The sequence below is a fragment of the Streptomyces adustus genome (assembly GCF_009377175.1).
In the GTDB taxonomy this organism is placed as follows: domain Bacteria; phylum Actinomycetota; class Actinomycetes; order Streptomycetales; family Streptomycetaceae; genus Streptomyces; species Streptomyces adustus.
Genome location: NZ_VJZD01000027.1, coordinates 1 through 56461, shown reverse-complemented (window position 1 = coordinate 56461; position 56461 = coordinate 1). Strand labels below are relative to the sequence as shown.

Sequence of the window (56461 nt, the reverse complement as noted above, 5' to 3'; positions counted from 1 at the left end):
CCCCGCTGGAGATCTGGGACTGCAACGGGCACAACTGGCAGAAGTGGGACTTCCGGTCCGACGGAACCGCCCGCTCCATGGGCCTGTGCATGGACATCGCATGGGCCTCGACCGAAAACGGGGCCGTGATCCAGCTCGCCAAGTGCAACGGGGGCTGGGCCCAGAAGTTCAAGGTCAACTCGTCGCACGACCTGGTCAACACGGCGATCGGCAAGTGCGTCGACGTCAAGGACACCGGGACCGCCAACGGCACACGGCTGCAGCTGTGGACCTGCAACGGCCAGGACAACCAGAAGTGGAGCAAGCGCTGACAGCACGGTGAAGATCACGCGGGGCGACCGCCCAGTCGCCGCCGTCCCGCCGGACCCCCGTGGCCCTCACCGGGCCCCGAAACGATCGAAAGGGCCTGCCGATTCGGCGCCTCGGTGCGCTCGCGTGTCGCCGCGATGGCCCGGGAAGATCCTGAGTACCGTCGCTTTGGTGCCTCGCACCACCGTTACCGGCTCCAGCCGCCCCTGTCGGAGGCGGCGATCCGCTCCTTCGAGTAACTGCACGACGTCAGCCTTCCCCCGTCCTACCGGGACTTCCTGAGCGCGGTCGCCGGCGGCAGGGCAGGTCCGGACTACGGACTGCTGGGGCCGGCGGAGGAAGTGGACGATGAAGAGGCCCTGCACGACCGCCGGGTCGAGTGCTTGCGAGTCGGCTTCCTGGCCACCCCGTTCCCGCACACCACGGAATGACCAGGACCGGGCCGGGGAGGCGACTCCGACTACTCGGTCGCGGGGACGCTGGTCCTAGGCGAGATCGGCTGCGGCACGTTCGCCCGCCTCGTCATCGCAGGGGGCAAGGCGGGACAGGTGTGGCTCGACGACCGGTCCCGGGGCGGCCTGACCTCAGGACAGGACTTCCGCGACTGGTACACCGCATGGCTGGGATCCCAGTAGATCTCAGACGCGGTCTCTGATTCCGGTGGTCGGCCGGAGCCCGGCAGGGCAGGGGGCGCGGGGTGGACGCCCGCAGGCGCCGGGCTTGCCCGGTCGGCAGATGGGCATACCTCCTCCGAACGAGGCGAAAGCGAGGGGGCTCGTTGCCGGGGAACACGATTGATGATCTGCTCTCAGCCACACTGCAACGCGTCGTCGCCTTTTTCGAGGACGGCAACACGCAAGTCCTGTTCACCTCTGATGTTCTTGAACTCGTCGAGCGCCTGCTGCGAGCGGAGCGTCGTTCGGACGGCGAGCGACAGCTCGAGGTCGCCGTGGCGGTGGGATCTCTGCGCTTGGCCCGGTACCTGGCGCGACAGGACGGCGCAGGATATGAGGACATCGCTGCTGCGGCAGAACAGTTCGCCGTGGTGGCACGGTACGACCCCTCCAGGGTTCCTGACGAGTTGCCGTACATGTACGCCATGGAGCTTCTGCGTCACAGCGAGGCGGTCGGTGACGGGCGAAGGCGCGATCAAGCGATCGACATGCTCCGGCAGTTCCGCGGACAGCCGTCCGACCGGAACCTCTTGCTGGAAGCGGAATACAACCTGGGAGTGGCTCTTTGGCGGCGCTTCACGGCCGATCTGGACCCTGAGGACCTCGATGAGTCGATCACCGTACTGTGGCGCGCTGTCGCGCTGACCGAGGCCGGCACCTCGCAGCGTCCGATGTGCCTGTCGAGCCTGTCCGTGGCCTTGCGCACCCGGTTCGACCACGCTCGCGATGAAGAGGACCTGAGAAGAGCTGTCGCCTGCAGTCGCGATGCCGTCGCCGTTCACGTACCGGGTCACCCCTATACGCCGTTGCTGATGTCGAATCACGGGCTGGTCCTCCAGGCCCTCTACGACCGCACAGCCGTCCCGGACGACCTGGCCGAGGCCGAAGGCGCCTCGCGCCGGGCGATCGCGGCGACCCCGCCAGGTCATCCGGAGATGCCGGAGATGCTCAGGATTCTCAGCATGATTCTGGGCCGTCGGTACGACCGGGGCCGTGATCGGGAGGTCTTGGACGAGGCGGTCTCCCGGGCGGCCGAGGCAGAGCGCTCGACCAGAGGGCTTGCTCCTGGGGCGCGCGTCGGCATCCTGGTCGAGCTCGCCGCGGAGCTGCGTCGCCGGTTCACCCTGGCACGGGTACCGGCAGACCTGGACCGGGCCATCGACTCGGAGCGTGAAGCCGCGCGGGCTCGCAAGCCGGGCCACCCCGAGCGGCCCGGAATTCTGTGCCGTCTGTCCACAAGCCTCCAGACCCGGTTCAGTCATCTGCAGTGCGCCGAGGATCTCGACGAAGCCGTCGAGACGGGGCGGGAGGCCGTCGCCGCTCTCCCGCAGCTCCAGGAGGACCGGGCGGCGATCATGCACAGTTTGGCGTGCGCCCTCATAACCCGGTACTGGGAGTCCGGGCGGATCGCGGATCTCGACGAGGCCGTCTCGGTCGGCACCGAAGCGGTGCGAGCCGAGACGGCGAGCGACACGGCTCGGGCGAGCCTTCGATTCCGCCTGGGCGTCATGTTGATGAGCCGCTTCGAACGGCTCGGGGACCGAGCCGACCTCGAAGGCGCCCTCGTCGCCGGCCGCGCCGCACTGGAGGGTGCAGGAGTCGACTCACCGGATGCTCCTCTGCGCAGGCGGTTCGTCCTGTCGGCACTGCGGGTTCGAGCCCAGCACGCGGATGACGCCCAAAATCTGGATGAAGCCATCGCGTTGGGACATGCCGCCGTCGATGCCCCTTCGACGGACCGGGGCGGTCACGCGCGGGCATCGGCAGATCTCGTCCTGGCCTTGATCCAGCGCTTCGACAGGCAGGGCGACGAACGCGATGTCTACCGGGCGGTCGAGATCGGTGAGCGGGCTCTGGCCCTGACGCCTGGCGGAGACCCGATATGGGTTGAGCTGAAGAACGTCCTCGGCATATCGATGATGACCAAGTTCCGCCACAGCGGCGACGTCCGTGATCTCAATTCCGCCGTCGAGCAACTCCGTGGCGCGATCGACGGCTGTCAGCCAGACTGGCGAGAGCGTGCCTCCGCCCTGGGGAATCTCGGTGTCGCCCTGACCGCCCGCTTCACCCACACCGGCAATGAACCTGATCTTGTCGAGTCGATCAGGCTGGGTGAACAGGCCGAGGCCGAGAGCTTGCCCGGAGAATGGGGGCTCACTGCCACTTGGTCCGAACTCGCTCGGTCCTGGCTCACGTTGTTCGAACGGACGCGGAGGCCCGGCGACCTGGACCGTGCCCTGCGGTGGGCGGTTCGGGCCGCGGACCACACTCGCGACGACCACTTCCAGTGGGCGAACCGACAGTTCAGGGTCCTCTCGGTGCTACAGGACTGGATCCACGTACGCAACGACCCTAGGGCGCTTGAGGAGGCCATCGACCGGGCCAGGGCGGTCAAGGCGAACCTGGGGCGGAAACATCACAGCCGGGGGGCGGTTGTCGGCAGTCTCGGGGGCCTGCTCCTCCTGCGGTACGAGTGGCGAGGGGACCCTGATGATGTGAAGGAGGCACTGGATCTCTTCGCGGAAGCGGTCCGAGGAGAATCCGAATGGTCCGCGGACCGGGCCCGGTTCCAGGTCAATGTCGGCATCGCTCTTCGGCGCCGCTTCATGGCGCAGAAGGATTCCGACGACCTGGTGGCGGCGCTCGCCGTCTGGCGGGAAGCCGCGCAATCGTCGGCGGCGACACCCCTGACACGCATCCAGGCCGCAGATCGCCTCGGTGACTTCGCCTCGGCCCACGACCGATGGGACGACGCGCTGTGGGGCTTTGACGCAGCGGTACGCCTGCTGCCCCTGCTCGCCTGGAGAGGCACGAGCCGTTCCACTCAGGAGAACTCGGTCGCCGAGTACCTGGGACTTGCGACCAAGGCGGCATCCTGTGCCATGACCACCGGACGAGTCGACCGCGCAGTTGAACTGCTCGAACACGGACGAGGTGTCATGTGGTCCCAATACCTCGAAACGCACACGGACTTGGACGAACTTTCCCGCGTCTCTCCCATGCTGGCCGCGGAACTGAATCGCGTCCGCGCCGGCCTGGCCGCCACTGGCGAGTCTGCCGCATCACGGTCGGAATTCCGTGAGGCCAACCGTCCGCCACAGGAATGGACGCAGACCTGATTGCCGAGCGGTCACCAAGTCATGGCCCGCCGACGACCAGCTCCGGGGCGCATGCCGCGGTGCCTGGAGTGCACGGGCCGGGTCCGTTGCACTTGGACATCAAAACGTCACCCGTACAGCACACAGTGTGACAAGATTTCTTCTGCCGAGTCGTCCCGAGGGCCGTCGGTCGTGGCATGGAGGCCGTGTGAGTTCGGAGCATGAGGGTACGGTCGTCGACCGTCGGATGGCACTGGCCCGCGAGTGGGACGAGCTGGTCGAGCAGGTCCGTGGTTTGACCGGCTTCGAGGATTTCCTTCGCCCGCCGAATCTGGAGTCGTTGCTGCCGGCAGCCGAGAAGGGGCCGGTAGTGATCGTCAACGTCAGCCGGTGGCGCTGCGATGCCCTTGTCGTACGACGGGAGGGCGTCACGTCCATCCCGTTGGAACAGCTCACGCTCGACGAGGCCACCGATCGTGCGAATCGGTACCTCACTCTCCTACAGCAGCAAGAGGCCGCCGACATCGCATACGTCGACGCCTCGGCGACCCTCGCTCGCGAGCCCGGCCGTGCCTCGACGCGCGATCAGTTTCGCGCCGCCGAGGCGGTATACACCGCGCAGGACAACGTCGACGCGATGTTGTCCGAGCTACAGGAATGGCTCTGGGACGTGGTGGCGGACCCGGTGCTGACCGCCCTTCGCCTGACGGCGACCCCAGCTGGGCCGACCTCGACGTGGCCACGGATCTGGTGGTGCCCGACCGGGCCGCTGACCCTGCTCCCACTGCACACCGCCGGCTACCACACCGAGCCGGCAACCCGACCCCGGCGCACTGTGCTGGACCGGGTGGTGTCGTCCTACACCCCGACACTGCGCGCTCTGCTTCAGGCGCGGATGTCCGACCCGGCGGGCGACGACCAGGCAGCGCCGGCTGAAGGGGCGGATCGGTTCTTGCTGGTGGAGGTCGACGCTCCGGGGCAAGTCCCCTTGCAGCGCACCGCTGAACACGCTGTCCTCGCCGAGAAGGTGCCCGCGACCCGGATGACCGCTCTCGCGGGCGACCAGGCCACCGTCGCCGCAATCAGGAGCGGCCTGCCGGCACATCGCTGGGTGCACTTCAGCTGCCACGGTGACCAGAACCTGGCCGACCCGTCCCAGGGCGGGCTGCTGTTGCACGACGCGACCCTGACGATCTCGGACGTCTCGACGGAGCGCTTCCACGGCGACTTCGTGGGTCTTTCCGCGTGCAAGACCGCGGTTGGGGGCGTCGAACTTCTGGATGAGGCGATCACGCTCGCCGCGGCACTCCACTACACCGGATACCGGCACGTCGTCGCCGCCTTGTGGTCGGTCCAGGACGCGGCGTCCGCCGAGGTCTTCGCGGACCTCTACCGAGAGATCATCACGGATGGTGCCGTCGTTCCGGACCTTGCGCCGACGGCTCTGCACGACGCGGTTCGTCGACTTCGCGACCGCCACCCCAACTGGCCGCATGTCTGGACTCCGTTCACGCACACCGGTCCCTGACCTTCCCGGACTTTCATCTGAGCGTCACAGCAAGGAGCAGCGATGACCACGTCCACCGGGCACCAGGGCGTGCCGTACGAAGAGATCACCGAGGACGCCTACAGCGACGCCTTCGCGCACGGCGCCCGGGCCATCCCGACCCGGCGAGGTGTGCTGCTCGATGGTGGCTGCCCTCGGTGCGCGGGACAGATGAGCTACCCGCTGGTCGACAAGGTGTTCCGGTCGCCGTTGCCGCCGGGCGCGCAGGTCCCGGCCACGAACTCCAAAGTGGTGGCAATCCTCTGCACGTGCCCGGAGGATCATCCGGCCCGGCCGGACGGGGAGCGGGGCTGCGGGGCTTACTGGAACATCACCCTGAGCGCGACGACGTGACGCAGTACCAGATCACGCGAGCGCCGCAGGCCGCCACTGCGGTCGATCGACGCGCGGCTCGGGCTCAGATCCGCATCCAGGACGGCGAGTTGAACCGGGTTCGGGCCGCGGCGATCAGTTGGCGCAACGGGCTTGGTGCCCTGCTCGCCGGTCTGATCGGTTTCGGGTTGATCAAAGGTCGAACCGATGTCGGCCAGCTCGCGAGCCCGTACGACGCGATCGTCGGCGGGACGCTGGCAGCGGCACTGGTCGCAGGCGGCTTCTCGGCTTGGCTGCTGATGCGGGCGGCTCACGGCCGGCCGGCCGCAGTGTCGACGGCGGAGCTGGTTGACCGGTCGACCAACGACCCCGAGACACGGGCGCTTCAGGACGAGACCCTGGACTCGTGGCTCGCACTGCGCCGAGGGGTGCTCCTGGCGTTCGGCTGTGGGTTCCTGCTGTGTTCGGCCGTGGCCACCACCTGGTACGGACCGCCGAAGGACGGCCCACAGGTCGAGGCGCGCTGGCGCAACGGCGCGGTGCTGTGCGGGACGGTCGAATCGGACGCGTCCGGGGCCCTCATGTTCCGGACGCCGGCCGGGACGGTGCCGCTGGACCTGACGGGGATCGTCACGCTGCGTGCGGTGGACACCTGCCCGACCGGCGCATCCTGAACGGAGGACCTCATGACGGGACGACAGATGGGGGACAGGGCATATCCGGCCGGTCGCGCCGACCTGCTCGCCCGGATCGAGGACCGGGTGGAGCGGTACGCGCAGACCCGTGACCGAGACGCGGTCGACGGCGATGACGCTGTCCGGGACGCCGAAGAACTGCTGGCGGCCGTGGGGTGGAGCTGGGTGACCGCTGGGGCCGGGACCCCGCTCGACTCCGAGGCCGTGCTGGCCGTCGCGTGGTTCTACTGGTATCGCGCAGACATCCCAGACACACCAGACATCTCAGAAATCTCGGATGTCGCGCACGCCACCCTGGAACGCAGCATCACCTTGTTCACCCCCTTGTACGAGATCGACCCGGACCTCCTCCCGCCGATGCTGCGCGACGCCCTCGCCGACGAGGCGGCGCCGGTGTCCGCGTCCCAGTACTACCAGGAGTACCTGGAGACAGGGGATCCGGCTGCTCTCGACCGAGCGGTGGACCAATTGCGTTCGGTCATCCAGGAGGAGCAGGACGAGCAGGACGGCAGCGAAGTCCTGGGGCGGGCGCTGACGAACCTTGCCGCGGTCCTGCGTGAGCGGTTCCTGTTCTCCGGCGACCCCGAGGACCTGGCTGACGCCGTTGAGGCCGGTCGGGGCGCAGTGTGCGGCTGCCGAGCGGACGATCCCGAACTGCCCGCACGGTGGTCCAATCTCGGCGCTGTCCTTCTGGCACGGTTCGATACGCAGGGGCGCTCCGAGGACCTCGACGAGGCCGTCGTCGCGCAGCAGAAGGCGGTGCGATTGGCGGCGGATGACGACGACGGACACCCGGTCTATCTGGCGAACCTGGCTGCTGTTCTCCTGACCAGGCTCGAGCAGAACGGTCTCGTCGGTGACGGTGACGCCGCGATCACGGCGGCGAGGGAGGCTGTGCAGGCGCTGCCGACCGGCGCCGAGCGAGCCGCGGCGCTGTCGACCCTTGGGCGCGCCCTCGCCCTGCGGTCCGGACGAACCGGTGAGACAGGCGATCTCGACGAGGCGATCGATGTGGGGCGGACCGCGGTAGCCGAGGCAGGGACAGGCACGGGTGCGGCGTCCGCCGCCACCAACCTGGCGTCCAGCCTGTCGGCACGTTGGGATCAGCGGGGCAACCCGCAGGACCTGCGCGAGGCGGGGACAGCGGGAGGTGCGGCACTCAAGGCCGCACCCTCCGGCGGTACCGAGGCCGCGATGTGCTCAGCCAACTTGGCGACGATCCACTGGCACATCTTCGAGGGCACCAGCGACGAGCCGCTGCTGGACAGCGCCGTGAATCTGGCCCGGGCCGCGACCGACAGCGCGGGCACCGGAAGCCCATATCGGGCCGGGTACCTCGCGACGCTTGCCGCAGTGCTGCACAGCCGGTTCGAACGGATCGGTCGCCAGGACGATCTCACCGACGCGTTGACAGCTGCTCGTGAGGCCGTCGAAACGCTGTCGCCCGGGCATCCGGACCACCCGCGCACGGTCTCGATCCTCGCGTTGGCGCTCCAGGCCCGGGCCGCCCGAAGCGGGGACGTCAAAGACCTGGACGACGCCGTCGCTCTCAGCCGCGCCGCCCTCGCCGTCACCGACCCCCAGAACACGTTCGCGCCCTCTCTGCAGATCAACCTGGCGACAGTACTCCGTGACAGATTCGTCCGGCGCGGGGATCTGGACGACCTCGACCAAGCCGTCGAATACCTCCGGGGCACGGCCGAGGGCGCGCCATCCGTACAGGACCGGACCATCGCGACCTCCAACCTCTGTGCCGTCCTCGGCACGCGGTTCGAGATGACCGGGCAGCCAGAGGACTTGGTCTCAGCTGTCGCCGCAGGTCGGGACGCCCTTGCCGCGGGCGGTCACCAGCACGCGGCCGGCTCGATGCGGTTGGGCAATCTCAGCGCCGCATTGCGAGCGCGGTACGAGGCGTTGGGCGAGGCGACGGACCTCGAGGAGGCAGTTGCGCTGGCCCGCCTCGCCGTTGCCCGAAGCGGCGAGGGAAGTCCGAGCCACGGCGGCGTTCTGTCCGTGCTCGGCGCGGCGCTGCAGAGCCGGGCGCTGCACGCCGCGAACCCGGCGGACCTGGACGCGGACCTGGACGACGCGGTGGCCGCGGCCCGGGCGGCGGTCGCGTGTACACCCGACGGCGACCCCGCCCTGCCGGGTCGGCTGTCGAACCTCGGCGGGGCCCTCCAGGCGCGGGCTGCGTCGGCGGTCCATCGGACACCCGGAGGGGCGGCGGCCGTGACGGCCGACCTCGAGGAGGCGGTCGAGGCATCCCGCCGGGCGTCTCGGGCGGCTCGGGTCGTGCCATCCGAGGTTGCCTCCATGGCGTCCAACCTGTGCTTTGCGCTGCACATGCGCTTCCTCGCCGTAGGCCGCGCCGACGGGCTCGACGAGGCGGTCGCAGCCGGCGAACTCGCCGTCGGGCGCACGCGGAGGGACGCGCCGGACCGGACGACGTACCTGACGAACCTTGCCCTGGCCCTGGGAGATCGGTTCAACACGAGCCGACACGGCGGGGATCTGGAGCGAGCGCTGGACTCCTACCGGGAGGCGGCCGCGGTCAACACCGCGTCTCCCCTGCAGAGACTGGCCGCGGCCAGGTGGGGCGGCCGGCTCGCGGCGTCGGCAGGCCGTTCCACGGCCGCGGCGGAAGCACTCGCCCAGGCCGTACGGTTGCTACCCCGCGCAGCCTGGCAGGGCCTGCAACGCGCCTCTCGAGAGGATCGGACCGCGAGGGCCGCAGGGCTTGCAGGAGAGGCGGCCGCGTGCTGCCTCACAGTGGGCGACGCGCAGGAGGCGGTAAAGCTACTGGAGTCCGGGCGGTCTGTGCTGTGGTCGCAGTCCCTCGACGTCCGCACTGACCTGTCCCGGCTGCATCGCATCTCACCGGCTCTGGCAGGACGCCTGACCGAGGTTGCCAGAGCCCTGAACGTTCGGCCGGAGCCGATGATGTCGGCAGACGCGCCTCATCTGCACTCGGACGACCGTCCCTGGGGCGTGCCGGACTTCCTCGATTGATGTCCGGCTTTCAGGCGCGGCTGCCGGCCTGGAGGCAGGGGGTCCGGTCGGCACCGGTTCAGGTGTACCACCAAGATGCCCACTGAAGTTGAACTCGTGGTGTCGTTGCCGGCTCCACCCGAGCCCGCACAGCCACTAAAGGCGAGAGGATGGGGAACGACGCCGTCGGCAAGGGTGCGGGCTGCGCCGGCTGCGAGCCCGCGCCGGACAGCTGGCGGTCAACTGACCTGGATCAACACAGGTTCTGACAGCTTGTTACATGTCTGTCGGCACTGCCTGGCCTGAGCCGTTCCGGCCCCGACCTCGGCTCCGGGGCCCCGCGTCCTGCCCGGAAGCCCCTCCCCCGTCGAGTCACGTCGCCGGGGCATCCGTTCCCCGGGGTCGGCCTCTGTCCTCCACACTCACCCCGTGATGGACGCCCGGAAGTGGTAGCGGTCGCCACGGTACGCGGCTGCGGTGAGTTCGAGGGGCTGTCCGTTCTGGTTGAAGGCGAGCTGGGTGGCGACGAGCACAGGAGTCGCGTCCGTGATTTCCAGCAGTCGCCGCTCCTCCGCCGTCGGGTGGCGGGCTTCCACGGAGTAGTCGGCGACCTTCGGCAGTTGTGGCGGGTCGGCGCGGCGGAGTGTGGCGAAGAGCGTGTCCTTGGTGAAGTCCGTCTCCGCCAGCTTCGGGCACAGGGCGAGAGGCAGCCGATTGTGCTCCAGCACCACGACGATGTCGTCCAGGTAGCGCAGCCGGCGCATTTCGAAGAGCGCGGCTCCCGGGCCGACCCTCAGCTGCTCGGACTCCTGAACCGTGGCAGGCCGGACCCTGGCCTCCAGGACCGAGTCGCGCAGCCGTAGTCCCTGCTGCTCGGCGTAGTCGGCGAAGCCCTGCACCGACTGGGCCGCCGCCCGACCGGGTGCCGACGGAGGCGCTGTGGGGGCGACTCGTGCGTAGCCCTCGGCGAGGAACCATCCGCGGGCCGGCGCGGACTCGATGACCTCGCGCTCCGCGAGTTCGTTCAGGGCGGAGCGAAGGGTGACGCGCGAGACGCCGTACCGGGTGGCCAGTGCCCGCTCCGACGGCAGTCGGTCTCCCGGCCGGGCACCCTTCTCGGCGATGTCGTCCAGGAGGCGTCCGGCGACCTGGGTGTACAGCGGCAGAGCGTCTCCGCTCAGCAGCCCTTGAGGGAGACCACGATCCGTAGAAGACATACCAGATGTATACCAGTTTCAAGCAGACCAGTTCAATACCATAACCAGACCATTGACGACCATTCACGAGACCAGTACCGTTCCAGTCACGTTTCCGAAGGCGCGCCGACAGATGCGGCTGAGGCCTTCGGAGAACCCTGGAGCGATCATGTGGAACCCCTTGGACGAAGTGGTCCGCCGCCAGAAGGCAGGCGAACCGCACGGCATCACCTCCGTCTGCTCGGCCCATCCGCTGGTCATCGAGGCAGCGGTTCGCCAGGCCCTCGCCTCGGGAGGCACCGTCCTCGCCGAGGCGACCTCCAACCAGGTGGACCAGTACGGCGGCTACACCGGCATGCGGCCCGAGGACTTCCGGGAACTCGTGCACGGCATCGCCGTCGAGCACGGGCTGCCGCTGGACCGGGTCGTTCTGGGCGGAGACCACCTGGGACCCAACCGGTGGCGGTCACTGCCCGCGGAGTCGGCGATGGCCGAAGCGGACGAGCTCGTCGCGGCCTACGTCCGGGCGGGCTTCACGAAGATCCACCTGGACTGCAGCTTCGTCTGCGCCGACGACGCAGCTCCGCTGACCGACAGCCTGGTCGCCGAGCGCACCGCACGCCTGGTGCGCGTGGCCGAGACCACCGCGGGTGACTCCGCCGACGCCCTTCGCTATGTCATCGGAACCGAGGTGCCGGTGCCGGGAGGGGCGCACGAGACGCTGGACGGCATGGCCGCCACCAGCCCGCAGGCGGCTCGCGTGACGCTGGAGCACAACCGGCGCGCGTTCGAGGAACACGGTGTGGCCGGGGTCTGGCCTCGTGTCATGGCCCTGGTCGTACAGCCCGGCGTGGAGTTCGACCACCTCCAGGTGTTCGACTACCGGCGGGAGCGGACGGCCGAGCTGCGCACGGTCCTCGCCGACGAAGCCGGCATGGTCTTCGAAGCCCACTCGACCGACTACCAGACGGTGGACGCACTGGCCGGCCTGGTGGAGGACCACTGGGCGGTGCTCAAGGTCGGCCCCGGCCTGACGTTCGCGGTGCGCGAGGCCCTGTTCGCGCTGGCCGACATCGAGGACGAACTCGTACCGGCCGAATCCCGGTCCCGGCTGAGCGAGGTGGTCGACCGGCGGATGCGCAACGAGCCCTCCGGATGGGAGGGGTACTACGGGGGCGACGCCGACGATCAGCGGCTGGCCAGGCGCTACAGCTACAGCGACCGCATGCGTTACTACTGGCCCGACCCCGAGATCGCCGCGGCGCAGGACCGGCTGTTCACCAACCTCTCGGGCCTCGACATCCCGCTCCCTCTGCTGAGCGCCCACCTGCCCAACCAGTACCAGCGCGTCCGGACCGGGGCCCTGGCCGCGACGCCGCGGGACCTCGTGGTCGATCACATCCGTGACGTCCTGCGCGACTACGACCGTGCATGTCGAACCCATGACAAGGAGTACGCGTGAAGACCACCACCCAGGACCTGGTGCCTCAGGACTGCGGGGCCGACCACACCACCGCCGAGATCGTCCAGCAGCCCGACGTGTGGCGTGAGGTCGGGGCGATCATCGCCGGTGGACGCGCGTCCCTGGACGCCTTCCTCGCCCCCCTGCTCGCCGACGAGGACCTGCGGATCGTCCTCACGGGAGCCGGTACCTCGGCCTTCGCCGGAGAAGTCGTCCGGGCCGCGGTCGCGCGCGCGACCGGCCGACGCACCGATGCCGTTTCGACCACCGACATCGTCGCCGACCCCCACGCGTCCTTCCCCGACGACGTCCCCACCCTGCTCGTCTCGTTCGCCCGGTCCGGGGACAGCCCCGAGAGTGTGGCGGCGACCCGGCTGGCGGACCAGGTCCTGGCACATGTGCACCACCTCGTCATCACCTGCAACAGCGCCGGGCAGCTGGCGCGCCTCCACGGCGGGAGCGCCTCCTCCCACGTCCTGCTGATGCCCGCCGCGTCGAACGACCAGGGCTTCGCCATGACGTCGAGCTTCACCGGCATGCTCCTGGCGTCCCTGCTCGCCCTGGGCGCGCTCACTACCGACGCCGTCGAGGCCCCCGCCGCCGCGGCCGAGCACATCACCGCGGGCGGACTCTCCGCGCAGATCGAGGAGTTGCTGGCCCGCGCACCCGAACGGCTGGTGTACCTCGGCAGCAGCAGCGCGCTCAAGGGGCTGGCCCAGGAGTCCGCCCTGAAGCTGCTGGAGCTGACCGGAGGCGCGCTCGTGGCGTCCTCGGAGTCCTCACTCGGCTTCCGCCACGGCCCCAAGTCGGTCCTGAACGACCGTACGGCCGTCGTCGTCTACGTGTCGAACGACCCCTACACGCGCCGCTACGACCTCGACATCCTCGCCGAACTGCGCGCGGGGCTGCCGCAGGGCAGCGTCGTCGCCGTCTCCGCGTCACGGGACGGACTGCCCGACGACGGCACCTGGCTGCTTCCCGGGCTCGCGGATGTCGACGACACCGTCCTCGCCCTTCCCGCGGTGCTGTGTGCGCAGTTGGTCGCGCTGCGCGCGTCCCTGCACCAGGGCATCCGGCCCGACAACCCGTTCCCCTCCGGAGAGGTGAACCGCGTGGTGCAGGGCGTGACCGTGCATCCGCTCCCCCGGCGACGCGACGACGTCGCCTGACAGCGTTCAGACAGAGCCGAGCGGAGGAACAACGATGTTTCTGGGTGTGGACGGCGGAGGCACCAAGACGGCCTTCTGCCTCATCGACGGTGCGGGCGCCATCAGGGCCCGGGCGGTCGCGGAGGGAGCCTACTACTTCGCGGACAACGCCACCGGGGGTGTCGAGCACGTCGCGCAGGTCCTGCGCGAGGGAGTCCGGGCCGTGACGGAGGACGCGGGCATCACGCCCGCGGACATCGCCTACGCGTTCCTGGGCCTGCCCGGGTACGGGGAGGTGCCCGGCGACGTCGCCGCGCTGGACGCCGTCCCCGGCGAGGTGCTGGGCCACCGGCGCTACGCGTGCGACAACGACATGATCTGCGGCTGGGCCGGATCGCTCGGCGCGGTGGACGGCATCAACGTGATCAGCGGCACCGGATCGATGACCTACGGCGAGCGCAACGGCCGCGGTGTGCGCACCGGAGGCTGGAGCGAACTGTTCAGCGACGAGGGGTCGGCGTACTGGATCGCCGCCCGCGCGCTGAACGTGTTCTCCCGGATGAGCGACGGCCGGCTGCCCGAGGGTCCGCTCGCGGAACTCCTGCGCCGCCATCTCGATCTGACCACGGACCTCGAAGTGATCGACGTCGTACTCAACCGGTGGCAGGGGCACCGCAGCGAGATCGCCTCGCTGAGTCCCCTCGTGGTGGAGGCGGCCGGGCTGGGCGACACGCAGGCCGCCGCCGTCCTCACCCAGGCCGGACAGGAATTGGCCCTGCTGGTGGACAGTGCGCGCCGTCGGCTGGGGTTCGCCGCGACCGAACCCGTCCCGGTGTCCTACTCGGGCGGAGTCTTCGGCTCGGCCGCCGTACTCGACGCGTTCACCACCGAACTCCGCGGCGGCGCGGCCCGCTACGAACTGCGCCACCCCCTGTTCGAACCGATGGTCGGCGCGGCCATCTACGCGGCGAAACTCGCCGGAACCCCACTCGACGACGCAGCGCTCGCCGCCCTGCGCTCCACCTCGGAGATCACCACCGCGGAGAACCGCCATGCGTGACCAACGAAACTGGATCCTGTACGCGGGTCTGCTCGTCCTGTTCTGGGGCGTCTGGGGAGCGTTCTCGAGCCAGCCCACCGAACGGTACGGCTACCCGAACGAGATGATCTACGTCATCTGGGCCTTCACCATGCTGCTGCCGGCGGCCGTCGCGCTGCGCCGGGAGCGGTTCGACCGCAGGCCGATCGCCGCGGTCTACGGGCTCGCGGCGGGACTCACCGGGGCGGGCGGTCAACTCCTGCTGTTCCAGGCGCTGTCCAACGGCCCCGCCTACCTGATCTTCCCAGTGGTCTCGCTCTCCCCCGTGATCACCGTGCTGATGGCCGTGGCTCTGCTCAGGGAACGGATCGGAAAGCTCGCCGTCACCGGGGTGGTCGCCGCGCTGATAGCCATCGTGCTCATCAGCATCCCCGCAGGCGACCACGGCTCGGCCGACACCGGGTCCTGGCTGCTGCTGTCCATCCTCATCTGCGTGGCCTGGGGCGCGCAGGCGTTCTTCATGCGCAAGGCCGCCCTCGCCAGCGTCAACGACGCCACCACGTTCGGGTGGATGACCATCAGCGGTCTGCTGCTCGTCCCCGTGGCCGTCCTCATGATGGGCGGGCTGCCCGACGCCCCGTGGCAGGCTCCGGCACTCACCGCCGGCACCCAGGTCCTCAACGCCGTGGGCGCGTTGTTCCTCGTCATGGCCCTCAGCCGCGGCAAGGCCAGCGTCGTCGCACCGATCACCAACGCCCTGGCACCCGTCCTCACCATCGTGCTGTCGCTGGTCATCTACCAGACGCTGCCCACGATATGGGGGACGATCGGCATCGTCCTCGCCCTCGGCGGATCCACTCTGATGGTGTACGCCGACGAGAAGCGCGAAGAGACCCCCCAGCCCCGCCTTCCGTCGGCGCCGCTGGCAGGCCCGTAGACACCCCGCCCTCCGGTCCTTCGGATCACGCCAGACCCGCGCAGGTCGGCCTGATCCGAACCACCGCACACGGACATCCCAGGTTCAGACAGCCCCCGCGCGAGGAGCACACACATGCCTCTGGCCCCCACCGGCGAGCTGGTCGCCCACGCCGCGACCGAACGCCACAGCGTCACCGCCTTCAACGTCATCACCCTGGAGCATGCCGAGGGCATCATCACCGGCGCCGAGGCCGCCGAACGGCCGGTGATCCTGCAGATCAGCGAGAACGCCGTGCGGTATCACAAGGGCCAGCTCCGTCCGCTCGCTCTCGCGGCGGCCTCGATGGCCCGGTCCAGCACGGTCGAGATCGCACTCCACCTCGACCACGTGACCGACGTGGAGCTGCTGCACCAGGCGGCCGACTGCGGTTTCTCCTCCGTGATGTTCGACGCCGGGGCCCTGCCCTACGCCGAGAACGTCTCCGCCACCGCTTCGGCGGCGCGCTGGGCTCACGACGCGGGGCTCTGGCTGGAAGCCGAACTGGGCTATGTGGGAGGAAAGCCGGACGCCCCCACGAGCGCGCATACCGCGGGTGTGCGCACCGACCCGGCGGAAGCCGCCGACTACGTGGCGCGCACCGGCGTGGACGCCCTCGCGGTCGCGGTGGGCAGCAGTCACGCCATGACCGAGCGGTCGGCGACGCTGGACCAGTCGCTCATCGAACGGCTCCGAGAAGCGGTTCCGGTCCCGCTGGTGCTGCACGGCTCCTCCGGAGTCCCGGACGGCGAACTCCGTTCCGCGGTCCGAGCCGGCATCGTGAAGATCAACATCGGGACGGCGCTCAACATATCCCTGACCCGGGTCGTGCGCGACACACTGCACTCACTGCCCGCACTGACCGACCCGCGCAAGTACCTGGGTCCGGCCCGGGACGCCGTAGCGGCGACCGTACACACCACGCTCACGATGCTGGCTCACTGACGGCCACCGGCGCCGTCCCGACCACCGAGCCGCTGCCCGGCGCCCCGCGGCCTTCACCGCCACCCCTGGAACGACTTCCGAGTGACCTGCCCCACGACAGTTCGGGACCCGACACAGGCACTTCGGGCCTTGGGTCCCCGAAGCGCGGGATCGGGCCGATCCGCGACGTAGCTTCGATGTCAGCAGCCCCGCTCCGCCGGGCGTGGGCAGTGGGTCCGTGACAGGACCGCGGACAGCCCGGCCGAGGTCGAGGCACGTGAGGTCAAGGACATGGGCCTCAGCAGCCGCCGCAGTCAGCTTCGAGGAGTTCCGCCGATGAAGACCGTCACCCATTGGATCGGGGGCAGGCCCTTCGACGCCGCTGCCGGTGTTTCCGGCACCTGGGGCTCGGTGACCGACCCCGCGACCGGTGAGGTGACCGCCCAGGTCGCGCTGGCCGGTACCGACGAGGTCGACGCCGCGGTCGCCGCGGCGAAGGACGCCTACACGACCTGGAGCAGGTCGTCGCTCGCTCAGCGGATCGCCATCCTCTTCCGCTACCGCGAGTTGCTGCACGCACGCCGCGACGACCTCGCGGCGCTGATCACCGCCGAGCAGGGCAAGGTTCACGCGGACGCGCTGGGCGAGGTGGCCCGTGGGCTGGAGATCGTCGAACTGGCCTGTGGACTCGGCACGGCACTCAAGGGCGACATGTCGACCGAGGTGTCGAGCCGTGTCGACGTGGCCTCCATCCGCCAGCCGCTCGGTGTGATCGTCGGCGTCTCTCCGTTCAACTTCCCCGCGATGATCGGCATGTGGATGTTCCCGATGGCGATCGCCTGTGGGAACACGTTCGTCCACAAGCCGAGCAGCAAGGCCCCGTCCGCGTCCGTGCTGGTCGCCGAGCTCGCGGCCCAGGCCGGTCTGCCCGACGGCGTGCTCAACATCGTGCACGGCGACGAGACCGCGGTGAACGCACTGCTCGACCACCCCGACGTGGCGGCCGTGTCGTTCGTGGGTTCCACGCCGGTCGCCCGTCACGTCTACACCAGGGCGTCCGCGGCCGGTAAGCGGGTTCAGGCGCTGGGCGGGGCCAAGAACCACATGCTGGTGCTGCCGGACGCCGACCTCGACGCCGCCGCGGAAGCGGCCGTCACCGCGGCCTACGGCTCCGCGGGGCAGCGCTGCATGGCCGTCTCCGTGGTGGTCGCAGTCGGGTCGGCGGGCGACGAACTGGTGTCGCGGATCGCCGACCGAGCCAGGAAGGTCACGATCGGCCCGGGCCGTGACCCGGCGTCCGAGATGGGTCCCCTGGTCACCAAGGCGCACCGCGACGAGGTCGCGGACTACGTCGCGGGCGCGGCCGCCCAGGGAGCCGATGTGGTGCTCGACGGAAGGGACTTCACCGTCGAGGGTTTCGAGAACGGGTTCTGGATGGGCGTCTCGCTGCTCGACAGGGTCGCCACCGACTCGGACGCCTACCGCAACGAGATCTTCGGCCCCGTGCTGTGCGTGGTGCGCGCCGCGACCTATGAGGAGGCCCTACGCATCGTCAACGGCTCGCCGTTCGGCAACGCCGGCTCGATCTTCACCCGGGACGGAGGCGCCGCCCGCCGGTTCCAGCTGGAGGTCGAGACCGGCATGGTCGGCGTGAACGTGCCGATGCCGGTGCCGGTGGGCTACCACTCCTTCGGCGGCTGGAAGGACTCGGCCTTCGGCGACCACCGCATGTACGGCAGCGAAGCAGTGCACTTCTACACCCGCGGCAAGGTCATCACGAGCCGCTGGCCTGAACCCGCGGAGGTCGCTGCCGGCCCGGACCTGGGCTTTCCCGCCTCGCGCTGACCAGGCGAGCGCGAACGCCCTGTCGTAACCCTCCCTGATTCCGGACCGAAGGAGCCACCGTGAACTCCACGAACCCTGCCCTGGTGGTGCAACCCGGCGACGCGGCCGGTGCGCTGCTCAAGAACGGCGCATTCGAACTGCTCGCCGACGGAGGCGCGGTCAGCGCCAGCCGGCTGACACTGGCGACCGGCGCGGACGGAGCACCACCACACCACCACAAGCTCTCCCACGAGCTCTTCTACGTACTCGACGGGTCGGTCCTCTTCCGCCTGGGCGACACACTGACCACGGTGGGAAAGGGCGGTCTCGTCGTGATACCGCCCCACCTCCCCCACGTGTTCGGCGCGGCCGAAAACACCGTGGCCGACATGGTCGTCGTACTCAGCCCCGGCATCGAACGGTTCGGCTACTTCGAGCAGTTGGCGGCCATCAGCCGCGGTGAGGCGGAATTCGCGTCGCTGATCCCCGAACAGGACCGCTACGACGTGCATTTTGAGAACATCCCCGACTGGCGGTCGAGGCCGTCTCAGTGACTCGCCCTCGCCGCACCGTGTCCTGGATGTCGCACGCGTAGGAGGACTCAGTCGATCCGGGAGACCGGGTCGCGCGAACCGGGCTGGTGGCGCGCGAAGTAGTCGGCAAGGTGCGGGGCGAGGGCGGGGACGTCGACCGGAGTGCCCCCCGAGCGCAGGGACGTGGTGGCCGCGATGCCGGTCGCGACGGCCTCCCGGGCGGCGACGGGCGATGTCTCGGTCGAGCCGCCGTACGCGACGAAGCGCAGGAACTCGTCGACGAGTGACTGATCCGCACCGCCGTGCGCGCCGTCCGCCGCCTCGGTGGGGGCAACGGTCAGATCGGCCTCCGGCCGGTAGCCGGAACGGCGCCGGTTCCACACCTTGATCGACGGGGCATCGCCCTCGACGCCGTCCCCGAGGTTCTCCATACGGCCCTCGTCGCCGATGACGGTGTAGTTGCGCCAGTAGTCGGGTGTGAAGTGGCACTGCTGGTAGCTGGTGAGTACTCCGTTGTCGAGGCGGGCCAGCACCATGCTGATGTCCTCCACGTCGATGACGGGGTTGAGATCGCGCAGCGCCGACGGCGGCCAGACGCCCTCGTCGAACCAGTCCTGCACCCGTTCCGGGCCCTGGGGCCGGGTACGGCGGTGCGGGCTGGCTCCGTAGACCGACAGATCGCCCAGCGCGGTCACCGTGCGGGCGTAGCCGCCCGCGAGCCAGTGGATCGCGTCCAGGTCGTGTGCGCCCTTCTGCAGCAACAGGCCGGTGGTGCGGGCCCGTTCGGCATGCCAGTCCTTGAAGTAGTAGTCGCCGCCGTGGCCGACGAAGTGCCGGCACCACACCGCCCGCACAGTGCCGATCGCCCCTTCGTCGACGAGCCCGCGCATGGTCCGCAGGACCGGCAGATGGCGGAGGTTGTGCCCGACGTACAGCCGGGTGCCGGTGCGGGACGCGGCGGCCAGGACCCGGTCGCAGTCGTCGAGGTCGACGGCCAGCGGCTTCTCGACGAACACGGCGACGCCGGCTTCGAGGAAGTACAGGGCCGGCGCGGTGTGCAGGTCGTCCGGGGTGAGGACGAAGACGGCGTCGAGGTCGTCCGTGAGCATGTCCTCGTAGCGCTCGTGGACTTGGACGTCGGGCCCGAAGAGCTTCCGGGCGTCCGCGCGGGCACGCTCGGACGGATCCGCGCACGAGACCACGCGGGCCGAGCCGGGCTGCTCGGCCAGGACGGCCAGCCCGGCTCGCTGGCCCGTGCCGACGACACCGACGCGCAGTTCCCGCGCGGCCGACTGGTTGGTCATGGGGCATCCCTTCGTCGCGAACAGGGACACACGGCCGACGCCTGGACGTCATGGGCCAGTCAGAGGGTCGGCCGTGGTGCCGGAGGGTGGACTGCGGGCGGCAGAGACGCGTCACGAATCGCCCGGGGCCGGCACCGCACTCCCCGATCGACCGTTACGCCGACGACCTTAGATGCTCGAAGGTGCTCAATCAACGCTTATAATGAGCAGTTTCGAGCATTCTTTCTCTGCCGGGACGTGTTGCCGACGCGCCGCCCACTCTCTGCCGTGCCCTGCCGCCGGCTGCCACGCTTCGCCACGGGAGCATCCAACTGCCGTGCAAAACAAGGGACTTCGCAAACCATTGACATCGACACAGGCGATCGCTTTACTCCCGGACTACACCGGAGCCACGCTCCGCGTTCAGAGGCACGCCCAGCCGGTATGCAGGCCCCGCGCCACAAGCCCGGCCCAAGTCGCCAGGACACCCCACTCGTCCGAGGCGGGGACGTGCCCGCTTCCTCTGGAGCTCACGACATGAGCCACCTCAACACCACCACTCTCAAACTCACCGGCACGGTCATCGGCGCGGCCGCGCTGACCGGCGCCCTGTTCGTCGGGGCACCCTCGACGCAGGCGGCGACCGTGTCCCTGCCGCCCACGCACGCGGGCTTCGACTACCAGATCGGCGGCGCCTACACGCCGCCCACCGGTGTCAAGGTCGTCACCCGTGACCACACCGCCTCCCCGGCCGCCGGCCTGTACAACATCTGCTACGTCAACGCCTTCCAGGCGCAACCGGGCGCCGAGGGCGAGTGGGCGTCGGACCTGTTGCTGCGCGACTCCGCGGGCAAGGTCGTCTACGACCAGGACTGGGGCGAGGCCCTCCTCGACGTCGGTACGGACGCCAAGCGCCAGCGGATCGCCAACCAGATCGGATCGCAGATCGACGGCTGCCGGGACAAGGGCTTCCAGGCCGTCGAGCCCGACAACTACGACAGCTACTCCCGCTCCGGAGGCCGCCTGACGGCGAACAACGCACAGGCGTTCATCAAGCTGCTCTCCGCCCGCGCCCACGCGGACGGTCTGGCCATCGCCCAGAAGAACACCCCCGAGCTGGCCGGCAACCGCACCGCCAACGGCCTCGACTTCGCCGTGGCCGAGGAGTGCGGCCAGTACGACGAGTGCGGCGACTACACCAGCGCCTTCGGCAACAACGTGATCGTGATCGAGTACACCAACTCCGGCAAGTCGAAGGCATGCAGGGGGTGGGGCGGCACGCTGAGCATCGTCCAGCGCGACGTGAACGTCTCACCGGCCGGCAGCAGTGGATACGTCCGCAAGACCTGCTAGGCGCATCCCGCACTGATCGCGTCCCCGGGCGCGCCTGAAACGCGTGTCGGCCTGTGACGGCTCACCGAGCCGCCGCGGGCCGACATCGCGTACACCCGCGCGGACACACCGCGCCCTCGGCCATGAAGCCGCGTGTCGATCGGTCAACGGCTGGCGGCATACGGAGACCTGATGCGCAGTCATGCAGGTTTCACCGGCGTTTCACGCAGATCCAATCACCGCTTCCCTCTTGACAGCTACCTGGCACCATCGTTTAACTCCTGGTCAACGCCGTAGTCGAAGCACTCGGCGGCAGAGGTACGCCCAGCCGGTAGCTGACCACGCGCCAGAAGTCCGGACTGAGTCGCCAGGACCAGGTCGGTGTCCGAGGCGGGGACGTACCCACCATGTTCTGGGGCTTGGACATGATCCGTCTCCATGCGACTCCCCGTGGACGGCGAGGCACGACGACCACGGCCGGTCGCGCCTCACGTGCGGGCCGCCCCCTCCGGTCACCCGGCGCCCGCACCCGGCCGCCCTCGCTCCGGAGCACCCCCGCACCGCCGGCGGCAGCCGTTCGCCGACCGTCCCGCTCGCTGCGCGCCCGACGCTGAGCACCGGCCCCGCGGCCCTCCGGTCGCCCAAGACCGGCCACACACCCAGACCCGCCGGGACCACGCTCCGTCGCCACGGCCGCAACGCCGTACACCGGACGCGCCTCCTGCGCACCGGCGCGTGTCCCACAGCCCCACACGGGAGGTACCCATGCATGCGGTCACCCGCAGCGCACAGCCCCGACGGCGCACCGTGCTGCGCACCGGCGCCGCTCTGGCCACCACGGCGGCCGCGGGCCTGTGGGCCTCCGGCTGCGCGGCGGGCGGCGACGACGGCGTGAGTGCCGACGGCACCGTGACGATCGAGATGTGGCACGGGCAGACCGACACCGGCAAGAAGGCCATGGAATCCCTGGCCGACTCGTTCATGCGGAGCCACCCCCGCATCCGGGTGGAGCTGGGCGGCGGGGTGCTCGCCGACGCGATGCTCCAGAAGGTCACCGCCGCCCTCGCCGCCGGCTCCTACCCGGACATCGCCTATATCTTCGGCTCCGACCTGGCGAGCGTCGCCCACAGTCCTCAGGTCGCCGACCTCACCGACATGGTCGGGCACGCCGGCACGCCCTGGACGAACTACTGGCTGCCGGCCCGCCAGGCCGTGACCGTCAACGGCCAGGTACGCGCCGCGCCCGCGCTGCTGGACTCGCTCGCGGTGGTCTGCAACCGGAAACTCTTCCAGCAGGCCGGACTGCCGCTGCCCGAAGCGGACTGGCACTGGGACGACTTCGTCGCCACCGCCAAGGCGCTCACCGACGTCGGCCGCGGCCGATTCGGCACCGGCTGGCCGGGCGTCGGCGACGAGGACACCGTCTGGCGCATGTGGCCCATGATCTGGGATCTGGGCGGGGACGTCGTCGCCGACGACGGCAAGCACATCGGGTTCGGCGGCGACGCCGGGACCCGCGCTCTGGAGGTGGTGGCCGCCCTCGCCCGGGACAAGAGCGTCTACGTCGACCCGAAGCCGGGCAGCGAGCAGATGTACCAGGTCTTCCTGTCCGACCGGATGGGCATGGCCGTCACCGGACCCTGGCAGCTCCCCGACATCCGGCAGGCGAAGATCGACTATCACGTCGTCCCGCTGCCCACCTTCTCCGGCCGGCCGGTGACCATCAGCGGACCCGACACCTGGACGGTGTTCGACAACGGCGCCGCCCGCACGAAGGCCGCCAAGACCTTCGTCAGCTGGCTGATGCAGCCCGCTCAGGACGTGCGCTGGGACATCGACGCGGGCAGTCTCCCGCTCAGCCGCCGCACCCGCGACCTGCCCGCCTGGCAGCACCAGGAGAGCGCCACCGAGGGCCTGGACGTGTTCACCAAGGCACTGGACTCGGCCCGCGTGCGTCCCGTGCACGCCGCCTACCCGCAGATCTCGCAGGCCCTCGGGCAGGCCGTCGTCGCCGTGCTGCTGGGGCGGAGCAGTCCCGCCCAGGCACTGCGCTCCTGCGCCGCCGACGCCAACGCCGCACTGCTCATACCCCGCTGAGGAGATCCGCCGTGTCCCGAGTGCCCACCCCGATCACTCTGCCCCGTCCCCCGGACAACCGGCGTGCCCTGCGCCGCAGACGGGCCGCCGAGTCCGCGACGGCCTGGACGTTCGTATCGCCCGCGGTCCTGATCATCCTCGGTCTCAGCGTGGTGCCCATCGTCTGGTCGCTGCTGCTGTCCTTCCAGGCCGACGACCTCGTCACGCCGAGCCGCTGGGTGGGCCTGGACAACTACCGCGCCCTCGCCCAGGACCCCCACTTCAGCCAGGCCGTGCACAACACCCTGCTCTACACCGGGCTGTACGTGCCGGCGAGTATGGCGGTGGGGCTGCTGCTCGCCCTCGCCCTGAACCGGCGCATCCGTTTCGTCGGGCTCTACCGCACCCTGTTCTTCGTCCCGTTCGTGGTCTCCTCCGCCGCGCAGGGCGTGCTGTTCTCGTTCATCCTGGACCCGCAGTTCGGCGCGGCCAACGCGGTACTGCATTACCTCGGGATCCCGTCGCAGGGCTTCCTCAACGATCCGTCCCAGGCGCTGCCCGTGCTGGTCGCGATCAGTCTGTGGAGCGGTACCGGCTTCTGCATGGTCATCTACCTCGCGGCACTACAGGACGTGCCGGCCTCGCTGATCGAGGCGGCCCGGCTGGACGGCGCCGGCCGCTTCCGGATCCTGCGGCACGTCACCCTGCCCACGCTCAGGCCCGTCTCGGTGTTCCTGCTGCTGTGGCAGACCATCGAGGCCCTCCAGACGTTCGACCTCGTGTACGTCACCACCAAGGGCGGACCCCTCGGATCCACCACGGTGATCGTCTACTTCATCTGGGAGCAGGCGTTCAAGAACGCCACCGCAGGGTACGGCGCTGCCTCCGCGTATGTGCTGGCCGCGGCCCTGGGCCTGATCGGCCTGATCCTCCAGATCACCCGCCGCCGACTCCAGGGAGCCACCGCATGACCGCCGTCTCCGCCCCGGCCGCGGCCGCGCAGGCCGCCCCGACCGCCCGGCCCGACACCCGCCGACGACGCCGCCGGCTGCCGTTCAGCCCCTGGCACCTGCTGCTCGCGCCGATGGCGCTGCTGTTCGCGGTACCGCTCATCTGGCTGGTGCTCAGCTCGGTGATGAGCAACGCGGAGATCAACCGCTTCCCGCCGGCGCTGTGGCCCTCCCGTCTGGACCTGGGCGGCTACCGCTACGTGCTCGGCAACGCGATGTTCCCCCGCTGGTTCGCCAACTCGTTCCTCGTCAGCCTCGTCACGGTCACCGCGAACCTCGTGCTCGGCACCCTGGGCGGCTACGCGTTCGCCCGGATGCGGTTCGCCGGCTCCCGGTTGCTGCTGGGACTGATGCTGGCGACGATGGCGATCCCGTTCCAGCTGACGATGATCCCGACGTTCCTGGTGATGAAGCAGCTCGGCCTCATCGACACGCTCGGCGCGCTGATCGTGCCGTCCCTCGTCACGCCGTTCTCGGTGTTCCTCCTGCGGCAGTTCTTCCTCTCGCTGCCCCGCGAACTGGAGGAGGCCGCCTGGATCGACGGCTGCTCACGGCTTCACGTGCTGTGGCGGATCGTGCTGCCGCTGTCCCGGCCGGCCCTCAGCACGGTGGCCGTCCTGACGTTCCTCAGCACCTGGAACGACCTGACCTGGCCCCTGATCGCCATCAACCACGACACCCGGTACACGCTCCAGCTCGGCCTCACGACCTTCCAGGGACAGCACCACACACAGTGGGCAGCCGTGATGGCCGGGAACGTCATCACCGTCCTGCCGGTCCTGCTCGCCTTCCTCGGCGCGCAGAAGGCGTTCATCCAGTCGATCACCTCCACCGGTCTCAAAGGCTGACCCCGCTCGCCGCCGACACACCACCCAGGCAGGAACACCTCAGTGCCGCACGCCTTCGAGCTGCTCGACACCGGTGACACCGACCCCGACATCACCATCGGTCCGCTCGCCGCAACGCCCCTCACGAGAGCGGTTCGCTTCGGCGCGGTCCGCGAAGCCACCCCCACCCGCGCCTACGACGGTATGACCGCACAGCCCACGCGGGATGAAGTCCTCGCCCGCCCTTCCGAGACCGAGGAAAGCCCGGTATGACCACCACCCCCAAGATCGTCCTCATCGGCGCAGGCAGCGTCGTCTTCACCCAGGGACTGCTCGCCGACCTCCTCGCGTTCCCCGAACTGAAGTCCGCGCGCATCGCGCTGCACGACATCGACACCGAGCGTCTGGCCACCGCGCACGCGGCCGCCGTCCACATCGCCGACGCCCTCGGTGCCACGCCGGACGTCACCGCGGACACCGACCGCCGCAAAGCCCTGGCCGACGCCGACTTCGTCATCAACATCGTGCAGATCGGTATGGCCGAGGCCACCCGGACCGACTTCGAGGTACCGGCCCGCTACGGCGTACGCCAGACCATCGGCGACACCCTCGGCATCGGAGGCATCTTCCGCGCCCTGCGCACGTTCCCGTTCCTGAAGGATCTGGGGCGGGACATCGCCGAAGTCTGCCCGCAGGCCTGGCTGCTGAACTACACCAACCCCATGGCCATGAACGTCCAGTACCTGACGCAGGCCACCGGCCTGACCCGGGTGGTGGGTCTGTGCCACTCGGTGTACTGGACGATGCGCGACCTCGCGGTCCTTGTCAACGTGCCCTATGAGGAGATCAGTTACCACGCCGCGGGCGTCAACCATCAGGCGTGGGTGCTGCGCTTCGAGCACCAGGGCCGGAGCCTCTACCCGAAGCTGGACGAACTGATCGCCTCCGACGACCAGTTGCGCCGCAGGGTCCGGGTCGACATGTACCGCCGGCTCGGCTACTACCCCACGGAGACCAGCGAGCACTCCTCCGAGTACGTTCCCTGGTATCTGCACCACGACAGCGAGGTCGAACGGCTGCGGCTGCCGATCGGCGAGTACCTCAAGATCGTCGACGAGAACGTCGCCACCTACGAGAGGACCCGCGACGCGCTGGCCGCCGGGACGCCGGTCGCCGTCGAGGGGACGATGGAGTACGCACCGCAGATCATCCACAGCATGGTGACCGGCACCCCGCGCACGGTCTACGGCAACGTCCCCAACCGGGGCCTGATCGACAATCTGCCTGCGCACGGCACCGTCGAGGTGCCGTGTCTCGTGGACCCGCTGGGCGTCCAGCCCACCCGCGTCGGCTCCCTCCCGCCTCAGCTCGCGGCGCTCAACCGCACCTATCTGAGCGCGAACGACCTGGCGGTGCGGGCGGCCATCGAGGACGACCCGCGGCACATCAGGCACGCGGCAATGACCGACCCCGCCACGGCCGCGGCCCTGCCGGTCGAGGACATCTGGCGCCTGTGCGACGACATGGTCACCGCCCACGGCGATCTCCTCCAACCGGGACTGCGCACCCGTCTGGGTTCATGACCGACCGCGGACGCACCCGCGCCCCACTGTGACGGCCGCCGAACGCTCCCGTACTCCAACTTCTTCCGGAGAACCCCCGGTCCACGCGCTCCAGCATCCCGCCCCACCATCGGTACGGGATGCTGGATGAGTTCGCCTCCGACTTCCTCACCGACGCCGACGGAAGGGACTCGGATGAACCGGCGCCGGGCAGTGGTGTGTTGAGTCTGCGGACCGTTGTGAGGGCCGGTGCGCTGCTGGCCGCCGCCGTCACCGCAGCCCTCGCGTTCCGCAGGACGCTGCAGCGCAGGCGCGGCAGGCCATGCGAGAAGATCGCCACCGCCCAGGAGATCGCGTCGGCCGAGGCACTGCTTGCGGCCGCAGAACCGTTGGGCACGGCCCGCCTGGGCGTGGTGCTGCGCACGTGATCCACAGCTCGGACCTCGATGGCCGGGAGGTGCGCATGTTGCGGGGAGCAGGGCTGGCCTCGCCCGGGAGTTGAGTTGGCTGGTCGCGAGGACGGTGGCGTATGCGATGTCGGCAGGGTTGGTGAAGGAGCGGCTGGCGAGGGCGGCTTTGCGGAGGATGCGCCACCAGCCTTCCTGGAGGTTGAGCCAGCAGGCGCTGAGGGAGATGAAGGCGTGGTGGATCCGGGGATGGTCCTCGGGCCAGGTCCGGGTGGACAGGTTGTCGGTGACGATCCAGATGTCCCCGGCCGGGTTCGCGTCTTCGACCTGTTGCAGGAATTGCTGATAGAAGACGCTATTGCGGGAGGAAGCGGTCAAGGTGATCTGCTGGCTGTCCCGGACGCGTAAGGCCCCGTGGCCCAGGTCTTCTCGGGGCCGCGACTGTAGTCGAGTTCGGCTTTGATCCGGTGTCGGTCGGGTGATCAGGCGGGTGCAGGCCGGAAGGTCCCCGAGATCACCGGCCCCAGCTCAACCCGAACTCCTCGAGGCAGTAGCGGTTGCAGGCGCGGGAGATCGCCTCGGCGACGCCGTCGGCGAGGGTGTCGGGGTGACGCACACGCCGTGCCGGGCGCCCTGGCGGACGAAGTACCTGAGGGTCGTCTCCGGCCGATAGACCGAGTAGAAGACGACCGCGGCCGACTCGATCAGAGTCTGGTGGCGAGCCTGACACCACCGAGCACCGACAGCACACCGCCACGCTGCTGAATGCCCACCTGTCCACGCTGACCGAACTACTTGAACACGGCCGCTACACAGCGAGGGGCGTAACGGGCCAGCTGGCGGCGATCCGGCGGGACCAGCCGCACCAACACTCCGTGTACGAACTGCAGCACTCCGGCCGTCCGCCACCTGAAAGTCCGTCCGCCTGCTGTTATCGGACAACCATCCGGGCCCGGTAGGCTGATTCCAGGTGGCGGAGGGGACGTACGGCGTGCTGTGGAACGGGATCGAGTTCACCGTGGACGGTCGACAACCCGTGTCGGCCGACGACTTCCACCAGATAGGCCTGCACTGCTGGAGCAGCCCTCCCCACCGTGCTGCGGCAGCCTTCTTCCTGGAGCAGGCGGCGGCCAAGGGGCACGACGGGGCCGCGGAACTGCTGGGGCACATCTGTTTCGTCCAGGGTGACTACGTGCAGGCCGTGCCCTGGCTGCGGCAGAGCTCCGGGTCGCCGCGCGCCGCCTACTACCTGGGGTGCCTGTACCAGCAGGGCGCTTTGGACGCCGGCATCGCGCAGTCGTACGACGACGCCGCAGATCACTACCGCCGGGCCGTCGCACTGGGAGAGCCCGAAGCGATGCTCGCGCTCGGGAACCTCTACCTGGAGCGGCTCCTGCCTGTCAGCCGTGCTCCGATGGAACACGCCCTGGAGCACTTCCTGGCAGCAGCCCACAAAGGCCATCCCTACGGGCAGTTCCGAGCAGCGGAGCTGTACCGCACACTGTACGCCGATCCCGACCGCGCCCTGGCCCTCTACGAGCAGTGTCTCGCCAACCCGGCGCGCAGCGGCCACGCGCTGGCCTCACTGATGACCCTGCAGAGCGAGACCGCCGTCCGCGAAATTCGGTGGGATCGCAACAACCAGGCCATGGAGCTAAGGCGCCAAGCGGTCAACCCCGACTCTCCTGGGCGCACCGCGTTCTGAGCTCGCCCGCCGTCAGCGGAGGACCACACCGTCCCGTCCGCGGTCCAGCTCCGAGCGGTGGATGCGGATGACACGGCAACTCGGACCAACCCTCTTGATGCGCATGGTGGGCTCGCAGGCGACCCAGAGGGCCACCGTGCGCGTGCTCACCCCGTAGTGATCGGCGAACTGCTGCATCGTCAGCCACTCGGAAAGAGGCTCATCGGTCTGCTCCGCCATCGACATCCTCCCGGATCCACTTCTGTACGCGAGAAGAACCTACTGGCTTCAGCGCCGCTCGTCGCTGCGATCTTGAAGAGGCGTGCTCTTGGGGAGTCCTGATCTGATGGTCGTCCGGCATCGACCTCCTCGCCCCCACGAACATCGTCCCCGAGGAACTCCCAGCCCATCGGACTGCTCACCCTCAACCGCAACCCGGCGAACTACTTCGCCGAGACCGAGCAGGTCGCCTTCCACGTCGGCCACCTCGTGCCCGGCATCGATGTCACCGACGACCCATTGCCGGCAGGACGCCTATTCTGCCGACGATCTTCATCGCGGCGTCCGTTCCCTGGCTGGTCACAGGCACGTTGGTGGAAGTCTTCACGCTCTGAGTGTCGATCACGGATGCTGTCGGCTCGGGCTTGCGCCCCTCCTTCACGCGCGCCAGTCCGGTCAGGTCATAGTTGAGCTGGGCGAAAATTCCCTCGTCGCGCCAGGCGGCATAGTGGGCGTAGACGGTGCCGTGGTTCGGGAAGTCGTGCGGGAGGTATTTCCAGGGGATTCCGGTGCGGTTCACGTAGAGGATCGCGTTGAAGACGTCCCGTAAATCGACCTTGACCGGCTGTCCGGTTGGTCTGCGGTCGAGTCGGGCTTTTCTCCAGGCCGTCAACGTCGGCTCGATCAGGGACCATCGGGCGTCGGACAGGTCGCTGGGGTACGCCTTGCGCTCACTCGCGACGTAGCGTGATCACAGGCAAGGCGGAGGGCTCGGTTCCGCTGTTCATCGGGCGATTCCGCCGCAACCTCAAACCAGACGGACTTCCAGGCACGGAAGCGAACGAGACGGATGACTGAGCCTCCGGCCTGGAGAGCGCCATTCGCCGCCTATGGGATGAAGCCCCCCGAAGCAGGCCAGGGGCGAGATCCGCATATAGGGCTTGACCTGCATAAAAGCCCTCTTAATGGCTGGTTCCGTAGGCGGCCATGAACATGTCCAGCAGTCCGTCGACCGCATCCTCGTCGATGGGGCGGGTCGACAGCAGGCTGCGGTAGTACAGCGTGCCGCACAGCACCTCGGCGGCGAATTCCAGATTCGCCTTTGCGGTCAGTTCACCGGTCTGCTGGGCGCGGGTGATTCGGTCGAGGGTGCGCTGCTCGACGGTGACCAGGAATCGTTCGTGCAGGGTCGCCCGCAGCATGGAATCGGCCTGCGCCTCGGCGATGACTGCACGGTAGACGGGGCCGATCGGCGGGCTGGAGAGGGCGAGGCCCGAGCGTAGGAACTGTTCGCGCAAATCCGCGCGGACGTCCCCGGTGTCGCGGTAGTCCAGGTCGCTGGTCCACACGCGGCTGAGCGCGTCGAGCAGCAGCGCCGACATGGACGGCCAGCGCCGGTAGATCGTGTGTTTTCCGACCCCGGCCCTTCGGGCGACCGCCTCGATACTCAGGCCCGCGTAACCGACCTCCGCAGCCAGATCAAGGGTTACCTGCAGCAGCTCTTCGGTGCGCGCAGCGCCTCGGCGCCTCGGCGTGTCGGTCATGCCGCCATCCTAACGGCACACAGCGTGCCGTTGACAATGCCGCGGGCGGCGCGCAGAATTCAGACTCGATCGGCACGTCGCGTGCCGATGTCGGGTGTGGCGGCACGTCGCCACTCACGCGCTCAAGATCCAGTACGTCAGGTACTCAAGGGGAGATCTGCCATGAGCAGCACCGAAAGCAGCACGCACGAGGGATTCACGGCCGAGGAGCGGGCCGCGATGAAGGACCACGCCCAAGAGCTGAAGACGGAAGCGCGCCGCAGCTCGCACGCGGACAAGGCGGCGGAGGCGGCACGGGACGTGCTCGCGAAGATCGCCGACATGCAGGACTCGGACCGGATCATGGCTGAGCGCGTCCATGCCGTCATCACAGCCAGCGCCCCGGCCCTCGCGCCGAAGCTCTGGTACGGGATGCCCGCCTACGCGCTGGACGGCAAGATCGTGTGCTTCTTCCAGAGCGCGGAGAAGTTCAAGGCGCGCTATGCGACGCTCGGGTTCAGCGACCAGGCGAAGCTGGACGAGGGCCCGATGTGGGCAACCGGTTTCGCCCTGACCGAGGTGACGGCCGAGGTGGAGGCGCGCATCGGTGCGCTCGTGAAGCAGGCGGTCAGCTAGGACTTGTCCGGGCGATCATGTTCTTGAGATGGAACGAGCAAGACTTCGCCCAGGTCTTGGCATCTCCGGCGCCACCAGGGCCAAGCACGTGGCGCGTAGGGGTCGGGCAGGGTTCGCTCAAGGAACTCGGCGTCGGCCTTCTTGATGATCGACGCGATCTCTCGGGCCGCTCGTCTGTCGAGAGCCCCTATGGCCCGCTCGATCAGGAGGCGGTCGTCCCAGAGGTCGTAGCCCGGCAAGTGCGGTTGCGGCAAGTAGAGCGGCCAGCGTGGACGGCGCGCGAAGGCCTGCCAGCGGTTGATGGCGTCTTCGAGGTCCCGGACATGAAGGCCGCGTTCGACTTCAAAACGAACAGCCTCGCGGCGCGTACGCGGTGAGAGTTGTGATGGCCGACGCCGGTAGTCCCGAAAGCGGGAGCGGCAGATGGTGTCCAGACGTAGAGCAGCCGCCGTCTTGCGGGGCATGACTCTTCTTTCGAGATGGTTTTTCGGCGGTCACACTGCTGTGCGAGCCCGACTGTGAGGTCGCTCGAATTCTAGCAATTGCACCTGGTCGAACATGCGACGGCCCGGTGTCCGGGTCGTCGCATGTGGACATGGGGCGGGGTGACCTGACAGACGCGGAGTGGGAACAGTTGCGGCCGTTCCTGCCGGTCGGCAATCGGCGTTGTGGACGGTGGCGGGATCGCCGGCAGATGATCGACGGGATTGTGCACCGGGTGCGGACCGGTGTGCAGTGGCGTGACCTGCCGGAACGGTTCGGGCCGTGGAAGACGGTCTATGAACGGCACCGCCTGTGGTCGGCCGACGGGACGTGGGAGCGTCTGCTGCAGCAGGTCCAGGCTGCCGCAGATGCCGCGGGTGATATCGACTGGGGCATCTCGGTGGACTCCACCCATCGTTCACGCCCACCAGCACGCGGCCGGTGCACGCACCGATCCGCCGCCGGCCCCGTCGTCAAAGGGGGCCGAGCCGGCAGAACACCAGGACGAGACCGCGTGGCAGAGCCTGCACGGCCGCCTGGTGGAGATGGTGCAGGAAGTGAGGGCCTGGGCCGTTCGCGGGGCGGGTTCACCAGCAAACTCCACCTGAGCGCGGACGGCCGATGCCGCCCTCTGTCCTTCATCGTCACGCCCGGACAGCGGGCGGACTGCACTCAGTTCATGAAGGTGCTGGACAAGATTCGCGTGCCCAAGCTCGGCCTGGGAAGGCCCCGCAAGAAGCCCGACAGCGTCGCCGCGGACAAGGCCTGTAGCAACGGACCCATCCGCAAGTACCTGCGAGGTCGCGGCATCCGGCACGCCATCCCGGAGAAGACCGACACCCAGGCCGCCCGCCTACACAAAGGCTCACGCGGCGGACGGCCACCCGGCTTCGACGAAGAACGATACAAGAAACGCAACACCATCGAACGAGCCATCAACCGACTCAAACAGCACCGAGCCGTGACCACCCGCTTCGACAAACGCGGCTACGTCTACCTCGGCACAGCCACCGCAGCAGCACTCACCATCTGGCTCAGAACGTGATCGACCGGACAGGCCCTAGCCGGCCCCGCCTCCGCCCCTCCCAGCCGTGCTGCGCCGGATGCCGCGACTTCTTCAGGGGCTCCGGTGCCGGCTCCGCCGGCGGGGACGAACGTGCCGCTGTTCCAAGCACTCGCCTGGATTGAGGAAGCCCCCGAGGGGCCGCGGGACGACTACAGCCGCGCCCAGTGCAAGCACTGGAACAAGGGCCTCAACCCGAACGATGGCTGCGACACCCGCAAGGAGGTCATCCTGGCCGAAGCCCTCGAAGCCCCGGCGGTCGGGCCGAAGTGCGCGCTGATGGGCGGCCGGTGGTGGTCGGAGTACGACCAGACGTGGATCACCTCGGCGTCCTCTCTCGACGTCGGCCACATGGTCCCCCTCGCCGAGGCCTGGGACTCCGGAGCAGCCGCCTGGACCGCGGCGCGGTGTGAGGCATACGCCAACGACCAGGGGGCGCCGAACAGCCTGATCGCGGTGTCCGGCAGTTCCAACCGGTCCGAGGCGGACAAGGACCCGGCCGACTGGCTGCCCATACCCGCGGACCGGTGCAAGTACGCCGCGGACTGGGTGGCGGACAAACTCGGCTGGAACCTGGCCTCGGACGTCGGCGAGCGCGACGCGCTGACCCGCCTCGCCGAAGCCTGCCCGGCCGCCACCGTCATCTACGAACAGGTCCCGTAACCGGGTCTCCGGAGCCGAGGCCGTCGTCAGTGACCCGGTGCGGAAGTGCCGGGTTCGCGGCGTCGGCCTGAGATCTGGGATGCACCCACGGTCACCGGGATCGCTCCCAGGCTGTCCTGTGCCGCTGAAGATTGAGCGTGTGTCATCGAAATCTGAGTGGCCCGTGTCACTTGTGGTCTCCCAGGGGCGGTCACGAGTACCCCAGGTCGACGACCAGATCGCATCGGGAAGCGGCCGGCGCTCTGTCGCATCGCCAGGTGCCGGAGTGCCAAGGACTCATTCAGTCCTACGTTCCGAGCCGCTCGGCCAGGAAGGCGATGATCTCGTCCCGGGCCTGCATGGTGGGGTGACCGTCCTGGCCGACGAGGTGTGCCGTGACGACGCTGTGGGCGCAACCGACGACGTCACGGAAGAAGGGCGGCGGGTTCGTGTTCGCCGTCTCGGCTTTGAGTACGCGGCCGTCGAATGCGTCCCCGAGCAGCGCTCGGTAAGCCGCGAACCGCTGACCAGTGCACCACCTGTCGTTGTCGAAGCGGTAGGCGAGAACCTTCAATCCCTCTCGCGCCACGCGTTCAGCCACGGCAGCGGCGTCTTCGTCGCTGATCTCCAGAGCGCCGGGATCGTCCAGCGGAAGCGACGGATGGTTGACCACCGGTGCGATGACAGCCGGTTCGAGCGCCATGGTCAAGGCGAAGTTGCCGGTAAAACACAAACCGACGGCGCCGACGCCAGGCCCGCCGCGCTCGGCGTGCGCCAGGCGGGCGAGGCCGCGCAGCCATGTGACGACGGGGCTGGTGCCGCCACCGGCGAAGGCTCGGAACTCGGCACTGACGCAGGCGCGTCGAACGACGGTCTCACCTGCCTCGGCGAGCGGATAGGCACCGTCGACGCCGAACAGAGAGGGCAGGTACACGGAGAAGCCGGCATCGCGCACCCACCGCGCGAACCGCGCGACGTCGGGGCTGATACCCGGCATCTCGGGCATGAGGATGACTGCCGGTCCTGACCCGGCAACGTACACGGTCTTGCCGACGCCATCGACGCTGACGGCTCGCCGTGAGAAGTCGTCCAAGGGGTCGCTCTGTCCTCGCATGATTGTCATGACCGAGATGATGACGAGCGGCCGCCCTTCCGAGAAGCGGCGGCATCGCCACGTATCACGGTAATATCGCCACCCGTTCGAAGGTTCCGGAGGGGCCGCATGAGTCCGCTGCGCGTTGGTGTGCTGGCCTACCCCGGCTGCTTCGCGTCGGAGGTGTTCGGCGTCCCTGACCTCCTGGCCATGGCAACTCACGTCGCCGCGGCACAAGGGTCGGTTCAGCCGGCCTACGAGGCGTCGGTCATCTCGCCCCGGCGCCGTGTGATCGCGGCCGGCGGCTCGGTCCTCGATGTCTCGGCGGTTCGCCCGGTGGACGTCCTGATCGTGCCGGGATTCGAGCTTTCGCCCACGCTCGATCTCGACGCGACACTCGCAAACCTGGGACCGGAAACAGCGTCGATTCGATCGCAGGCGGCCTCGGGGACCGCTGTCGTATCGATCTGCGTGGGCGCCTTCCTGGTCGCTGAAGCCGGGCTGCTCGACGGGCGCCAAGCGACCACGTCCTGGTTGTTCGCGGATCGGTTCGCCCGCCGGTACGCCGACGTGCGCCTCCGCCCGGAGAACTTGGTCGTGACCGACCGGGGGGTGACGACCACAGCGGCCTTCAGCGCCATGTACGACTTCGCCCTGCAGCTCATCCGCGAGCACGACGGCCCCCGCGTCGCCCGTAGCACCGCGCGTATCGCGCTTGTCGATGATGCCCGTTCCACGCAGGCTCCCTATGTCGACCCGGGGCTCATACCCACTGTGGGCAGGGAGTTCTCGCTCAGCGTCAAGCGGTGGCTCGACCAGAACCTCAGTGCTCGCTATGACCTGCCCACCCTCGCCCAGGAGTTCCACGTCAGCACAAGAACCATGCTCCGCCGCTTCGGCGACGAAGCCGGCGAGACTCCACTCGCGTACCTGCACACGGTTCGGGTGCGCCGAGCCAGACACCTGCTGGAGACGACCGACAGGACCGTCGCGAGCATCGCCGCCGAGGTCGGGTACGGCGACCCTGGGACGTTCAGCGACATCTTTGCCAGACATACGGGCCGGCGGCCGAGAGAATACCGCGCGATATTCCGTCGTCGCTCCGACCACCACGGGCCAACCCGACGAACGCAGACTTGAGACCCGCCCACGACGGCAACAGGCCCCCTCAAGGCCGGGCCGAAGCGCAAGCCCTTCATCGCAGACACCGCGCACCGGCTGCTGGACCGGATCGATTAGCACACCCATGTGGAGGTGATCGCGGCATTCGCGGCGCCGCTGACCTTCCGGATGATCTGCGCGATCCTCGGCGTCCCGCGGGAACTGGACGACGCGGCGACGCGCAACACCCTGATGACCACTATCTCCCCTGCTCCGGGCGTGGACCCTGCCCGGGCGGAAGGCGACCTGCACGACCTGCTGGACATCCTGATCGCCGGCAAACGCACGGGCGGCGAGCGCGACGAAGTGAACCTGCTGCGCGCTCTCGTACAGGCCAGTGACGACAGCGGGGCGCCGAGCGAGGAGGAACTGCGCTCCACCGCCTACCTGCTGGTGGGCCACGACACCACCACGAACCTCATCGGCAACGACATGCTCGCCCTGCTCGGCAACCCCGGCCAGGCAGCCCGCCTGACCGGACCGGGGGCCAGTCCCGGCCTGGTCACCACCGCCATCGAAGAGCTGCCGCGCTACGACTCCCCGTGCGGGACGCGACGTTCCGGCGCGCGGCAGAGCCCATCGGTCTCCACGGGCAGCTGATCGACGAGGGGGACATCGTCAGCCTCCTGATCGGTTCCGCCAACCGGGACGAGGCCCGCTTCCCCGACGCGGACCGGCTCGACGTGGGCCGAACACCCAATGACCACCTTGCCTTCGGCTACGGCCGCCACTTCTGCATCGGCGCCGCCCTGGCCCGCCTCCAAGGCACCGTCGCCTTCCCCCTGCTGCTCGAACGATTGGGCCCCGTAGATCTGGCCAAGCCGACCGACGAGCTCCCCTGGCGGCCGTCCCGGGTAATGCGCGGACCGGCCGCACTACCCGTCGTACGCAACCGACCGCTCCCGCCCACGCCGCCGAACCGTCCCCCGACCAGGAGCACACCAGATCGACAGCCAAGACCCCGCGACGGTGACCGAGCCACGCCCCGGCGTCCTGCTCATCACCCTCATCAGGCCCCACGTCCGCAACGCCATCACCCAGTCCCCGGCCGACGCCATGGACACGGCCCTGACCCGGCTGGAGACCACCACCCGCCTGGCCGTCGGCATCCTCACCTCAGGACACGCTGCCCCGGCACACCGTCCCCGGTGCCGGGGTGCGGCCCGTGCGGAGGTAGTGGTCGACCTTCTCCGCGACGCAGCGGTTCTGGGGGTATGTGCCGTGGCCCTCCTCCTGGGCCGTCAGGAGGACGCCGACGCCGTCGCCCAGGGCGCGGGCCATGTGGCGGGCGCCGGGGTAGGGGGTGTTCGGGTCGCCGGTGCCGCCGACCACCAGGACGGGGGCCGCGCCGTCGGCGTTCACCTGCAGCGTGGCGCGCTCGCCGTCGAACGGCCAGTCGTAGCAGAGGTAGACGCCGGTGGACCAGGCTGCGCCGAAGACAGGTGAGGCGGCTTTGATGCGGGCCTCGTCCCGGTCGAAGCGTTCGAGGCTGGGGCGAAGGCTGGAGTCCGCGCAGGTGATCGCGACCAGGGCGGCGCGGCTGCTGTCGCGCGGGGTCGCCGCGCGGTCGGCGGAGCCGACGTCGTCCGCGCCCTTGCTCAGCGGACGGCCGTCGTTGCGGTCGATCAGCGCGGTGAGGGCCTTGGCGAGCGGCGCCCAGCCGTCCGTGCCACGGTCGAGATAGTCGCTGACGGCGTACGCGAGGTCGTCGGCGTCGAGGCTCCCTCCGGCGCCGGCCGGGGCGGGCTTCTTCTCCAGGCGATCGGCCAGGCGCGCCATGCGCCGCGCGGCCTCCTCGGGCCCGTCGCCGGTCGGGCAGTGGCGAATGCGAGCCGCGCAGTGCGCGGCGAACCGGTCGAATGCCGCCTGGACCGCCTTGACCTGCGACACCTGCTTCTCGTCGAGGTCCTCGGTCGGATCGACGGACGCTTCGAGGACGAGCCGTCCGACGTGCGACGGGTACAGGTGGGCGTAGACCGCGCCGAGGGCCGTTCCGTACGAGACGCCGAAGTAGTGCAACTGCTCGTCGCCGAGGAGGTAGCGCATCAACTCGAGGTCGCGCGCGGTGTGCGAGGTGCCGATGTACGGGAGGAGCGTCCCGGAGTGCTCGGCGCAGGCTTCGGCGCTGTCGTAGCCGGTGTCGTCCGCGGTCTTCCCGCATCGCACGGGAATGGTCGCGCCGACGCCGCGCGGGTCGAAGGAGACCAAGTCGTAGCGGTCGAGGAGCGGCTCGTACTGGTTGAGGAATTCGGGCAGTCCGCTCACGCCGGACACGCCGGGGCCGCCGAAGTTGAGGACGAGCGAGCCGATGCGCCGGGCGTTCGGTCCGGTGGCCTTGCGGCGGATCAGGGCAACGTCGATCGTCCTGCCGTCCGGTTTCCGATAGTCGAGGGGGGCCTTCATGGTGGCGCAGTCATAGCCCGTGCGCGCGGTGGGCGGCGAGGTGCAGTCGGACCAGTGAAGGTGCTGGCCGGTGGTGAGGGCAGTGGGCAGACCGGAGGGCGGGTTGCTCGCGATGAACTCCGTACGCGGCTCCGCACTTCGGCCGGGAGCGTCGTGCTGGAGCCAGGCGCTGACGGCCCCGATCACGGTGAGGACGGCCACGGCGATGATGCGCACGCCGACCGAAAGGCCTGGTTTGCGGCTTCGTATCGGATGTGCGTCACTCATCGAAACCCCAGCGCTCCCGCCCCTGGACACCGGCCCCGTGCCCGTATGCCCGTACCCGTGATCGTCCCACCGCCAAATGCGTTCAGGATACAAGCCTCGACTTCGACCGCCTGCAAATCACCTGTCTCCAGGGCCAGTTCAGCGACGGCCGGCACGGCCCCTGCCCGACGTCCTCGCTCACGGCCATCGCCTTGAACACCGAACACCTCAGCGGCCTGTCACCGACCGGGGAAACCCCCTCACCACGGCCACCGATCGCCTCCCAGACCTTCCCGGACCTTCCCGGACCAGCACAGCATGCCTCGGTGCAAGTCCTGGCGAACGCGGGCGAGGGCTTCGCCCAGCAGGCCTCGCAGCGCCGAATACTGGACCGGATGCGCGTCGAGCAACTCACTCAGGCCGCGGGCCGCGCCGCACACCATCGGCCGGTCCGTGTCGAACGCTGTGGCGCCCTGTCCTCCCCCACGGCATGACCTGCCTCCATCGTGTCAATCAGGGCGAACGCGGGCGACCGGAAAGCTGCCGTGGTTCCCGCGTGCGCGAGCACGGCCTGACCGCAGGGCCTGGTCACCTCACAGCCCACGTTGCGGGTCGTGCGTCCCCAGCCAGCCGGGGACGACACCGGCTACCGGCCTGGCAGAGCGGACCACTGCACCGACGGGTACCTATCGGCTGCCGATTTCGGCATGCCGGGGACGCGGCAGTTCGTCCAGGTCCATCAGCCGTACCAGACAAAGCAATTCGGTCGACTCCGCACGGCCGCGTGACGTCTGCTTTGCACGATCCTCACCGCGACACGGCCGCCAAGTCCCTGGTCAGGGCGCCAGCACAATTCTGCCGAACACCTCCCCCGCGTCCATCCGGTGGTGGGCAAGCGCCGCCTGGTCCAGAGGCAACACCTCGTGCACGACAGTGCGCAGGTCCCCGTGCGCAGCATCGGCGAACTGGGAGGACCGCACGCTCTGCCGGTCGGGACCGGGCACGGTGTCGGAGCTGAAAGTGGCGAACGACAACGACTTGCGGAAGGCGTCCATCAGCCGCATGCCGAAGTCCGCCGGTGGCTGCCCGCCCACCACACCGACAGCCACAAACCGCCCGTTGGGATTCAGCTTGTCCAGGAAAAGGGGAAGCTGGGGGCCTCCCACGACATCGATCACCACATCGAAGCCCAGCGGTGTGTCCGGGCCGCCCTCGCCGGTGCGGTCGAGGACATGGGTGGCGCCCAGGTCCCTCAAGCGGGTGCCACGGTCCACCGACGAGGTGGTGACCGCCACCGCGCTCGCGCCGCGCCTGGCTGCGAGCTGGACCGCTGTGATCCCGATGCTGCCAGCCGCACCGCGTACGAGCACCGTCTCTCCTGGCGTGAAGCGGGCCCGTTCCAGGGCGAAGTGGGCGACCACGCCGGAGCCGCCGAGGGTCACCGCGTCGGCGCCGGTCAGATCGTCGGGCAGTGCAAGGACGTCCTCGACCGCGGCGACGGCCTGCTCGGCATATCCACCGGACAGGCCGGTGAACGCCCACACCCGCCGCCCGATCCACGAGGTGTCCACGCCCTCTCCCACCGCGGCAACCCTTCCCGCGACCTCGCTGCCGAGCACGTGGCCCTCCCGGAAGCCGTAGGCGGCAAGCGTTCCCCGGCGGATCACCGCGTCCACGCCGCCTACCCCGATCGCCTCCGTGGCGATCCGCAACTGCCCCGGGGCAGGCACGGGCGCCGGCACATCGACGACCTCCATGCCACCGGGATCGCCGAACGTCCTGATCACGACCGCTTTCATCTCTGCTCCTCAGGCCGGTTGAGGGACGGTTCGCAGTTGCTGCGGCCGTGCGTCCCGAGCCGCCCCCGTCGGCCATCACGGGTGAACGGGTGAAGTGCCGGGACGGGACAGCAGCACTGCCACCGGACCGTAACGGACACCCCCGTCCGTTTGGTTAAAGTGAGAAACGATGACCAACCAATTGCCTCAGACCGTGCGCTCCGACGCCCGCGACAACCGGGCCCGCATCCTGGACGCTGCCCGCGCGGTGTTCGGCAAGGAGGGCCTGAGTGCACCCATGCGCGAGGTCGCCCGGCATGCGAGCGTCGGCCCCGCCACCCTGTACCGGCACTTCCCGACCAAGCAGGCACTGGTCGTGGAGACTTTCGCCCAGCAGCGGCGGGCGTGCCAGGCCGCCGTCAGCGACGCCCTTGCGGACCCGGACCCGTGGCGCGGATTCCGGAGCCTGGTCGAGCGGATCTGCGAACTCCACGCGCACAGCCGAGGATTCGCCGACGCCTTCATGACCGCCTTCCCCGAGGCCATGGACTTCGCCGACGACCGCGAGCAGACATGGCGCGCGGTCGGCGAACTGGCCCGCCGCGCCCAGAAGACCGGCCGACTGCGCGCCGACTTCGTCATCGACGACCTGGTCCTCATGCTCACAGCCCACCGGGGCCTCCGGGACACTCCGAGTGCGGCCCGGATCACGACCTCGCGCCGCTTCGCCGCCTATGTGATCGAGGCGTTCCGCGCCCCACCGGAGACGGCAGCCCCTACGCCGCTGCCGCCGGCACCACGCCTGCGGCTCACCCGCTCGCCCAGCACGCCCAGCACGCCCAGCACGCCATAGAACGTTGCCTGGAGGTTCGCCGATCCTTGTGACCAGGGCGTGCCGGGGAGGTGGGACGGCATGGAGGACCGGCGAGCAGCCCACAGGGCCGACTGAATCAGGGCAATGGGCTGGAGCCGCCGGCAGACCGAGGCTCCGGTGGAGAGCCCGTGGCTGGCGTCAACCTGCTTTGCATCGACGAGCTTGGCTACCTCGAACTCGTCGGCCGCAAGCCGAGATGCTGTTCCAGGTCTTAGACGTTGTTTCTTATGGTGCCCCTGCGGTTATCGTGCCTGGGGGCACCCTCCATCGGGGTGGACAGGGAGCCGGGGGGATCGTGGACGAGACGTTTGACGCCGTGGGAGAAGCACTGTGTTGCGCCGCAGCCATTCGCCTGGGCGGAGCCGTCCAGGTGCTGACCGAGCGATCTGGCCTGCTTGAAAACTACAACTCGATCATGGCGGGAGTGGAGAACATCACGGCATTTCTTGACGGCCAAGAACTCGACAACGACTTGCTTGGCCATGCGTTTGCCGAGAGCTGGTCCCTGGGTGCCAGCTACCCGACAGGGCTCGCGGGCCGCACCTTCGTTAACGACTGGTCGCGTCTGGTGTTCGGCACGGTGGGCCTCACCAAGCCAAAGCAGTGCAACTTCGGGGCAGCCCAGGCGCTGGACTTCGCCTCGCAGGCGGCGGCAGCTTGGCCGTCCGCCGTCCGCATCGGCTCCTTCGACAGCCTGGCCCGCTTCGAGCTGGCTTGCCAGCAGGAGGCGGAAGACCGGCTACGGAAGGACGGTCTGCCCGCTCTATGGAAACTGGCGGAAGTCCGGTCGAAGCAGTATCGCCAGGCGGCAGAACAGCTCATCGGGTAATCGGCATCTCAGCCAGTGAGCCTTCGATAGCCGATGAGGGCCGCGGCTATACCGACGAAGGCGAGGAAGTGTTCGGCCTTGCGTTCATAGCGTCGGTGGAGCCGACGGCAGCCTGCCAGCCAGGACACGGTTCTCTCGACCACCCAACGATGTCGGCCCAGCCGTTGTGATGACTCGATGCCCTTGCGGGCGATGCGGTGACGGATTCCCCGCTTACGGAGCCATCGGCGCAGGTGGTCGTAGTCGTAACCTTTGTCAGCGTGTAGTTTCGCCGGCCGTCGGCGCCGAGGGCCGCGTCTGGAGCGGATGGGCGGGATGCCGCGCACGAGCGGTTCCAGGCCGAGGCTGTCGTGCATGTTGGCGCCCGAGATCCCCAGCGAGATCGGCAGTCCGTTCCGGTCGGTGATCAGGTGGATTTTCGATCCCGGCTTGCCGCGGTCGGTCGGATTCGGTCCGGCCAATGGCCCCCTTTTGCCGCTCTCAGGCTGACCAAGTCGATGGCGCACCGCGACCAGTCCAGCTCGCCTCGCGCTCCGAGTGCGTCAAGGATCACCCGGTGGAGCCGAGCCCAGACACGGGCCCGGCTCCACTGGGCGAACCTTCGGTAGACCGTCTGCCAGCTCGGACCGAACACCGGCGGAAGCTGCCGCCACGTGCAGCCAGAGGTCGCAACGAAAATGATCGCCGCCAAGGTCTCGCGGTCACCCGCACGCCGTCGGCCCCCGCCTTGCGGACGTGTCACCTCAGTCGGCGGCACCACCCGCCGGAACAACACCCACAACTCATCGGGCACCAAACGCGCGACCAGATCCGTCATGCACGGTTCAACGAACGATCAAGCCAAAAGAAACGGCGTCTTAACCGAGAGGGAGGAGAAAAACAGTGTGGCCATCGCCTCGAACGAATCGTTCGGAGGCTGGACCAAGGCGTTCACCGACCCCAGGCTCTGCGCGGCCATCGTCGACCGACTCCCCTTCAACGGCACCGTCATCGAGACCGGCACCGAGTCCTACCGCCTCGCCCGGACCAGGGCCAAGCAGCAGACGAAGAAGTAGCCCCGCCGGCTGGCCGGTGGAATCTAATCCCCGCTGTCTCGGGCCTGGCGGTCCAGGAACTCAATCAGCCGTGTCTCCGAACGTCCAGGCCTCTCCCGTTGTTCGAGGGGAAGCGAAGCAAGGGCGTCGACCAGGACCCGCTTTCGCGGGACGTGCACCATGTTGCCGGAGTAAATCCGGCAACTGGAACACCAGGCGAGGCCGATGCACCGCTCGAACATGGAGGACTCGGGCGGATGGAATCGGTACTGGTACAAGCGGACGGACGTTCCGCAGGCGGCACAGATCCGGCGGTCCCCGTCGGAGACCGTTTCCCAGGTTCCGACCTTGCGCCAGTGCTGCCGCCCGGTCGGTGCCCTTCAAGTCGTCATACCCAGCATCCTCTCTCACAGCGAGTCGCCCGGCACAGCCGTCCCGGCGAAGCTGGGGCCGGAGCAGACCGGAAGCCGGGGCCACTTCAAGCCGGAACAATCGCCGCACCAGCCCCGAAGCGGAGCCAGTTCGGGCCGGAAAAGCGGGGCCAGGTCAGACCGTTAACGCCACACGGTGTCAGCCAGTTCCGCGGCAGCCTGTCCGCAGCCCGCGTCGATGCGATCCAGGCCCAGCCTGTCGATGGCATCGATCACGGGCGTCTGGTAACGCCCAGTGCGCGCAAGGAACTTGCCCATGAGAACCTGTTCCTCGTCTGCGGCTGGTCCGTAACAGCCCGTCGTGTGAGCGCGGGCGCGTACTACGGAGTCGTCGGTGGTGAGCCACACGGCGGCCGTGCGCGGCACCTGAAGCCTCACGACGTGGACGGGCCAGAGTGCCGACCCTTCCAGGACCAGGCCCGTCCTGCCGCGGTCCTCGGTCGCACGGTCTGTGATCAGCTCTTCAACGCGGGGCCACGGTCGGTCGTAGTGGCCGAGAACCCGAGCTTCTCCGCCACCACTTGAGCAACAGTCGACATCCCGGTCCGCCTGGACCAGTTGGACGCCCTGCTGGCCGGCTACACCGCCCAACGGCCCCTGAGCGATGCGGAGGCACACGCCCTGCCGCTGATGCTCACCCTGGTCAACGCCGAGTACGCGCTGACCGAGATGGACTACTTCCACGGCATCACCCGTTCCCCGGCGAACACAGCGCTGGCCCGCGCCTACTACACCGAGCACACCGCCTGGTTCACCACCACGCAGGGACACGCGCTCCTACAGCACCTGCACCGCAGACTGGGGGTCTGAGCCACCCGGAGAAGGTCCTGGACAGGGCACTGGCCGCGAGAGCGCGCCTGCTGCCGTGGCGAACCTGGGGTCCCGGGCCTGCCCGGGACCCCAGGCCCTTTCGGCGCCCGCCGATTCTGACGCTGCGTCAGCGGCAACGGCTGTCCACCAGCAGTCGACAGGTGACGTCGGCGCGATGGAGCACCCCGCCGTTCTCCTGGGTGGAGACGCGTGTCCCGTCTCCACCCAGGCGCTCCCCCATTCCTCGCGATCACTCCTCGCGGTTCTTGTCCTCGTCGGCGGCATTGCAGCGGCCTCCGCCACCCGTGAAGTGCCACGCGTTGGCCGTCGAGGCGCCTCTCGTGCGGCGGTCGCCTGTCAGTGCGGGGGTGCGAGGAACCCGTCGACCACGCAGCGAACCTTTGAGACCGCGTCACTTTCACCCAGGCGCAGTGCGGTGTTTGCTGCGTTGAGCACGGCGTCGATCTGAAAGACCGTGAGGTCCACGTCCAGTTGGGCGATCTCCCCGGTGTTCACGGCGCAGCCGAGTTCGCCGGCGAGAAGAGCGAGCCAGGTGCTGCGGTGGAGCAGCAGGGTGTCACGGACCTTCCCGGGCCGGCTGTCGAAGTCGGGGAGGCAGGCCGCCCAGAAGCAGCCTCCGGCGAACAACGGTGCCTCGATGTAGGAGATCCAGCGTTCCGTCAGTGCGCGGAGCCTGGCGGTGCCCGGCTGAGCGGTCTGTGCGGGGCGGATGACCGCTTCGGTGAACTCTTCGCGCGCCGACTCCGCGACCGCGAGCTGCAGGTTCTCCTTGGTCTTGAAGAGCGTCTGGATGCCGCTCTTGCTCAGCCCCAGGTCGGTGGCCAGACGGCCGATGCTGAGCCCGTTGAGCCCTTCCAGGGAGGCGACGTCGACACCGTGGCGCGTGATCTTGTGCCGGGTCCGGGCACCGCGGACGAGGCGCCGGTCCGCCACGGTCGCGCCTGCTGCTTCCGTTGAAGACACGGCCACTTGTCGCCCTCGGCTCTCTGAGTGCTCGTTCATCGACTCCATCCTGTCATGTCGCTTGCCTCAAGCATACGACCGATCGTACGTTTACTTTGCAGGCATGTTGATCGAAGGAGGCACCTATGCACGAACAACGCAGGTTCGAACTGGCTCACGCGCTCGCCGTCGCCAAGAGCCGGCAGGACGTTCCAGCCGCCCTGCGGCTCTTCCACCCCGACATGGTCCTTGAGAGTCCGCCTTTCGGTACGACGTCTCGGGGCCTGGCCGAGAACGAGAAGGCATTACGGCGGTTCTTCGCCTCGTTTCCCGACTACGACGTCGTCCTGCACGGCCACGCGAACAACGACGACACGCTCGTGTGCTGGGGTACAGCGCGGCTGACCATGACGGGCAACCGGTTCGGTGCTGTCCCCAACGGCGCACGTGCTGAGATACCGGTGTTCATCCAGTTCACCTTCAAGGACGACCTGATCGCAGGAGAACGCTTCTTCTTCGACCTGGCGACGCTGTGCGCCCAGTCGGGAGTCTCGACGGACGCGGTCCGACAGAGACTGTTCCCCGCGCTCGCAGGAGGCGACGCGGCATGACGGCAGACCCGCGTGTGAAGGACGTCGGCGAGATCCGGACAGCGCACCTCTTCGACATGGTCGTCGACCTGAACCCCCGCCTGCCCATCGGCAACGGCCCGTTCGGTCGGCGCGTCCTCTTCGGTGCGGCGGGCGGCACGTTCCACGGCCCCAGGCTGAGCGGCCACGTCCTCCCCGGCGGGGGAGACTGGGCGCTGTTCGCCCCCGACGGGGCGATGAACCTGGACGTACGCCTGACACTGCGCACCCACGACGACGCCCTCCTGCACATGACCTACGGCGGCCGCTGGGTCACCCCGCCCGAGGTGCGCGACGCCCTGGCCGACCCGGACGAGCGGTACCGGATCGACCCAGCCCACTACTACTTCCGGACCAACCCGCTTTTTGAGACGGGGGCAGAGCCTTACGCATGGCTCAACGACACAGTCTGTGTCGGGTCGGGATACCTCGTCGAAGGCGGAATCGCTTACAAGGTCTTTCAGATCCTGTGACGAAACGTCATGGCGGGGATACGCCGGGCGCGAGGGCCCTCCGTGTGCAAAGATTCGCGCCGCGCCCACGCACCGGCCCTCAACGTGGTGCACACCGCCGGCGCTGCCCCCAACGCCATCGGTGGTCCTGCCTGAACTCCTGATTCAAGGGCGTCCACGCCCCGTCTGCCGCCGGGCCGCACAAGAAGCGCTGCCCCAACCCCCACACCGCTTGAGCGACCTGGTCCTCCTGGCCGAGGACGGGCGACCGGAGACGCTGAGGGCATAAGCGGAAACCCTGATGCAGCACCTCGTCAGGACGGCGTACACCAAGCCCGGCTACCTGCCGTCCTGGGTGCAGGCCGCGTGCGGTGCCCACAGCAGCGCACCGTGCCCGCCGGAGTGGGGCGGCCGGTGGGCACGGCTGGGGAGGCGTACGTGCGTTCCATGCCGTCAGCTCATCCGCCGACCCCGACCAGGCTGACGGCCATGAGCCCCGACCATCGGTCACGCTCCGGCAACGCGGCCTTCTCGCGCGCTGACCAGTGAAGTTCGCCGGGTGAGTGGTGGCGTGTTCCTTACGGCTGGTGGTCGGTTTTCGAGTGTGGTCGGGCGAACCAGCTGTCGCGGGCGGCGCTCAAGCCGTCTGTCGGCTGGTCGGGAAGCAACTCGAAGAACTTCCATGCGTATTCGTAGGGATCGAGGCACTCGAAGTACCGCTCGCCCCACGGTGCGTCGACCGGGCTGGTGGTGACGGTGCATCCGGCCGAACGGCAGTAGACAGCCGTCGCATTCACGTCGTCCACCTCGATGCCGATGACTACGCCGAGGCCCCGTGGTCCGATCTGCGTGACGCGTTCTCGGTCGCTGTCGGGAAACGGCATGCCGGCGAGGGCGTCGACGAGCAACTGGAACTCACCGCGGCGCAGGATCGCCATGACCGTCGAGCCGTCCCGTCCGGGTATCGCTCCGATCGGCTCGAACCCGAGCCCCTGGTAGAACCTGGCTGCCTCGGACACGTCCGGGACGCGAAGCCCGACCCGGAAGGAAGCCTCATCGGCCATTTCAGCCTCCGTTCAGCATGCTGGTCACTACCGGCACGATGCACCAACACGGCAGACGGCGGCCAGTAGGTGCAGGCTGCTCAGGCTGCTTGTACCCGCGTCCGTCCCCGGCGTTCGAGCACGGTGCGCAGTCGTTGCGCAGCCCTTTTGCGCAGCCTCCGTGGGGGTTGCGCAAACAGGGCTGCGCAGCGGATCGAGGGTCGTGCGCAGCCGGAAGGTGATGAGAAAGGTGTCTGCCAGCCAGGTGAGTACCCGGCCGAGCCGTGATGGTGCCGTCCCCACGGTCCGACTCGGCCGGGCAGGCCCGTCCGTCCTCAGTGACGGGCTGCTTCAGGGGCGCGCCGGACACCGGCGACGGCCACGAGTGCGCCGGCGACGGCCAGTACGGCAGAGACGAGCGCTGCGGTGTGCACGCCGTTCATGAACGCCTGGTGGCTGCCCTCGATGACAGCGTCCTGCAACTGGGCGGGCGTCTGGCCCGAGACCGGGGCCACGCCCATCGACACCGCGTCCTTGGTGCCCTGGAGGCCTTCGGCCGCGGGACTGGGCACGCCGGCCGAGGTGAGCTCGCCGCTGAGCGTGGAGCCGACCCGGCTGCTGATCAGCGACACCAGTACGGAGGTGCCCAACGCGCCGCCGATCTGCAGGGCCGTGGCCTGCAGGCCGCCCGCGACACCGCCGTCCTGCACCGGCGCGTTGCCGACGATGGCGTCGGAGGAGGAGGCCATGACCATGCCGACGCCCAGGCCGAGCGCGATGAACGGCGGCCACAACGCGGAGTACGAGGATTCGGCGCTCCAGCCGAGCATCGCGAAGCACGCGGCGGCCTGCAGAGCCATGCCGAGCGGCATGGTCAGGCGCGGGCCGAACTTCTGGGTGAGCACCGCTCCCAGGGGAGAGGCGACGACCGAGGCGAGGCTGAGGGGCAGGGTCCGTACGCCTGCCTGGACCGGGGTGAAACCACGGACGTTCTGCAGGTAGAGCATGACGAAGAAGATCACGCCGAGCAGGATGAAGAAGTTCAGCGCGGTGATGACGGTGCCGATGGACAGCGCCGGGTTACGAAACAGGCGCATCGGGAGCAGGGGGCGGGCCACCCGCGTCTCGTACCAGCCGAACAGCAGCACCACGACGACGCCGGCTCCGATGGTCCCGAGCGTGCCGCCCGACGTCCATCCCCACGTCTCGCCCTTGACGACACCGAACACCATGGCCAGCAGACCGATGGCCAGCAGCACGACGCCGGGCAGGTCGAACTTCTCCTGCACGGCCGCAACATTCTTGCTCTGCGGCAGTACGACGATGCTGAAGATCAGGGCGATGACGCCGACGGGAGCGTTGATGTAGAAGACCGACTCCCAGTTCACGTGCTCGACCAACAGGCCCCCCACGATGGGCCCGAGTGCTGTGGAAACCGACGAGACCATGGCCCAGATACCGACCGCGATGCCGAACTTCCGCGGCGGGAAGACGGCACGCAGCATCCCGAGGGTGTTGGGCATCAGCAGCGCGCCGAAGAACCCCTGTGGCGCGCGGAAGGCGATGACACCCTCGATGGAGCCCGACAGCCCGATGGCGACGGACGCGGCGGTGAACCCCGTAACGCCGATCAGGTAAAAGGTGCGGCGTCCGAAACGGTCGCCCAACTTGCCGCCGAGGATCAGCGTGGCCGCGAGGGCCAGCAGGTAGGCGTTGGTCACCCATTGCAAGTCGGCGGTGGTGGCGTCGAGGTCCCGGCCGATCTCGGGGTTGGCGATGGAGACGACCGAGCCGTCGAGGCCGACCATGAACAGGCCGAAGGCGACGGCGATCAAGGTCAGCCACGGGTTGGCGCGCAGGTCCCGCGGGCGAGATCCGGGCAGCGCCCCGGTGCTGTGCGCAGCAGAGCTGAGAACTTCGGAGGGCAACACGATTCAGTCCTTCATAGGGATGCCCGCCGGCACGGCCGGCAAGAACGCATCCAGGAGAAATGGCGACAACTGCCGTCATGAGGACGGCAGCGCAAAGCGACAGGACCGGCGATCTTGAAGGGCACGGCGCGAAAAGGCGCCGACCCTGCTTGGCCCGCGCACCACGACGTTCTGGAACGGGTGTGCGTCGTCTACCGGTCGGAGTGCAGGCGCTCGGCGAGTGAGCTCAGCGTCCCCAGCGCCGCGCCGAGGGCCTTCAGATCGCCGTCGGTCATGGTCTGCAGCGCGCCCGCGATGTGGGCGCTCATCAGTTGGTGGACCTCGGCCAGCTCGTGCCGCGCCTTTGCGGTCAGATGCAGGTGCGCGACCCGTTTGTCAGCGGGGTCCTGCCGGCGTTCCAGGAGTTGCTGCTCGGTCAGTTGCGTCACGAGCGCGCTGACGTTGTTGGGCTTCATGAGCAAGGACTCGGCAGCCTTGCGCACCGTGACGCCGTCATGTGCCTCGACGTGCCGGAGCAGAGCGAGCTGAGCCTCTGGCGGCTTCGGGGCCGGGTGGTCCCGTCCGACTCGCCGGTCCAGGGCGCGGGACAGCGCGGGCAGGCATGCCGCGAGCCCGGAGGCCACTTGGCTGGTGCTCTGCGCGGACACGCCGTTCTGACTCACACCGAAGAGCTTAGGTACCACCTAATACCTATGTCAATATAGGTAAGGCCGCTGCGGTAAGGGTCGGGGCCTGCCTTGCGCTCGCGTCGATTCGCGCGACTTCGGCCCGCAGTGCGTTGATCCGGCTGTCGCACATGAACGGTGGTCAGCGGGGCGGGAAGGAAGCCAGAGAGAGGTCCCACTGGTCAGCCGCGTGCAGCAGCGCCGCGGCATCCGTCCTGACCTCCACGACGTACTGGTGGATGTCAGCCCCGTCGTCACCCCGTTGCCATGGGGGTGCCGCCTCCAACGACAGATGAACGCGAATCACCACGGCTCCGCTCTCCCTTCGATCGGCGAGGCTGAAAGCCACGACCGGCTCGATGAACCATGTGTCCGGGGACAGCTCACCTTCAGCATCGGGTTCGGTCACGGACACCGTCCCTGCGGCCACCGCGCGCAGCCACGCGGCCACTTGGAGAGCCTCAGTGGTGAGCAAACACGGATCGGCGAAGGACCAGCTTCCCTCGGGAGTCATTACCGTGCCGTCAATGACCAGCCAGTTGTCGTCGTACGAATCGCCCCCGACCGTGGCGAACTGATAGCGCACCGGGCGAAGGTCGACACTGCTGGTGAGATCGTTCAGGAGCACTGGGCCAGAATGTCATGTGCTGGCCAGCAGGACGGACTGTGTCTTCCAGCTCAGGCGCACAGGTCAGAGCGCCGCCCCGGACTGACTTCCGTTTCGGATACATCCCGACCTCCGTCAGACGATCTTCTCCGTAGGGTGGCGTCCGGCTGGAGGCGATGCGACGCCGCGTCCGTCTTGCGTGCCTGGCCATCTGGACGGTCATCGCGCCCGGCCCCGTCGCCCTGGCCGTCGCCGTCGCCTCCAGCCCGACCAGGGTTGAGGCGGCTACCGCGGCCAGGTCCACCGCCGTGCGCACCGCGACGGCCGCCGCTGCCCCGGCCGGCCCTGCGAGGTGTCCGTCAGCGCGTGGCTGCGCAGTAGCGCCGATGATGCGACGCCTGCGCAGGCGTGGCTTGCGCAGGCGATGGCGATGGCGATGGCGATGGCGCCGGACATCGAACTGCCCAGCCCGGCAGCGCGTGCGCAGTCGTCGCCGCAGCCGGTGACCACGGTGCGCGGTGCGCAGCGCAAAGGTGGCGTGTGGTCGGTGACGGTCGCTGCGCAGTACGAGGTCCGCATCACCTGCTGGGCAGACAAGGGATACCAGGGTGCAGGCGGCACGGTCCGTCTCCCTTACCGCGGCCGATGGGACAGCCTCTCCACCGGCCAGCAGGCCGTCAATCGGTCCCACGCAAAGATCCGCGCACTGGTCGAGCAGGCCATCGCCACCCTCAAGTCCTGGCGCCTCCTCTGCAAACTCCGCTGCTCGACGACCCGGATCACGAGCCTCGTCCAAGCCGTCCTGGTCCTCCAGCTCGCCGCCACGGGCTGCGATCAACCCCCAGCATTCACCGGGTCCGTCGATTCGGCCTCGGTCGTCCCCGCCCGCAGACGAACGTCGAAGGTGCTTCAGTGAAGATCGGACTGGACCTCGGTCAGTCGATGCCTTCGACGATGCGGAAGTCGCGCTCGACGCCGTCGGACAGGGCGACCAGCGCCTCCTGGTAGGCCGCACTCTCGCGCGCCGCGACGGCCTGCTCGAAGCTGTCGAACTCGATCAGGACGGTGCGCTCGGCGATTCCGGCGTCATGCGCCACGACCCGACCGCCACGGACGAGGACCCGACCGCCTCCGGCCTCGACGGCCAAGCGGGCCAGCTTGTTGTAAGCAGCCAGCTTCTCAGGATCTGAAATGGTGCGGTAGACGCTGACCCAGTAGCCCTTGGGCATGGAACCTCCAGTGTTGGGATGAGTGCATCCGACTTACGGGTTGGTCTCGGACGGGCGTCGCCGGGCGAGAGCGAGGCTTGTCAGCGTCGTGATCGCCATGGCGCCGATGCCGACCAGCGCCGCGGTGCTGTAGGCGCTGTCGTCGGGGAAGAGGTGGCCGGGGCCGGTGCCCGCAGCGAGGATCAGGCCGCCGATGGCGCTGCCCAGGGAGTACCCGACGCTGCGGACGACGTAGTTGAAGCTCATGGCGCTCGACGTCTCACTCTTGGGGGTGACGGCCAGGATGACGCCGGGCATCGCGGCCGAGAAGCCGCCGACGCCGAAGCCGAGCACGCCCATCGCCGCGAACAGTTCGACCAGGTCCGACCGGGCCGCCGCGAACAGGGCGAACCCGCCGCCGACCACGACGGCGCTGCCGGCCAGGAGCAGGGGGTCGGCGATCCGCGTCCGGACCCGGGGCGTGAGCTTGCCGGCGACGAACCCCAGCACCGAGAACGGGATGAGGACCAGCCCGGCGACGAAGGTCGTCAGCCCGAAGCCGTAGCCGGCGCCGTGCGGCGTCTGCGCGTACCGGGTGATGAGCGTGAGCAGGAGGTACATGCCGATCCCGCCGACGAACATGGCGAGGTTCGCCCCGGCGACCGCCGGGTGCCGCACCGCCCGCACATCGACCAGGGGCGTCGTGCTGCGCAGCTCGATGACGGCCCAGAAGCAGAGCAGCACCACCGCGACGACGGCGAGGCCCGCCGCCACGGCGAGGTGCCGGCTCCACAGATTCCGTTCGCCGGCGAGGAACAGCACCAGGACCAGCGCAGCGGCCAGGACTACCGCGCCTGCCACGTCCACGTGGGCGGAGCGGCCTTCGGGGGCTTCGGGCATGGAGCGCCACGCGGTCAGGAGGGCGGCGGCGGTGACGACCAGGCCGAGACCGTAGGCGGCCCGTACCCCGCCGAGCTCGGCGAGCAGTGCGGCCAGCGGGTAGCCGACGCCGGCCCCGATGATCGAGACCACCGAGATCAGGGCGATCACGGCCGCGCTGCGCTCTTCGGGGAGGTGGTCCCGGGCCACACCCATCATCAGCGCCGTCAGCCCGAGCCCGACGCCCTGGGCCGCCCTGCCGACCAGCAGCCACGCGAACGGTATCGGCAGCACGGTGAGCGCGCTGCCGGCGACGACGACCGCCAGCGTGGCGAGGATCGTGGCCCGCCGGTGCGGGCCGGCTCCGAGCCGGCCCAGGACCGGCGTGGCGACGGCGCCGCTGAGCAGCGCGACGGTCAGCGTCCACTGCGCGCTGCCGAGCGGGACGTGGAACGAGGTGGCCACGCTGGTGATGAGCGGCGTCCCGAGGCTGGCGACCGCCGCCACGACCAGAGCGATGAACACCAGGGCGGGGACCAGCAGCCGCGCCTCGGAACGCGCCACCGGGAACGCCTTCGCCGCGACCCCGCCGACCGGCTGCCCGGTCACTGCTTCGGCCCTTCGCGGTCCTGGCTTTCGAGCTCTGCCAGATGCTTCAGCGCCGGAAGGGCCGCCACCAGCGCCTCGACCTCGTCGCCGGTGAGCTCGCCGATCAACCGCTCGAACGCGTGGACGCCCGCCCGGCGCCGCGTCCGGACATAGGAGGCGCCGGTCTCGGTCAGGCACACCAGCGTGACCCGCTTGTCGGACGCGTCGCCCCGCCGCTCGACCAGGCCGGACTCCTCCATCACCCGGACCAGGGCGGTCATCGCGGGCTGGGTGACGCCCTCGACCGCGGCCAGATCGGTGATGCGCCGCGGGCCGGTCCGGTCCAGGGTGGCCAGGGTGGCGGCGGACGTCAGGCTCATGTCCCGGGGCAGGCGTCTCGCGGCCCTGGTGGCCAGGCCGTAGAGGGCTGCCCCGATGGCGGCGGACGCGCCAGGAGCGGTGTCTTGACGACTCATGCTCGAAGCATAGCGTTTTTATATTCATAGTTTATGGAAATGGTCGACCGGCGTCGGCGCTACGGGCTGCGCTCGGGGGCCGAGGGCGGCATCGAGGAGTTCGTGGACGGCCACCGCGGACGCCGGTGCCGCTACCGCGGCCTCGCGAAGACGCACGTCCAGCACGTCCTGACCGCACTCGCGATCAACGTCGAGCGGCTGAGCCTTCGAGAACCCGCCGACGGCCCCTATCGGCCGCGCCCGCTCACGGCGTTCCAGCAGTACCTCGACAAACGAGGACTGCCCCGGCCCCTGTGGTGGAGGCAGGGCAAATGACCCCAACCTCAAGATTCCCGATGGAGTCACCGATCGACTGCCGCCAGAAGTTGGAATGGGCTCACTGCCTTGAGGCCCGGTGTGAGACGTCGCCTGGAACGCCGACTCGACGCCTTTGGGGCAGCAGGCATCCCGGACGAACGGATCTGCCTCGGCAAGAAGAGCGGCGCCACCGTCGAACGCCCCGGTCTGACTGACCTGCTCGCCTACGCCCGCCCTGGCGACACAATCGTGGTCCACACGCTCGACGCCTCGGCCGGAAGCTGCGCGAAGTCCTCAACCGCGTCATCGACCTGAACCAGGACAACATCTGCGTGCGCGCCCGCGCCGATCCGCTTCCGATCGACACCGCCGAGGAGGGCATGGGCCGCGTCGCCTTCCTGCTGCTGACCCTCTTCGCCGAGATGGAACGCGCCTTCACCGCCGAACGTGCCGCCCACGCCCGCGCCGTCGCAGAAGCCGATGGCGAGCGCGTCGGCCGACCCGAGCGGAAGAAATGAGCTGACGTCTACCAGCCCGGCAGTGGCTCGCCGAGAGCCAGGCCAGTGGCGGCCAGCCACTCCTCCTGCACGTCCCGGTTCCTGGTCCCGATCGAGAGGTAGACACCGTGCGTGCCCTGAGCCGGTTCGGCGCTCTGGGAGGTCCAGACGCTGTTGAGGCACAGCTGGACACCGCACAGCTTGCTGGAGGGCAGTCCGCGCAGCGCGGCGTACCAGCCCACGTCGAAGGAGAGCGGACCGACGTCCGCGACCAGCGCGTCGATGTCGGCCTCCCGGCAGGTGTCCTCCAAGCGGGACAGCACGAGTGGCGGCCAGGCGTCCCGCCACGGCTCCAGACATATCTCCGGGGGGAGCGGCCAAAGCCCTTCGAGCTCGGGCATCAGCTCCACCTGCACCCCGTACGGATCCTCGCCGCGCGGCACGCCCAGCGCGTGCAGCCGCCTCCAGAAGTCCTCGAGACCCGTCTCCGGAAAACGCCTACCGGCCAGGGTCATGAACCGGCCCTCGCGAAAGAACGTGAGCGCGTGAACGTACTGCTCCGCCGTGACGACCTGGCCGATCTCGGGGATGCCCGGCTCGCCCACCCAATCGGCGAAGTCCCTCAGGAGTTCGCGGGCACGCCCCAGAGCGCTCTCCGCGTCCGGCAGCGGTTCCAAAACTTCGTACAGCAACGACATTCCCACGGGCGGCCTCCGCGGGCAGGCTAACGGCAACCGAGCACCCCGATCACTTCGTTTAACGCGACCGTCGGCCCGCGGCCGGGGCGCCGACATCGTCGCGGCGTGATCCGTCACGACGGCTCGAACCCGCTCGTGCACGCGGCTCCGGTCGTTTGCGCAGTCGACTACGGAAACGGACGGATCGGGCGACAGATCCATGGCGGAAGTCCCGCGGAAGTGTCTCTCCGAACACGGGAGTTCTGGGAGATGTTCTGCGAATGGAGACCCGGGGCAAATCAGGCGCGCTTCGGGGGCTCGCAGAACTCGCACAACTGGTCATTTCTTTAAATTACGCACCGTCACCACCGCCACTGGAGCTCGCTGCCCAGCCACCCGCGTCCGTCTCACCTCTCGTTGTCGCTTCCTCAGGTCCGTTGCCGGATCTGCCGGTGGCGGTAACGGAGCCTGAGACGGTCAGGCCAGCGTCCACCGCGCTGCGGCTTCGACCTGGACAGAGACCAGTTCTCGTGGTGACCCTCCTCGGTGCCGCGCGATCCTCCGCCGGCATCGGTCGCGGTGCGGTGAGCCATCTGCGAGGCCGATCCGGGCTGCCGGGACGACGGGGACCCGTCGGTAGTGGTCCGCCGACGGACCTCGTGCGATGGCCGGTGCGGCCGGGACGGGCGAAACCCTCGACGCCGTGGGCCTGCTGCCCGGCTGCGCTCGACTACGGGTCAGGCGTGGCGGCGTTCACGCGGGTGGCGGCGGTGGTCATCGCGGTGAGGAAGCGCTCGGCTGTGTCGAGTTCGGCTGGGGCGAAGGCGTCCATCGCGGTGAGCAGCGTGCCGATGGCGGGGCCGAAGAACGACCAGCCGAGGTCGATCGCCTGTGGCTCGACGGTGAGGAGGACCCGTCGGCGGTCGGTGGTGTCGCGGTCGCGACGTACCAGGCCGAGCCTCTCCAGCCGGTCGATGAGGGTGGTGGTGCCGGCGGAGTTGAGTCGGAGCTGTTCGCCGAGCCGACCGGGGGGCACGGGGCGCTCGGCCCGGGCGGCGTCGAGCAGAGCGATCAGGGCCCGCAGGTCGTTGGGGTGCAGTCCGTTGCGGGCGGCGAGTGGTTCTGGGGGTGGGTATCCGTCGGATCTGACAGATGAGCAGTGGGGGCTGGTGGAGCCGTTGCTGCCGCTGGCGCGGGTGGGGCCGAAGGGCGGGCGTCGGGAGAAGCATCCGCGGCGGCGGATCGTTGACGCGATCCTCTACTAGTAGTGCTTGGTCAGGTTCGTATGGGTATGGGTATGTTGCGGTGGCAGGTGGGGCAGGCGCCGGTCCAGGTGGCGAGGAGTGTCTGCAGCTCGCGGACGATCCGGTAGAGACTCAGGCCTGCGCTGCTTCTTTTGGGGCGTGTGCCAGTCGTCGC

General features: G+C 69.0%; 53 protein-coding genes and 7 pseudogenes (1 of these 60 cut by a window edge). 39 read left to right on the top strand and 21 right to left on the bottom strand.

Going from position 1 to position 56461, the window contains the following annotated elements; translation table 11 throughout:
• The 6 genes from FNH09_RS48360 to FNH09_RS09715 form a co-directional block, all read left to right on the top strand.
• Nucleotides 1-311: the 3' portion of an RICIN domain-containing protein gene (locus FNH09_RS48360; RefSeq protein ID WP_238426577.1), read on the top strand. 952 nt of this gene lie to the left of the window's left edge; 311 of the gene's 1263 nt are visible here — the last part of the coding sequence; its start codon lies beyond the left edge, outside the window; it ends in the stop codon at nt 309-311.
• 776 nt (nt 312-1087) lie between these two features.
• Nucleotides 1088-4102, top strand: a complete 3015-nt coding sequence (locus FNH09_RS09735) for a tetratricopeptide repeat protein (RefSeq protein ID WP_152886340.1) — start codon at nt 1088-1090, stop codon at nt 4100-4102.
• Between the two features lie 187 nt (nt 4103-4289).
• On the top strand, nt 4290-5609 hold the full coding sequence (locus FNH09_RS09730) for a CHAT domain-containing protein (protein ID WP_152886339.1): 1320 nt from the start codon (nt 4290-4292) through the stop codon (nt 5607-5609).
• 42 nt (nt 5610-5651) lie between these two features.
• Nucleotides 5652-5981 (top strand): hypothetical protein, encoded by a 330-nt coding sequence (locus tag FNH09_RS09725; RefSeq protein WP_152886338.1) that lies wholly within the window; start codon nt 5652-5654, stop codon nt 5979-5981.
• Complete coding sequence (locus tag FNH09_RS09720; protein WP_152886337.1) at nt 5978-6634, top strand: hypothetical protein; 657 nt, start codon at nt 5978-5980, stop codon at nt 6632-6634. Before FNH09_RS09725 ends, FNH09_RS09720 begins: the two co-directional genes overlap by 4 nt.
• Before the next feature lie 12 nt (nt 6635-6646).
• A complete protein-coding gene (locus FNH09_RS09715; protein WP_152886336.1) occupies nt 6647-9664 on the top strand; it encodes a hypothetical protein in 3018 nt (1005 codons plus the stop codon).
• Nucleotides 9665-10065: 401 nt separating this feature from the next.
• On the opposite strand, the gene FNH09_RS09710 is transcribed toward FNH09_RS09715, so the two are convergent.
• Nucleotides 10066-10860, bottom strand: coding sequence for a GntR family transcriptional regulator (locus FNH09_RS09710; RefSeq protein WP_152886335.1), 795 nt, complete (start codon nt 10858-10860; stop codon nt 10066-10068).
• 148 nt (nt 10861-11008) lie between these two features.
• On the opposite strand from FNH09_RS09710, the gene FNH09_RS09705 reads away from it, so the two are divergent.
• The 7 genes from FNH09_RS09705 to FNH09_RS09675 all read left to right on the top strand — a co-directional run bounded on the left by FNH09_RS09705 (nt 11009) and on the right by FNH09_RS09675 (nt 18745).
• A complete protein-coding gene (locus tag FNH09_RS09705; protein ID WP_152886334.1) occupies nt 11009-12301 on the top strand; it encodes a D-tagatose-bisphosphate aldolase, class II, non-catalytic subunit in 1293 nt (430 codons plus the stop codon).
• A complete protein-coding gene (locus FNH09_RS09700; protein ID WP_162468327.1) occupies nt 12298-13470 on the top strand; it encodes an SIS domain-containing protein in 1173 nt (390 codons plus the stop codon). Before FNH09_RS09705 ends, FNH09_RS09700 begins: the two co-directional genes overlap by 4 nt.
• Nucleotides 13471-13504: 34 nt before the next feature.
• Nucleotides 13505-14509, top strand: a complete 1005-nt coding sequence (locus FNH09_RS09695; protein WP_152886333.1) for an N-acetylglucosamine kinase — start codon at nt 13505-13507, stop codon at nt 14507-14509.
• Nucleotides 14502-15425, top strand: a complete 924-nt coding sequence (locus FNH09_RS09690; RefSeq protein ID WP_152886332.1) for a DMT family transporter — start codon at nt 14502-14504, stop codon at nt 15423-15425. Before FNH09_RS09695 ends, FNH09_RS09690 begins: the two co-directional genes overlap by 8 nt.
• 114 nt (nt 15426-15539) lie before the next feature.
• Nucleotides 15540-16388 (top strand): class II fructose-bisphosphate aldolase, encoded by an 849-nt coding sequence (locus FNH09_RS09685; RefSeq protein WP_152886331.1) that lies wholly within the window; start codon nt 15540-15542, stop codon nt 16386-16388.
• Nucleotides 16389-16703: 315 nt separating this feature from the next.
• Nucleotides 16704-18212 carry a CoA-acylating methylmalonate-semialdehyde dehydrogenase gene (locus FNH09_RS09680; protein WP_152886330.1) on the top strand — a complete coding sequence of 503 codons (1509 nt, stop codon included), beginning with the start codon at nt 16704-16706 and terminating at the stop codon, nt 18210-18212.
• Nucleotides 18213-18271: 59 nt separating this feature from the next.
• Nucleotides 18272-18745, top strand: a complete 474-nt coding sequence (locus tag FNH09_RS09675; protein WP_162468326.1) for a cupin domain-containing protein — start codon at nt 18272-18274, stop codon at nt 18743-18745.
• A 47-nt stretch (nt 18746-18792) separates the two neighbouring features.
• On the opposite strand, the gene FNH09_RS09670 is transcribed toward FNH09_RS09675, so the two are convergent.
• On the bottom strand, nt 18793-20028 hold the full coding sequence (locus FNH09_RS09670) for a Gfo/Idh/MocA family protein (protein ID WP_152886329.1): 1236 nt from the start codon (nt 20026-20028) through the stop codon (nt 18793-18795).
• A 516-nt stretch (nt 20029-20544) separates the two neighbouring features.
• Between FNH09_RS09670 and FNH09_RS09665 the strand changes: the two genes are divergently transcribed.
• The 8 genes from FNH09_RS09665 to FNH09_RS09625 all read left to right on the top strand — a co-directional run bounded on the left by FNH09_RS09665 (nt 20545) and on the right by FNH09_RS09625 (nt 28926).
• Nucleotides 20545-21360 (top strand): endo alpha-1,4 polygalactosaminidase, encoded by an 816-nt coding sequence (locus FNH09_RS09665; protein WP_152886328.1) that lies wholly within the window; start codon nt 20545-20547, stop codon nt 21358-21360.
• Nucleotides 21361-22104: 744 nt separating this feature from the next.
• The gene (locus FNH09_RS09660; protein WP_152886350.1) at nt 22105-23436 is read left to right on the top strand and encodes an ABC transporter substrate-binding protein; all 1332 of its coding nucleotides are present in this window, start codon (nt 22105-22107) and stop codon (nt 23434-23436) included.
• Between the two features lie 11 nt (nt 23437-23447).
• Complete coding sequence (locus FNH09_RS09655; RefSeq protein ID WP_162468325.1) at nt 23448-24386, top strand: ABC transporter permease subunit; 939 nt, start codon at nt 23448-23450, stop codon at nt 24384-24386.
• Nucleotides 24383-25273, top strand: a complete 891-nt coding sequence (locus FNH09_RS09650; protein ID WP_152886327.1) for a carbohydrate ABC transporter permease — start codon at nt 24383-24385, stop codon at nt 25271-25273. Before FNH09_RS09655 ends, FNH09_RS09650 begins: the two co-directional genes overlap by 4 nt.
• A 42-nt stretch (nt 25274-25315) precedes the next feature.
• Nucleotides 25316-25525 (top strand): hypothetical protein, encoded by a 210-nt coding sequence (locus FNH09_RS09645; RefSeq protein ID WP_202919635.1) that lies wholly within the window; start codon nt 25316-25318, stop codon nt 25523-25525.
• Nucleotides 25522-26835 (top strand): alpha-glucosidase/alpha-galactosidase, encoded by a 1314-nt coding sequence (gene melA / locus FNH09_RS09640; RefSeq protein ID WP_152886326.1) that lies wholly within the window; start codon nt 25522-25524, stop codon nt 26833-26835. Before FNH09_RS09645 ends, melA begins: the two co-directional genes overlap by 4 nt.
• Before the next feature lie 119 nt (nt 26836-26954).
• Nucleotides 26955-27242, top strand: a complete 288-nt coding sequence (locus FNH09_RS09635) for a hypothetical protein (RefSeq protein ID WP_202919634.1) — start codon at nt 26955-26957, stop codon at nt 27240-27242.
• 949 nt (nt 27243-28191) lie between these two features.
• The gene (locus tag FNH09_RS09625; RefSeq protein ID WP_152886325.1) at nt 28192-28926 is read left to right on the top strand and encodes a tetratricopeptide repeat protein; all 735 of its coding nucleotides are present in this window, start codon (nt 28192-28194) and stop codon (nt 28924-28926) included.
• 12 nt (nt 28927-28938) lie between these two features.
• On the opposite strand, the gene FNH09_RS09620 is transcribed toward FNH09_RS09625, so the two are convergent.
• Nucleotides 28939-29145: a MerR family transcriptional regulator gene (locus FNH09_RS09620; protein WP_152886324.1), complete on the bottom strand. Its 207-nt coding sequence runs from the start codon at nt 29143-29145 to the stop codon at nt 28939-28941.
• Between the two features lie 116 nt (nt 29146-29261).
• On the opposite strand from FNH09_RS09620, the pseudogene FNH09_RS09615 reads away from it, so the two are divergent.
• Nucleotides 29262-29445, top strand: a pseudogene (locus FNH09_RS09615) (catalase); the annotation flags it as partial.
• Here the strand turns inward: FNH09_RS09615 and FNH09_RS09610 are convergent.
• A pseudogene (locus FNH09_RS09610) lies at nt 29444-29833 on the bottom strand (transposase); the annotation flags it as partial. The pseudogenes FNH09_RS09615 and FNH09_RS09610 overlap by 2 nt on opposite strands.
• Before the next feature lie 253 nt (nt 29834-30086).
• A complete protein-coding gene (locus tag FNH09_RS09605; protein WP_152886323.1) occupies nt 30087-30668 on the bottom strand; it encodes a TetR/AcrR family transcriptional regulator in 582 nt (193 codons plus the stop codon).
• A 162-nt stretch (nt 30669-30830) separates the two neighbouring features.
• Between FNH09_RS09605 and FNH09_RS09600 the strand changes: the two genes are divergently transcribed.
• Nucleotides 30831-31283 (top strand): iron chaperone, encoded by a 453-nt coding sequence (locus FNH09_RS09600; RefSeq protein ID WP_152886322.1) that lies wholly within the window; start codon nt 30831-30833, stop codon nt 31281-31283.
• Here FNH09_RS09600 and FNH09_RS09595 read toward each other — a convergent pair.
• Complete coding sequence (locus tag FNH09_RS09595; RefSeq protein ID WP_152886321.1) at nt 31280-31747, bottom strand: hypothetical protein; 468 nt, start codon at nt 31745-31747, stop codon at nt 31280-31282. The genes FNH09_RS09600 and FNH09_RS09595 overlap by 4 nt on opposite strands.
• 131 nt (nt 31748-31878) lie before the next feature.
• Here FNH09_RS09595 and FNH09_RS09590 point away from each other — a divergent pair, with 131 nt between their 5' ends.
• Nucleotides 31879-32811, top strand: coding sequence for an IS5 family transposase (locus FNH09_RS09590; RefSeq protein ID WP_202919633.1), 933 nt, complete (start codon nt 31879-31881; stop codon nt 32809-32811).
• A gap of 111 nt (nt 32812-32922) precedes the next feature.
• Complete coding sequence (locus FNH09_RS09585; RefSeq protein WP_338017521.1) at nt 32923-33492, top strand: HNH endonuclease family protein; 570 nt, start codon at nt 32923-32925, stop codon at nt 33490-33492.
• A 286-nt stretch (nt 33493-33778) separates the two neighbouring features.
• Here the strand turns inward: FNH09_RS09585 and FNH09_RS09580 are convergent, their stop codons facing one another.
• On the bottom strand, nt 33779-34594 hold the full coding sequence (locus FNH09_RS09580) for a dienelactone hydrolase family protein (protein ID WP_238426576.1): 816 nt from the start codon (nt 34592-34594) through the stop codon (nt 33779-33781).
• Nucleotides 34595-34693: 99 nt separating this feature from the next.
• Here FNH09_RS09580 and FNH09_RS09575 point away from each other — a divergent pair, with 99 nt between their 5' ends.
• From FNH09_RS09575 to FNH09_RS50115, 3 genes and pseudogenes are all read left to right on the top strand, one after another.
• Nucleotides 34694-35704: a GlxA family transcriptional regulator gene (locus FNH09_RS09575; RefSeq protein ID WP_152886320.1), complete on the top strand. Its 1011-nt coding sequence runs from the start codon at nt 34694-34696 to the stop codon at nt 35702-35704.
• A gap of 114 nt (nt 35705-35818) precedes the next feature.
• Complete coding sequence (locus FNH09_RS09570) at nt 35819-36325, top strand: cytochrome P450 family protein (protein WP_152886319.1); 507 nt, start codon at nt 35819-35821, stop codon at nt 36323-36325.
• Nucleotides 36268-36462: pseudogene (locus FNH09_RS50115) on the top strand (cytochrome P450); the annotation flags it as partial. The gene FNH09_RS09570 and the pseudogene FNH09_RS50115, both read left to right, overlap by 58 nt.
• A 379-nt stretch (nt 36463-36841) precedes the next feature.
• Here FNH09_RS50115 and FNH09_RS09560 read toward each other — a convergent pair.
• Complete coding sequence (locus tag FNH09_RS09560) at nt 36842-38395, bottom strand: alpha/beta hydrolase (protein ID WP_152886318.1); 1554 nt, start codon at nt 38393-38395, stop codon at nt 36842-36844.
• A 305-nt stretch (nt 38396-38700) separates the two neighbouring features.
• On the opposite strand from FNH09_RS09560, the gene FNH09_RS46665 reads away from it, so the two are divergent.
• Nucleotides 38701-38868, top strand: a complete 168-nt coding sequence (locus FNH09_RS46665) for a hypothetical protein (protein WP_156110812.1) — start codon at nt 38701-38703, stop codon at nt 38866-38868.
• 342 nt (nt 38869-39210) lie between these two features.
• On the opposite strand, the gene FNH09_RS09555 is transcribed toward FNH09_RS46665, so the two are convergent.
• Nucleotides 39211-40173, bottom strand: a complete 963-nt coding sequence (locus tag FNH09_RS09555) for a zinc-dependent alcohol dehydrogenase family protein (protein WP_152886317.1) — start codon at nt 40171-40173, stop codon at nt 39211-39213.
• A gap of 169 nt (nt 40174-40342) precedes the next feature.
• On the opposite strand from FNH09_RS09555, the gene FNH09_RS09550 reads away from it, so the two are divergent.
• Together FNH09_RS09550 and FNH09_RS09545 are read left to right on the top strand one after the other, a co-directional pair.
• A complete protein-coding gene (locus FNH09_RS09550) occupies nt 40343-41005 on the top strand; it encodes a TetR/AcrR family transcriptional regulator (RefSeq protein ID WP_152886316.1) in 663 nt (220 codons plus the stop codon).
• A 316-nt stretch (nt 41006-41321) separates the two neighbouring features.
• Entirely contained in the window at nt 41322-41855 is a 534-nt protein-coding gene (locus FNH09_RS09545; RefSeq protein ID WP_152886315.1) for a hypothetical protein, read from the top strand.
• A gap of 8 nt (nt 41856-41863) precedes the next feature.
• Here the strand turns inward: FNH09_RS09545 and FNH09_RS09540 are convergent.
• A protein-coding gene (locus FNH09_RS09540) for an IS5 family transposase (protein ID WP_420802746.1) occupies nt 41864-42672 on the bottom strand; the annotation gives its coding sequence in 2 pieces (ribosomal slippage) (nt 41864-42315 and nt 42315-42672; 810 coding nt in all).
• 37 nt (nt 42673-42709) lie between these two features.
• On the opposite strand from FNH09_RS09540, the pseudogene FNH09_RS09535 reads away from it, so the two are divergent.
• A pseudogene (locus FNH09_RS09535) lies at nt 42710-42910 on the top strand (ATP-binding protein); the annotation flags it as partial.
• Nucleotides 42911-43443: 533 nt separating this feature from the next.
• Here the strand turns inward: FNH09_RS09535 and FNH09_RS49455 are convergent.
• Entirely contained in the window at nt 43444-43578 is a 135-nt protein-coding gene (locus FNH09_RS49455; protein ID WP_274390216.1) for a hypothetical protein, read from the bottom strand.
• A gap of 300 nt (nt 43579-43878) precedes the next feature.
• On the opposite strand from FNH09_RS49455, the gene FNH09_RS09520 reads away from it, so the two are divergent.
• Nucleotides 43879-44130 (top strand): hypothetical protein, encoded by a 252-nt coding sequence (locus FNH09_RS09520; protein WP_152886312.1) that lies wholly within the window; start codon nt 43879-43881, stop codon nt 44128-44130.
• Between the two features lie 357 nt (nt 44131-44487).
• Here the strand turns inward: FNH09_RS09520 and FNH09_RS09515 are convergent, their stop codons facing one another.
• Complete coding sequence (locus FNH09_RS09515) at nt 44488-45114, bottom strand: TetR/AcrR family transcriptional regulator (protein ID WP_202919632.1); 627 nt, start codon at nt 45112-45114, stop codon at nt 44488-44490.
• 125 nt (nt 45115-45239) lie between these two features.
• Here FNH09_RS09515 and FNH09_RS09510 point away from each other — a divergent pair, with 125 nt between their 5' ends.
• Both FNH09_RS09510 and FNH09_RS09505 read left to right on the top strand, forming a co-directional pair.
• The gene (locus FNH09_RS09510) at nt 45240-45704 is read left to right on the top strand and encodes an ester cyclase (protein ID WP_152886310.1); all 465 of its coding nucleotides are present in this window, start codon (nt 45240-45242) and stop codon (nt 45702-45704) included.
• A complete protein-coding gene (locus FNH09_RS09505; RefSeq protein ID WP_152886309.1) occupies nt 45701-46195 on the top strand; it encodes a DUF3237 domain-containing protein in 495 nt (164 codons plus the stop codon). Before FNH09_RS09510 ends, FNH09_RS09505 begins: the two co-directional genes overlap by 4 nt.
• A 557-nt stretch (nt 46196-46752) precedes the next feature.
• Here the strand turns inward: FNH09_RS09505 and FNH09_RS09500 are convergent.
• The 4 genes from FNH09_RS09500 to FNH09_RS09485 form a co-directional block, all read right to left on the bottom strand.
• Entirely contained in the window at nt 46753-47238 is a 486-nt protein-coding gene (locus FNH09_RS09500; protein ID WP_152886308.1) for a VOC family protein, read from the bottom strand.
• 314 nt (nt 47239-47552) lie between these two features.
• Entirely contained in the window at nt 47553-49100 is a 1548-nt protein-coding gene (locus FNH09_RS09495) for an MFS transporter (protein WP_238426580.1), read from the bottom strand.
• A gap of 239 nt (nt 49101-49339) precedes the next feature.
• Nucleotides 49340-49810: a MarR family transcriptional regulator gene (locus FNH09_RS09490; RefSeq protein WP_162468322.1), complete on the bottom strand. Its 471-nt coding sequence runs from the start codon at nt 49808-49810 to the stop codon at nt 49340-49342.
• Between the two features lie 145 nt (nt 49811-49955).
• Nucleotides 49956-50441, bottom strand: a complete 486-nt coding sequence (locus tag FNH09_RS09485) for a WapI family immunity protein (RefSeq protein ID WP_162468321.1) — start codon at nt 50439-50441, stop codon at nt 49956-49958.
• Nucleotides 50442-50913: 472 nt separating this feature from the next.
• Here FNH09_RS09485 and FNH09_RS09475 point away from each other — a divergent pair.
• A pseudogene (locus FNH09_RS09475) lies at nt 50914-51246 on the top strand (transposase family protein); the annotation flags it as partial.
• Between the two features lie 109 nt (nt 51247-51355).
• Here the strand turns inward: FNH09_RS09475 and FNH09_RS09470 are convergent.
• Genes FNH09_RS09470 through FNH09_RS09460 form a run of 3 tightly spaced genes read right to left on the bottom strand, consistent with a single transcriptional unit; the run spans nt 51356 to nt 53475 of the window.
• The gene (locus tag FNH09_RS09470; protein WP_152886307.1) at nt 51356-51649 is read right to left on the bottom strand and encodes a DUF1330 domain-containing protein; all 294 of its coding nucleotides are present in this window, start codon (nt 51647-51649) and stop codon (nt 51356-51358) included.
• Between the two features lie 33 nt (nt 51650-51682).
• Nucleotides 51683-53116 carry an MFS transporter gene (locus FNH09_RS09465; RefSeq protein WP_162468320.1) on the bottom strand — a complete coding sequence of 478 codons (1434 nt, stop codon included), beginning with the start codon at nt 53114-53116 and terminating at the stop codon, nt 51683-51685.
• Entirely contained in the window at nt 53113-53475 is a 363-nt protein-coding gene (locus FNH09_RS09460; RefSeq protein ID WP_152886342.1) for a MarR family transcriptional regulator, read from the bottom strand. The genes FNH09_RS09465 and FNH09_RS09460 overlap by 4 nt, the downstream gene beginning before the upstream one ends.
• 129 nt (nt 53476-53604) lie before the next feature.
• Here FNH09_RS09460 and FNH09_RS09455 point away from each other — a divergent pair, with 129 nt between their 5' ends.
• Together FNH09_RS09455 and FNH09_RS50110 are read left to right on the top strand one after the other, a co-directional pair.
• Entirely contained in the window at nt 53605-53886 is a 282-nt protein-coding gene (locus FNH09_RS09455) for a transposase (protein ID WP_162468319.1), read from the top strand.
• Between the two features lie 81 nt (nt 53887-53967).
• A pseudogene (locus tag FNH09_RS50110) lies at nt 53968-54386 on the top strand (recombinase family protein).
• An 8-nt stretch (nt 54387-54394) separates the two neighbouring features.
• On the opposite strand, the gene FNH09_RS09445 reads toward FNH09_RS50110, so the two are convergent.
• Nucleotides 54395-55069 (bottom strand): hypothetical protein, encoded by a 675-nt coding sequence (locus FNH09_RS09445; RefSeq protein WP_152886306.1) that lies wholly within the window; start codon nt 55067-55069, stop codon nt 54395-54397.
• A 703-nt stretch (nt 55070-55772) separates the two neighbouring features.
• A complete protein-coding gene (locus tag FNH09_RS09440) occupies nt 55773-56108 on the bottom strand; it encodes a MarR family transcriptional regulator (protein ID WP_420802747.1) in 336 nt (111 codons plus the stop codon).
• 22 nt (nt 56109-56130) lie between these two features.
• Here FNH09_RS09440 and FNH09_RS48355 point away from each other — a divergent pair.
• A pseudogene (locus FNH09_RS48355) lies at nt 56131-56304 on the top strand (transposase); the annotation flags it as partial.
• Between the last annotated feature and the right edge of the window lie 157 nt (nt 56305-56461).

What these genes read in the sequence shown, in the direction of transcription:
- FNH09_RS09710 (WP_152886335.1), bottom strand. Translation starts at nt 10,860, where the DNA reads ATGTCTTCTACGGATCGTGGTCTCCCTCAAGGGCTGCTGAGCGGAGAC.
- FNH09_RS09705 (WP_152886334.1), top strand. Translation starts at nt 11,009, where the DNA reads ATGTGGAACCCCTTGGACGAAGTGGTCCGCCGCCAGAAGGCAGGCGAA.
- FNH09_RS09550 (WP_152886316.1), top strand. Translation starts at nt 40,343, where the DNA reads ATGACCAACCAATTGCCTCAGACCGTGCGCTCCGACGCCCGCGACAAC.
- FNH09_RS09670 (WP_152886329.1), bottom strand. Translation starts at nt 20,028, where the DNA reads ATGACCAACCAGTCGGCCGCGCGGGAACTGCGCGTCGGTGTCGTCGGC.
- FNH09_RS09590 (WP_202919633.1), top strand. Translation starts at nt 31,879, where the DNA reads ATGGGGCGGGGTGACCTGACAGACGCGGAGTGGGAACAGTTGCGGCCG.
- FNH09_RS09660 (WP_152886350.1), top strand. Translation starts at nt 22,105, where the DNA reads ATGCATGCGGTCACCCGCAGCGCACAGCCCCGACGGCGCACCGTGCTG.
- FNH09_RS49455 (WP_274390216.1), bottom strand. Translation starts at nt 43,578, where the DNA reads ATGGGCAAGTTCCTTGCGCGCACTGGGCGTTACCAGACGCCCGTGATC.
- FNH09_RS09600 (WP_152886322.1), top strand. Translation starts at nt 30,831, where the DNA reads ATGAGCAGCACCGAAAGCAGCACGCACGAGGGATTCACGGCCGAGGAG.
- melA (WP_152886326.1), top strand. Translation starts at nt 25,522, where the DNA reads ATGACCACCACCCCCAAGATCGTCCTCATCGGCGCAGGCAGCGTCGTC.
- FNH09_RS09460 (WP_152886342.1), bottom strand. Translation starts at nt 53,475, where the DNA reads ATGAGCCTGACGTCCGCCGCCACCCTGGCCACCCTGGACCGGACCGGC.
- FNH09_RS09680 (WP_152886330.1), top strand. Translation starts at nt 16,704, where the DNA reads ATGAAGACCGTCACCCATTGGATCGGGGGCAGGCCCTTCGACGCCGCT.
- FNH09_RS09595 (WP_152886321.1), bottom strand. Translation starts at nt 31,747, where the DNA reads ATGCCCCGCAAGACGGCGGCTGCTCTACGTCTGGACACCATCTGCCGC.
- FNH09_RS09685 (WP_152886331.1), top strand. Translation starts at nt 15,540, where the DNA reads ATGCCTCTGGCCCCCACCGGCGAGCTGGTCGCCCACGCCGCGACCGAA.
- FNH09_RS09715 (WP_152886336.1), top strand. Translation starts at nt 6,647, where the DNA reads ATGACGGGACGACAGATGGGGGACAGGGCATATCCGGCCGGTCGCGCC.
- FNH09_RS09690 (WP_152886332.1), top strand. Translation starts at nt 14,502, where the DNA reads ATGCGTGACCAACGAAACTGGATCCTGTACGCGGGTCTGCTCGTCCTG.
- FNH09_RS09575 (WP_152886320.1), top strand. Translation starts at nt 34,694, where the DNA reads ATGAGTCCGCTGCGCGTTGGTGTGCTGGCCTACCCCGGCTGCTTCGCG.
- FNH09_RS09635 (WP_202919634.1), top strand. Translation starts at nt 26,955, where the DNA reads ATGCTGGATGAGTTCGCCTCCGACTTCCTCACCGACGCCGACGGAAGG.
- FNH09_RS09580 (WP_238426576.1), bottom strand. Translation starts at nt 34,594, where the DNA reads ATGACAATCATGCGAGGACAGAGCGACCCCTTGGACGACTTCTCACGG.
- FNH09_RS09560 (WP_152886318.1), bottom strand. Translation starts at nt 38,395, where the DNA reads ATGAGTGACGCACATCCGATACGAAGCCGCAAACCAGGCCTTTCGGTC.
- FNH09_RS09455 (WP_162468319.1), top strand. Translation starts at nt 53,605, where the DNA reads ATGGAAATGGTCGACCGGCGTCGGCGCTACGGGCTGCGCTCGGGGGCC.
- FNH09_RS09725 (WP_152886338.1), top strand. Translation starts at nt 5,652, where the DNA reads ATGACCACGTCCACCGGGCACCAGGGCGTGCCGTACGAAGAGATCACC.
- FNH09_RS09470 (WP_152886307.1), bottom strand. Translation starts at nt 51,649, where the DNA reads ATGCCCAAGGGCTACTGGGTCAGCGTCTACCGCACCATTTCAGATCCT.
- FNH09_RS09505 (WP_152886309.1), top strand. Translation starts at nt 45,701, where the DNA reads ATGACGGCAGACCCGCGTGTGAAGGACGTCGGCGAGATCCGGACAGCG.
- FNH09_RS09605 (WP_152886323.1), bottom strand. Translation starts at nt 30,668, where the DNA reads ATGACCGACACGCCGAGGCGCCGAGGCGCTGCGCGCACCGAAGAGCTG.
- FNH09_RS09555 (WP_152886317.1), bottom strand. Translation starts at nt 40,173, where the DNA reads ATGAAAGCGGTCGTGATCAGGACGTTCGGCGATCCCGGTGGCATGGAG.
- FNH09_RS09500 (WP_152886308.1), bottom strand. Translation starts at nt 47,238, where the DNA reads ATGGCCGATGAGGCTTCCTTCCGGGTCGGGCTTCGCGTCCCGGACGTG.
- FNH09_RS09650 (WP_152886327.1), top strand. Translation starts at nt 24,383, where the DNA reads ATGACCGCCGTCTCCGCCCCGGCCGCGGCCGCGCAGGCCGCCCCGACC.
- FNH09_RS09620 (WP_152886324.1), bottom strand. Translation starts at nt 29,145, where the DNA reads ATGGCGGAGCAGACCGATGAGCCTCTTTCCGAGTGGCTGACGATGCAG.
- FNH09_RS09510 (WP_152886310.1), top strand. Translation starts at nt 45,240, where the DNA reads ATGCACGAACAACGCAGGTTCGAACTGGCTCACGCGCTCGCCGTCGCC.
- FNH09_RS09665 (WP_152886328.1), top strand. Translation starts at nt 20,545, where the DNA reads ATGAGCCACCTCAACACCACCACTCTCAAACTCACCGGCACGGTCATC.
- FNH09_RS09695 (WP_152886333.1), top strand. Translation starts at nt 13,505, where the DNA reads ATGTTTCTGGGTGTGGACGGCGGAGGCACCAAGACGGCCTTCTGCCTC.